This window comes from Lysobacter sp. Hz25, assembly GCF_046097045.1.
GTDB classification, from domain to species: Bacteria; Pseudomonadota; Gammaproteobacteria; order Xanthomonadales; family Xanthomonadaceae; genus Lysobacter; species Lysobacter antibioticus_B.
The window spans coordinates 2,571,027-2,627,296 of sequence record NZ_CP175666.1; the positions used below are offsets into that span (position 1 = coordinate 2,571,027).

At 66.6% G+C, this 56,270-nt stretch carries 50 protein-coding genes and 1 tRNA gene (2 of these 51 cut by a window edge); 26 read left to right on the top strand and 25 right to left on the bottom strand.

The window, feature by feature from the left end:
* Positions 1-267, top strand: partial view of an FFLEELY motif protein gene (locus tag ACKN61_RS10780; RefSeq protein ID WP_408953449.1) — the final stretch only. 456 nt of this gene lie to the left of the window's left edge; the window shows 267 of its 723 coding nt (coding positions 457-723); its start codon lies off the left edge, out of view; its stop codon occupies positions 265-267.
* Positions 268-426: 159 nt separating this feature from the next.
* On the opposite strand, the gene ACKN61_RS10785 is transcribed toward ACKN61_RS10780, so the two are convergent.
* Positions 427-702: a polyhydroxyalkanoic acid system family protein gene (locus ACKN61_RS10785; RefSeq protein ID WP_031371724.1), complete on the bottom strand. Its 276-nt coding sequence runs from the start codon at positions 700-702 to the stop codon at positions 427-429.
* A 202-nt stretch (positions 703-904) separates the two neighbouring features.
* Between ACKN61_RS10785 and ACKN61_RS10790 the strand changes: the two genes are divergently transcribed.
* Entirely contained in the window at positions 905-1,708 is an 804-nt protein-coding gene (locus ACKN61_RS10790) for an FHA domain-containing protein (RefSeq protein ID WP_408953450.1), read from the top strand.
* A gap of 415 nt (positions 1,709-2,123) precedes the next feature.
* Here the strand turns inward: ACKN61_RS10790 and msrQ are convergent, their stop codons facing one another.
* Both msrQ and msrP read right to left on the bottom strand, forming a co-directional pair.
* Positions 2,124-2,747, bottom strand: coding sequence for a protein-methionine-sulfoxide reductase heme-binding subunit MsrQ (msrQ, locus tag ACKN61_RS10795; RefSeq protein WP_408953799.1), 624 nt, complete (start codon positions 2,745-2,747; stop codon positions 2,124-2,126).
* 100 nt (positions 2,748-2,847) lie between these two features.
* A complete protein-coding gene (gene msrP / locus ACKN61_RS10800) occupies positions 2,848-3,819 on the bottom strand; it encodes a protein-methionine-sulfoxide reductase catalytic subunit MsrP (protein WP_408953451.1) in 972 nt (323 codons plus the stop codon).
* Positions 3,820-3,979: 160 nt separating this feature from the next.
* Between msrP and serC the strand changes: the two genes are divergently transcribed.
* From serC to aroA, 4 genes are all read left to right on the top strand, one after another.
* The gene (gene serC / locus ACKN61_RS10805; RefSeq protein WP_408953452.1) at positions 3,980-5,065 is read left to right on the top strand and encodes a 3-phosphoserine/phosphohydroxythreonine transaminase; all 1,086 of its coding nucleotides are present in this window, start codon (positions 3,980-3,982) and stop codon (positions 5,063-5,065) included.
* Positions 5,066-5,206: 141 nt separating this feature from the next.
* Positions 5,207-6,427, top strand: a complete 1,221-nt coding sequence (pheA, locus tag ACKN61_RS10810; RefSeq protein WP_408953453.1) for a prephenate dehydratase — start codon at positions 5,207-5,209, stop codon at positions 6,425-6,427.
* Positions 6,424-7,608: a histidinol-phosphate transaminase gene (hisC, locus tag ACKN61_RS10815; RefSeq protein WP_408953454.1), complete on the top strand. Its 1,185-nt coding sequence runs from the start codon at positions 6,424-6,426 to the stop codon at positions 7,606-7,608. Before pheA ends, hisC begins: the two co-directional genes overlap by 4 nt.
* On the top strand, positions 7,605-8,930 hold the full coding sequence (gene aroA / locus ACKN61_RS10820) for a 3-phosphoshikimate 1-carboxyvinyltransferase (RefSeq protein WP_408953455.1): 1,326 nt from the start codon (positions 7,605-7,607) through the stop codon (positions 8,928-8,930). Before hisC ends, aroA begins: the two co-directional genes overlap by 4 nt.
* A gap of 215 nt (positions 8,931-9,145) precedes the next feature.
* On the opposite strand, the gene ACKN61_RS10825 is transcribed toward aroA, so the two are convergent.
* Both ACKN61_RS10825 and ACKN61_RS10830 read right to left on the bottom strand, forming a co-directional pair.
* A complete protein-coding gene (locus ACKN61_RS10825; RefSeq protein WP_408953456.1) occupies positions 9,146-9,766 on the bottom strand; it encodes an energy transducer TonB in 621 nt (206 codons plus the stop codon).
* Between the two features lie 135 nt (positions 9,767-9,901).
* On the bottom strand, positions 9,902-10,570 hold the full coding sequence (locus ACKN61_RS10830) for an energy transducer TonB (protein ID WP_408953457.1): 669 nt from the start codon (positions 10,568-10,570) through the stop codon (positions 9,902-9,904).
* A gap of 193 nt (positions 10,571-10,763) precedes the next feature.
* Between ACKN61_RS10830 and serS the strand changes: the two genes are divergently transcribed.
* On the top strand, positions 10,764-12,056 hold the full coding sequence (gene serS / locus ACKN61_RS10835) for a serine--tRNA ligase (protein WP_408953458.1): 1,293 nt from the start codon (positions 10,764-10,766) through the stop codon (positions 12,054-12,056).
* A gap of 18 nt (positions 12,057-12,074) precedes the next feature.
* Positions 12,075-12,449: a hypothetical protein gene (locus tag ACKN61_RS10840; RefSeq protein WP_408953459.1), complete on the top strand. Its 375-nt coding sequence runs from the start codon at positions 12,075-12,077 to the stop codon at positions 12,447-12,449.
* Between the two features lie 72 nt (positions 12,450-12,521).
* Here the strand turns inward: ACKN61_RS10840 and ACKN61_RS10845 are convergent, their stop codons facing one another.
* Positions 12,522-13,100, bottom strand: a complete 579-nt coding sequence (locus ACKN61_RS10845) for an FMN-dependent NADH-azoreductase (protein ID WP_408953460.1) — start codon at positions 13,098-13,100, stop codon at positions 12,522-12,524.
* Positions 13,101-13,216: 116 nt separating this feature from the next.
* Between ACKN61_RS10845 and ACKN61_RS10850 the strand changes: the two genes are divergently transcribed.
* Together ACKN61_RS10850 and ACKN61_RS10855 are read left to right on the top strand one after the other, a co-directional pair.
* Positions 13,217-14,242: a LysR family transcriptional regulator gene (locus ACKN61_RS10850; RefSeq protein WP_152566184.1), complete on the top strand. Its 1,026-nt coding sequence runs from the start codon at positions 13,217-13,219 to the stop codon at positions 14,240-14,242.
* Positions 14,243-14,383: 141 nt separating this feature from the next.
* Positions 14,384-14,473, top strand: a tRNA-Ser gene (locus tag ACKN61_RS10855).
* A gap of 102 nt (positions 14,474-14,575) precedes the next feature.
* On the opposite strand, the gene ACKN61_RS10860 is transcribed toward ACKN61_RS10855, so the two are convergent.
* The 4 genes from ACKN61_RS10860 to ACKN61_RS10875 form a co-directional block, all read right to left on the bottom strand.
* Positions 14,576-16,024, bottom strand: coding sequence for a caspase domain-containing protein (locus tag ACKN61_RS10860; RefSeq protein WP_408953461.1), 1,449 nt, complete (start codon positions 16,022-16,024; stop codon positions 14,576-14,578).
* Positions 16,025-16,065: 41 nt separating this feature from the next.
* Positions 16,066-16,902: a hypothetical protein gene (locus ACKN61_RS10865; RefSeq protein WP_408953462.1), complete on the bottom strand. Its 837-nt coding sequence runs from the start codon at positions 16,900-16,902 to the stop codon at positions 16,066-16,068.
* 285 nt (positions 16,903-17,187) lie between these two features.
* Positions 17,188-17,370: a hypothetical protein gene (locus ACKN61_RS10870; protein WP_408953463.1), complete on the bottom strand. Its 183-nt coding sequence runs from the start codon at positions 17,368-17,370 to the stop codon at positions 17,188-17,190.
* Entirely contained in the window at positions 17,367-17,714 is a 348-nt protein-coding gene (locus tag ACKN61_RS10875; protein WP_408953464.1) for a hypothetical protein, read from the bottom strand. Before ACKN61_RS10875 ends, ACKN61_RS10870 begins: the two co-directional genes overlap by 4 nt.
* Positions 17,715-18,141: 427 nt before the next feature.
* On the opposite strand from ACKN61_RS10875, the gene ACKN61_RS10880 reads away from it, so the two are divergent.
* From ACKN61_RS10880 to ACKN61_RS10890, 3 genes are all read left to right on the top strand, one after another.
* The gene (locus tag ACKN61_RS10880; protein ID WP_408953465.1) at positions 18,142-18,984 is read left to right on the top strand and encodes a hypothetical protein; all 843 of its coding nucleotides are present in this window, start codon (positions 18,142-18,144) and stop codon (positions 18,982-18,984) included.
* Positions 18,985-19,057: 73 nt separating this feature from the next.
* On the top strand, positions 19,058-19,564 hold the full coding sequence (locus ACKN61_RS10885) for a hypothetical protein (RefSeq protein WP_408953466.1): 507 nt from the start codon (positions 19,058-19,060) through the stop codon (positions 19,562-19,564).
* Between the two features lie 185 nt (positions 19,565-19,749).
* Positions 19,750-20,697: a DUF2268 domain-containing putative Zn-dependent protease gene (locus ACKN61_RS10890; protein ID WP_408953467.1), complete on the top strand. Its 948-nt coding sequence runs from the start codon at positions 19,750-19,752 to the stop codon at positions 20,695-20,697.
* 158 nt (positions 20,698-20,855) lie between these two features.
* On the opposite strand, the gene ACKN61_RS10895 is transcribed toward ACKN61_RS10890, so the two are convergent.
* From ACKN61_RS10895 to ACKN61_RS10910, 4 genes are all read right to left on the bottom strand, one after another.
* Entirely contained in the window at positions 20,856-21,452 is a 597-nt protein-coding gene (locus ACKN61_RS10895; protein ID WP_408953468.1) for a M23 family metallopeptidase, read from the bottom strand.
* Between the two features lie 90 nt (positions 21,453-21,542).
* Positions 21,543-22,058 carry a hypothetical protein gene (locus tag ACKN61_RS10900; protein WP_408953469.1) on the bottom strand — a complete coding sequence of 172 codons (516 nt, stop codon included), beginning with the start codon at positions 22,056-22,058 and terminating at the stop codon, positions 21,543-21,545.
* 129 nt (positions 22,059-22,187) lie between these two features.
* Positions 22,188-23,093, bottom strand: a complete 906-nt coding sequence (locus tag ACKN61_RS10905) for a LysR family transcriptional regulator (RefSeq protein WP_408953470.1) — start codon at positions 23,091-23,093, stop codon at positions 22,188-22,190.
* A gap of 37 nt (positions 23,094-23,130) precedes the next feature.
* Positions 23,131-23,817: a cysteine hydrolase family protein gene (locus tag ACKN61_RS10910; protein ID WP_408953800.1), complete on the bottom strand. Its 687-nt coding sequence runs from the start codon at positions 23,815-23,817 to the stop codon at positions 23,131-23,133.
* A gap of 295 nt (positions 23,818-24,112) precedes the next feature.
* Here ACKN61_RS10910 and ACKN61_RS10915 point away from each other — a divergent pair, with 295 nt between their 5' ends.
* The 3 genes from ACKN61_RS10915 (at position 24,113) to ACKN61_RS10925 (ending at position 27,403) form a co-directional block, all read left to right on the top strand.
* Entirely contained in the window at positions 24,113-25,228 is a 1,116-nt protein-coding gene (locus tag ACKN61_RS10915) for a serine hydrolase domain-containing protein (RefSeq protein ID WP_408953471.1), read from the top strand.
* 207 nt (positions 25,229-25,435) lie between these two features.
* Positions 25,436-26,158, top strand: a complete 723-nt coding sequence (locus ACKN61_RS10920; protein WP_408953472.1) for a hypothetical protein — start codon at positions 25,436-25,438, stop codon at positions 26,156-26,158.
* A 198-nt stretch (positions 26,159-26,356) separates the two neighbouring features.
* Complete coding sequence (locus ACKN61_RS10925) at positions 26,357-27,403, top strand: saccharopine dehydrogenase family protein (protein ID WP_408953473.1); 1,047 nt, start codon at positions 26,357-26,359, stop codon at positions 27,401-27,403.
* Between the two features lie 55 nt (positions 27,404-27,458).
* Here the strand turns inward: ACKN61_RS10925 and ACKN61_RS10930 are convergent, their stop codons facing one another.
* Entirely contained in the window at positions 27,459-28,814 is a 1,356-nt protein-coding gene (locus tag ACKN61_RS10930) for a hypothetical protein (RefSeq protein ID WP_408953474.1), read from the bottom strand.
* 236 nt (positions 28,815-29,050) lie between these two features.
* Between ACKN61_RS10930 and ACKN61_RS10935 the strand changes: the two genes are divergently transcribed.
* Positions 29,051-30,337: a hypothetical protein gene (locus tag ACKN61_RS10935; RefSeq protein ID WP_408953475.1), complete on the top strand. Its 1,287-nt coding sequence runs from the start codon at positions 29,051-29,053 to the stop codon at positions 30,335-30,337.
* Positions 30,338-30,409: 72 nt separating this feature from the next.
* Here ACKN61_RS10935 and ACKN61_RS10940 read toward each other — a convergent pair whose 3' ends face one another.
* Positions 30,410-31,777, bottom strand: a complete 1,368-nt coding sequence (locus ACKN61_RS10940) for an alpha/beta hydrolase family protein (RefSeq protein ID WP_408953476.1) — start codon at positions 31,775-31,777, stop codon at positions 30,410-30,412.
* Between the two features lie 120 nt (positions 31,778-31,897).
* Positions 31,898-32,740, bottom strand: a complete 843-nt coding sequence (locus ACKN61_RS10945; protein WP_408953477.1) for a class I SAM-dependent methyltransferase — start codon at positions 32,738-32,740, stop codon at positions 31,898-31,900.
* A 636-nt stretch (positions 32,741-33,376) separates the two neighbouring features.
* Between ACKN61_RS10945 and ACKN61_RS10950 the strand changes: the two genes are divergently transcribed.
* Positions 33,377-34,819 (top strand): hypothetical protein, encoded by a 1,443-nt coding sequence (locus ACKN61_RS10950; RefSeq protein WP_408953478.1) that lies wholly within the window; start codon positions 33,377-33,379, stop codon positions 34,817-34,819.
* A gap of 80 nt (positions 34,820-34,899) precedes the next feature.
* Here the strand turns inward: ACKN61_RS10950 and ACKN61_RS10955 are convergent, their stop codons facing one another.
* A complete protein-coding gene (locus ACKN61_RS10955) occupies positions 34,900-36,357 on the bottom strand; it encodes a TIGR04222 domain-containing membrane protein (protein WP_408953479.1) in 1,458 nt (485 codons plus the stop codon).
* Positions 36,358-37,392: 1,035 nt separating this feature from the next.
* Here ACKN61_RS10955 and ACKN61_RS10960 point away from each other — a divergent pair.
* Positions 37,393-37,704 carry a DUF2782 domain-containing protein gene (locus ACKN61_RS10960; RefSeq protein ID WP_408953480.1) on the top strand — a complete coding sequence of 104 codons (312 nt, stop codon included), beginning with the start codon at positions 37,393-37,395 and terminating at the stop codon, positions 37,702-37,704.
* Between the two features lie 13 nt (positions 37,705-37,717).
* Here the strand turns inward: ACKN61_RS10960 and ACKN61_RS10965 are convergent, their stop codons facing one another.
* Entirely contained in the window at positions 37,718-38,530 is an 813-nt protein-coding gene (locus ACKN61_RS10965) for an isocitrate lyase/phosphoenolpyruvate mutase family protein (RefSeq protein ID WP_408953481.1), read from the bottom strand.
* Between the two features lie 105 nt (positions 38,531-38,635).
* The gene (locus tag ACKN61_RS10970) at positions 38,636-39,550 is read right to left on the bottom strand and encodes a M28 family metallopeptidase (RefSeq protein WP_408953482.1); all 915 of its coding nucleotides are present in this window, start codon (positions 39,548-39,550) and stop codon (positions 38,636-38,638) included.
* Positions 39,551-39,689: 139 nt separating this feature from the next.
* Here ACKN61_RS10970 and ACKN61_RS10975 point away from each other — a divergent pair, with 139 nt between their 5' ends.
* On the top strand, positions 39,690-40,337 hold the full coding sequence (locus ACKN61_RS10975) for a response regulator (RefSeq protein ID WP_031371689.1): 648 nt from the start codon (positions 39,690-39,692) through the stop codon (positions 40,335-40,337).
* 293 nt (positions 40,338-40,630) lie between these two features.
* On the opposite strand, the gene ACKN61_RS10980 is transcribed toward ACKN61_RS10975, so the two are convergent.
* Entirely contained in the window at positions 40,631-44,059 is a 3,429-nt protein-coding gene (locus ACKN61_RS10980; RefSeq protein ID WP_408953483.1) for an Rne/Rng family ribonuclease, read from the bottom strand.
* A gap of 501 nt (positions 44,060-44,560) precedes the next feature.
* On the opposite strand from ACKN61_RS10980, the gene ACKN61_RS10985 reads away from it, so the two are divergent.
* Complete coding sequence (locus ACKN61_RS10985; RefSeq protein WP_408953484.1) at positions 44,561-45,517, top strand: RluA family pseudouridine synthase; 957 nt, start codon at positions 44,561-44,563, stop codon at positions 45,515-45,517.
* Positions 45,518-45,671: 154 nt separating this feature from the next.
* Here ACKN61_RS10985 and ACKN61_RS10990 read toward each other — a convergent pair whose 3' ends face one another.
* Positions 45,672-46,088 (bottom strand): energy transducer TonB, encoded by a 417-nt coding sequence (locus ACKN61_RS10990; protein ID WP_408953485.1) that lies wholly within the window; start codon positions 46,086-46,088, stop codon positions 45,672-45,674.
* Positions 46,089-46,095: 7 nt separating this feature from the next.
* Entirely contained in the window at positions 46,096-46,437 is a 342-nt protein-coding gene (locus ACKN61_RS10995) for a 4a-hydroxytetrahydrobiopterin dehydratase (protein WP_057917746.1), read from the bottom strand.
* A gap of 144 nt (positions 46,438-46,581) precedes the next feature.
* On the opposite strand from ACKN61_RS10995, the gene ACKN61_RS11000 reads away from it, so the two are divergent.
* Together ACKN61_RS11000 and ACKN61_RS11005 are read left to right on the top strand one after the other, a co-directional pair.
* Positions 46,582-47,178 carry an NfuA family Fe-S biogenesis protein gene (locus ACKN61_RS11000; RefSeq protein ID WP_057917747.1) on the top strand — a complete coding sequence of 199 codons (597 nt, stop codon included), beginning with the start codon at positions 46,582-46,584 and terminating at the stop codon, positions 47,176-47,178.
* A gap of 19 nt (positions 47,179-47,197) precedes the next feature.
* Positions 47,198-48,928 carry a hypothetical protein gene (locus ACKN61_RS11005; protein WP_408953486.1) on the top strand — a complete coding sequence of 577 codons (1,731 nt, stop codon included), beginning with the start codon at positions 47,198-47,200 and terminating at the stop codon, positions 48,926-48,928.
* Positions 48,929-49,110: 182 nt separating this feature from the next.
* Here the strand turns inward: ACKN61_RS11005 and ACKN61_RS11010 are convergent, their stop codons facing one another.
* A complete protein-coding gene (locus ACKN61_RS11010; RefSeq protein WP_408953487.1) occupies positions 49,111-49,566 on the bottom strand; it encodes a c-type cytochrome in 456 nt (151 codons plus the stop codon).
* Between the two features lie 8 nt (positions 49,567-49,574).
* Positions 49,575-49,964, bottom strand: a complete 390-nt coding sequence (locus tag ACKN61_RS11015) for a c-type cytochrome (RefSeq protein WP_408953801.1) — start codon at positions 49,962-49,964, stop codon at positions 49,575-49,577.
* Between the two features lie 340 nt (positions 49,965-50,304).
* On the opposite strand from ACKN61_RS11015, the gene ACKN61_RS11020 reads away from it, so the two are divergent.
* The 3 genes from ACKN61_RS11020 to ACKN61_RS11030 all read left to right on the top strand — a co-directional run.
* Complete coding sequence (locus ACKN61_RS11020) at positions 50,305-51,450, top strand: efflux RND transporter periplasmic adaptor subunit (protein WP_408953488.1); 1,146 nt, start codon at positions 50,305-50,307, stop codon at positions 51,448-51,450.
* An 84-nt stretch (positions 51,451-51,534) separates the two neighbouring features.
* Positions 51,535-55,068 carry an efflux RND transporter permease subunit gene (locus ACKN61_RS11025; protein WP_408953802.1) on the top strand — a complete coding sequence of 1,178 codons (3,534 nt, stop codon included), beginning with the start codon at positions 51,535-51,537 and terminating at the stop codon, positions 55,066-55,068.
* Between the two features lie 12 nt (positions 55,069-55,080).
* Positions 55,081-56,270 carry the start of an efflux RND transporter permease subunit gene (locus ACKN61_RS11030; RefSeq protein WP_408953489.1) on the top strand. It continues 1,888 nt past the right edge of the window, so 1,190 of the gene's 3,078 nt are visible here — the first part of the coding sequence; it begins with the start codon at positions 55,081-55,083; the stop codon falls past the right edge of the window.

Consider the following 56,270-nt stretch of genomic DNA (forward strand, 5'->3'; position numbering starts at 1 on the left):
CACCAGATCGACCTGATCGCCGCGGTCGGCCTCGGCTTGGGGCAAGCGGTGCGGATGCCGGGCATCCTGACCTTGCTCAAACTCTCGCGCAGCCCGGCCAAGGCGGCCGGCTTGTCGGAGCTGCAGGGCTTTCTCGAACGCGGCTTCGCGGCGTTCGGCCGGCTCGGCGACGTGCGCGAGTTCATCGCCGAGATCGAGCAGGACGAGCGCGACATCGCCGAGCGGCTGTTCGCCGGCGAGGCCGATCCCTTTCCACGTCTGGAGTGATCCGGAACTGGATTGAGCCGGCGCTGGATCGAGCGGGGTCGGCCTGGTGCAGGGATCGGTACGGGTAGGGCCGATCCCGGGCTCGGCCAAGGCTGGAGCGAACCGAGCCGTTCGTGGCGTTGAAGCGCAGCGGTCGCGCTGCGCCCGGGGCGACGCCGCTTACTTGAAGCGTTCTTCCAGCACCCGGCGGATTTCCGACTCGATCGGGCCCTTGAGGGCGCCGAGCAGGAAACCGAGTTGCGCGGTCACGTGCAACTGATTCGGTTGCAGCGAGATCTTGCCGTCGACGCCGCTGCGGACGAAGTTGAGGGTGTCGCCGACCCAGTCGTATTCGACATCGAAACGTTCGGCGAGCTTCTTCGCGACTTCCTCGACGGCTTTGCGGGCTTTGGCCGGTGCGAGCGAATGCGGATGGCGGATATCGATGCTGGACATGGTCTGGGTTCTCCCTGGAGGCCGGTATTGTGGGGGCAGGGACGGGCGCATCCAAGCCTGGGGCGCACTGCGCCGCAGCGCCGTGTTGCGAGCGGGCGAGGCGACGCGGCCGCTGGGTATCGGTTCGAACGCGCCGCAGCGCTGGGCTCGGTCCGCGCCCACGGGATGTACGCGATTCGACAACCTGCTAGATTGCGGCGGAGTGAGCGCCCTCAAACTTCGATACCCGAATCGCGAACATGCCGACCTGGCCCTCAAGCCCGGGGTGCATGCGATCGGCCGCGATTCGGTCGGACGCACCGTGCTGGTCGAAGACGCCGGCGCGGCGATCGCCCAACTCAGCGTCGACCGTCGCGGCGTGTGGCTGCAGGTGCGCGAAGGCCTGCGCGGCCTGCACGTCAACGGCCGTCCGGTGAAACGCGTGGCGATGCTGCGCGCCGGCGACGCGATCTTTCTCGACGGCGTGGAGCTGTTGCTGATCGACGACAAGCCCGAGCCCGCGCCGCCGTTCGGGGTCGACATCCCGGCCGATTCGCGCATGGTCGTGCGCGGCGTCGGCGGCATTCATCACGGGCGTTGCTACACCCTGGAACAGCCGCGCCTGATCGGCCGCGCCGGCGATTGCGACATCCGCATCAACGAACCGGCCTTCGCCGATCGCCATGCGCGCCTGGAAGCCCATGCCGATGGCGTGGTGTTGCGCGACGTCGGCTCGGTCGACGGCAGCGTGGTCAACGGTCAGCCGGTGCGTCACGCCCTGCTCAAACCCGGCGACCAGTTGCTGCTCGACGGCCAACACCGTTTCGTCATCGAAGCCCCGACCCGCCAGTTCAGCGCCGCCGAAGCCCTGCAGGCCCAGTTGGCCCAGGAAGCGGCCTCGAACGAAGAACGCATGCAGCCGCCGTCGGCCCTGCCGGCTTCGGTGCGGCGCATGCCCTGGTTGCTGCTGGCCGCCGTGGTCATGGCCGGCCTGCTGAGCCTGCTGTTGCTGTACGGCACGCGCTGAGCCCCACGACACTCGGAATAGGAGTCGCGTCCCACGGGGATTACGGCTTTCTGTAGGAGCGGCATAAGCCGCGACCGAGGTCACGCAGGAAATCATTCTCGACGCCGCTTGATCGGCGTCGTCGCGGCTTACGCCGCTCCTACAGGTGGGGTGAACCGCGGGCTCAGGGGCAGGAGAGGCGCCGTCCTGGTTCAGGCCGCGTCGCCCTTCCTGCCTATATCGCCGTTTGTTTTTCGTGGTCGCGGCTTGCGCCGCTCCTATCCGGGAACCGCGGCTTTCTGTAGGAGCGGCGTCCCACAGGGATTTCCTTCGGTCATAAGCCGCGACCGGGGCCGCGCAGGAAATCATTCTCGACGCCGCTTGATCGGCGTCGTCGCGGCTCACGCCGCTCCTACAGCTGGGGTGAACCGCGCTCCTACCCCTGGCGCGCCAAGGCCCTGCGCCGCAGCCTCGCTTCGGCGAACTTGCGCCACACCCGCCAGCCCAGCAGGACGGTCAGGATCGCGGCGTACAGCAAAGGCTCGCGAATGTCCGACTTCACCAGCCACCAGAAATGCAGCACGGCCAACACGGCGATCGGATAGACCAGTTGGTGCAACTGCCCCCAGCGCCGGCCGAGGCGCCGCATCATGCCCTGGGTCGAGGTGACGGCGAGCGGGATCAGCAGCAGCCACGCCAGAAAGCCCACGGTGATGTAGGGCCGTTTGGCGATTTCTTCGAAGATCTGCGTCCAGTAACCCTTGAGGTCGAGCACCAGGTAGGCGGTCAGGTGCAGGCTGGCGTAGAAGAAGGCGTACAGGCCGAGCAGGCGCCGGAAGCGCAGCAACACCGCCTGGCCGCTGAGTTGACGCAGCGGCGTGACCGCCAACGCGATCATCAGCAGACGCAGCGCCCACAGGCCCAGCCGATGTTCGATCTCGGCGATCGGGTCGGCGCCGAGCCCGCCGCTGCCGGTCAGCACTTCGGAGCGGATCTGCCAGGCCAGGATCGCCGCCGGGGTCAAGGCCAAGGCGTGCACGACGACCTTGGCCCAGATCACGCCAGCCGGAGTCCGGCGTTTCAATGCCACCCCGGGCGGTCGCCCGGAAACGGAAGACGAGGTGGACGAACGCGCCACCGACGCGGATTCCTTCGCCATCTCAGAACCAGAGCCGCAGGCTCATGCCGGCATACAAGCTGGCGACCTGGTCGCCGTAGCCGTTGAACAAGCGGGTCGGGATGCGGTCGACGAACAACTTGCTGCCGGTGCCGGCGATGCGGCGCTCGGTCTTCTGGCTCCAGCGCGGGTGGTCGACGCTCGGGTTCACATTGGAGAAGAACCCATATTCGCTGGGTTGCAGGTCGTTCCAACTGGTCAGTGGCCGGCGCTCGACGAAGGTGATGGCGATGATCGACTTGATGCTCTTGAAGCCGTACTTCCATGGCACCACCAGGCGCAGCGGCGCGCCGTTCTGTTGCGGCAGGGACTTGCCGTACAGACCGGTGGCGAGCAGGGTCAGCGGGTGCATGGCCTCGTCGATGCGCAGGCCTTCGCGATACGGCCAGTTGATGGACGGGTAGGCGAGGCCCGGCATCTGCTTGCGGTCGGCCAGGGTGGTGAAGGCCACGTACTTGGCCTTCGAGGTCGGCTCGAAGCGCTTGAGCACGTCGGCCAGCGGCACCCCCAGCCACGGGATCACCATCGACCAACCCTCGACGCAGCGCAGCCGGTAGATCCGCTCCTGCGGGGCCAGGCCCTTGATCAGGTCCTCCAGCGAGAGCTTGCCCGGCTTGGCGCAGGCGCCGCCGACCGCGACCGTCCACGGACTGGTGCGCAGGGTCCGCTCGGCCCGGGACGGGTCGGACTTATCGGTGCCGAACTCATAGAAGTTGTTGTAGGTGGTGATGTCCTCGTAGCGGGTCAGGACCTCGTCGGTGCGGAAGCCGGCCTTCATCTGCTCCGGGCTCGCCGCCGGCAGCGACCGCGGCGGCGGCGGTTCGGCCTCGGCGCAGCCGGACAGGCCCAGCGCCGGGGTCAGGGCGAAGGCGGCCAGCAGGCGCCGGCGTTCGCGGTAGACGGCCTCGTCGGTGATCTGAGAGGAGGGGATAGCGAGGGCATCGCGCAACGACATGAGACGGCTCCGGCGGGGCGGGTTCCGAGTCCTCCAGACATACGGGACTCGATGTGAGGATAGAGGCAGCCAACGGGGCAAAAGTTGCGCGAGAAACGGAGGCGCACACGGTGTTGCACTGCGGCATACTGAGGGGCCAACCCCCACTACGGAGTTTCCGATGTCCCGCGCTTTCAACTTTAGTGCCGGTCCCGCGACCCTGCCCGAACCGGTCCTGCTGCAGGCGCAGTCGGAACTGCTGGAGTGGAACAACGCCGGGGCCTCGATCGTAGAACTCAGCCACCGCGGCCCGGAGTTCATCCAGGTCGCCGCCGAGGCCGAGCGCGATCTGCGCGCGCTGATGTCGATCCCCGAAGATTACGCCGTGTTGTTCCTGCAGGGCGGCGCGACCGCGCAGCAGGCCCTGATCGCGCTGAACTTCGCCAACCCGGGCCAGACCGTCGACTACGTGGTCACCGGCCACTGGGGCAAGACCGCGCTCAAGCAGGTCAAGCCCTACGTCAACGCCAACATCGCCGCCAACGGCGAGGCCGACGGCTTCCGCACCATCCCGACGCGCGACACCTGGGCCCTGTCCAAGGACGCGGCCTACGTCCACTACACCGCCAACGAGACCATCCACGGCGTCGAGTTCCGCGACATCCCCGACACCGGCGACGTTCCGCTGATCGGCGACTTCAGCTCCAGCATCGTCTCCGAACCGCTCGACGTGTCGAAGTTCGGGGTGATCTACGCCGGCGCGCAGAAGAACCTCGGCCCGGTCGGCGTCAGCGTGGTCATCGTCAAGCGCGAACTGCTCGAACGCGCCGGCCAGCCGCGCGCCGAGATCTTCGACTACCGTGCCCACGTCAAGGGCGAGTCCATGCTCAACACGCCGCCGACCTGGAACTGGTATCTGGCCGGCCTGGTGTTCAAGTGGATGCTGGCCGAAGGCGGCGTGGAAGAATTCGCCAAGCGCAACGACCGCAAGTCCAAGCTGCTGTACGGCGTGATCGACAACTCCGGCGGTTTCTACCGCAACGAAGTCGCACCCGCCGCGCGCTCGCGCATGAACGTGCCGTTCTTCCTCAAGGACGAAGCGCTCGACAAGCCCTTCCTCAAGCAAGCGCAGGACGCCGGCCTGATTTCGCTCAAGGGCCATCGCGCCCTGGGCGGCATGCGCGCCTCGATCTACAACGCGATGCCTGAGCAGGGCGTGCAAGCGCTCGCGGCCTTCATGCAGGACTTCCAGCAACGGCACGGGTAAGCCGCCGCGCTTGGCCGATGCCGCATCGGCATCGGCCGCGGCTGCGAACGCCCGGCCTCGGATGGCCGGGCCGTGCGATCCGAAGGCTTCGTGTTCCAGCAGGGACGGCATCGCAACACCTTCGGTAGCGACGAGACGACAATGACCGACAAGTCACGCAAGACCAAGCAAGCAGACAGCAAGCCGCCGGCCAAGCCCGGCAAGCAGAAACCGGCCGCCGCCAAGGGCGCGACCGAAAAGAAGGCCGCCGGCAAGGCGAAAGCCGGGTCGGAACCGGCCGTGGTCAGTCCCGACCTGGCGCTGCTGCGCGAGCGCATCGACGGCATCGACCGGCACATCCAGGAACTGATCGGCGAGCGCGCGCAGTTCGCCAACCAGGTCGGCAAGGCCAAGGGCAAGCTCGCCGCCGCGGTCGATTACTACCGCCCCGAGCGCGAGGCCCAGGTGCTGCGCCGGGTGGTCGACCGCAACGACGGCCCGCTCAACGACGAAGTGCTGGTGCGCTTGTTCCGCGAAATCATGTCGGCTTGCCTGGCCCAGCAGGAGCCGCTCAAGATCGGCTTCCTCGGCCCGGAAGGCACGCACTCGCAGCAGGCGGTGTACAAGCACTTCGGCCATTCGATCCACGGCCTGCCGCTGGCGAGCATCGAAGAGGTGTTCCAGGAAGTCGAAGCCGGCAGTGCCGATTTCGGCGTGGTCCCGGTCGAGAACTCGACCCAGGGCACGATCCAGTCGACCCTCGACATGTTCCTGACCTCCAAGCTCAAGATCAGCGGCGAAGTCGAGCTGCGCGTGCATCAGCATCTGCTCTCGCGCAGCGGCCGCATCGAGGACATCGAGCGCGTCTATTCGCACCCGCAGTCGTTCGCCCAGTGCAAGGCCTGGTTGCGCGAGTACCTGCCGAAAGCCGAGAAGATCGCGGTGTCGAGCAACGCCGAGGCCGCGCGCCGGGCGCGCAATGCCGACGACGCCGCCGCGATCGCCGGCGCCAGCGCCGGCAGCGTGTACGGGCTGCGCACGGTGGCCGGGCCGATCGAAGACCGCCCCGACAACACCACGCGTTTTTTGGTGATCGGCCGCGAGCTGTTCACGCCTTCGGGCAACGACCGCACCTCGCTGCTGATCTTCATCAAGGACCAGCCGGGCGCGCTCTACAACGTGCTGTCGCCGTTCGCCAAGCGCGGCCTGAGCATGAACCGCATCGAGTCGCGTCCGGGCCACACCGGCCGTTGGCAGTACGCCTTCTTCGTCGACATCGGCGGGCACGTGCAAGAGCCGGCGATGCGCGAAGCGCTGGAAGAACTGGAAGAGCTGGCGCACGAAGTGAAGGTGCTGGGTTCCTACCCGGTGGCGATCGCATGAGCGCGCCGGCCACGCAAGCGCAAGAGCCTGCCAGTCGCGAGGGCAGGGGCACGCCGGCCTATGACGAAGCCTGGTTCGCCGCGCGCGCGCAGGCCGGCATCCAGCGCCTGAAGGCCTACGACCCGGGTCACGACCTGGTCGCGCTGCGGCGCCGTTTCGGCGAGGCCAACCTCGCCGAGCTGGGCTCCAACGAAAACCCCTACGGCCCGTCGCCGCAGGCGCGCGCGGCGATCCTCGATTCGCTGCACGCGCTGCATCGTTATCCCGACCCGCTCGGCGCCGATCTCAAGCGCGCGCTGGCCGCGAAGCACGGCGTCGACGTCGCCCAGATCCAGCTCGGCAACGGCTCGCACGAATTGCTGATGCAACTGGCGCAGGTGTTCGCCGGCCCCGGCGACGAGGTGGTGTTCTCGCGCTACGGTTTTGCCGTGTTCGCGCTCGCGACCCAGGCCGCCGGCGCGACGATGCGCATCGTCGAGGCCCTGCCGCGCGACGCGGCGATGCCCTGCGGCCACGACCTCGATGCGATCGCGGCCGCGATCGGCCCGGCCACGCGCCTGGTTTACGTGGCCAATCCGAACAACCCCACCGGCACCTGGTTCGGCCGCGAGGCGATGATCGATTTCCTCGATCGCGTGCCGTCCGACGTGCTGGTGGTGATGGACGAGGCCTACGCCGAAATGGCCGACGCGCCGGACTACGCCAGCGCGCTGTCCTTGCTCGGCCGTTATCCCAACCTCGCCATCACCCGCACCTTCAGCAAGGCCTATGGCCTGGCCGGCTTGCGGGTCGGTTATCTGCTCGCCCAGCCCGGCCTGGTCCAGGTCATGGACCGGCTGCGCGAAAGCTTCAACGTCAACGGCCCGGCCCTGGCCGCGTGCGTCGCGGCGCTCGCCGACGAGGCGCACCTGGACTGGGCCTGCGCGCGCAACGCCGAGCAGCGCGCCGCGCTGGCGGCGGCCTTGCAGCAGCGCGGCCTGCGCGTCTTCCCCTCGCAGACGAATTTCGTCCTGGTCGAGTTCGGTCCGCGCACCGCGCAGATCGAAGCGGCCCTGGTCGAGCGCGGCGTGATCCTGCGGCCGATGGCCGGCTACGGGCTCGCCGATTGCCTGCGGATCAGTGTCGGCTCGCCCGACGAAAACCGCCGCCTGCTGGCGGCATTGGACCAAGTGCTGACATGAGTGCGCTCATCGAAGAACAAGCGGCCTGGACGGCCGGATCGGGTTCGCCCCTGCGCGGTTCGCTGCGCGTGCCGGGCGACAAGTCGGTTTCGCACCGGGCGGTCATGCTCGGCGCGCTGGCCGAAGGCGTCACCCGCGTCACCGGTTTTCTGGAAGGTGAGGACACCCGCGCCACCGCGCGCGTGTTCGAGCGCCTGGGCGTGCGCATCGAGACGCCGAGCGCGAGCGAACGCATCGTCCACGGCGTCGGCATGCACGGCCTGCGCGGCGTCGCCGAAGCGCTGGACTGCGGCAACGCCGGCACCGGCATGCGCCTGCTCGCCGGCGTGCTGGCCGGGCAGGACTTCGACAGCGTGCTGATCGGCGATGCCTCGTTGTCGAAGCGGCCGATGCGCCGCGTCACCGAGCCGCTTGCGGCGATGGGCGCGCAGATCGACACCGAAGACGGCGGCCTGCCGCCGCTGCGCATCCGCGGCGGCCGTTCGCTGCAGGGCATCGAATACACCTTGCCGGTCGCCAGCGCGCAGGTGAAGTCGGCGCTGTTGCTGGCCGGCCTGTACGCCTACGGCGACACCGTGGTGCACGAACCGCACCCGACCCGCGACTACACCGAGCGCATGCTCGCCGCGTTCGGCTGGCCGATCGAATTCTCGCCCGGCTACGCGCGCCTGAGCGGCGGCCACGTGCTGCGCGCGACCGGCATCGCCGTGCCGGCCGACTTCTCCTCGGCCGCGTTCTTCCTGGTCGCCGCGAGCGTGGTGCCGGGTTCGGATCTACGCCTGGAAGCGGTCGGCATGAACCCGCGCCGCACCGGCCTGCTCGCCGCGTTGCGCCTGATGGGCGCCGACATCGTCGAGGAAAACCCGCGCGCCGAAGGCGGCGAACCGGTTGCCGACCTGCGGGTGCGCTATGCGCCGCTGCACGGCATCGACGTGCCGGAAGCGCTGGTGCCGGACATGATCGACGAGTTCCCGGCTTTGTTCATCGCCGCGGCCACCGCCAAGGGCCGCACCACGATCCGCGGCGCCGCCGAGTTGCGGGTCAAGGAATCCGACCGCATCGCGACCATGGCCACCGGCCTGCGCGCGCTCGGCGCGAACATCGTCGAGACGCCCGACGGCGCGATCATCGAAGGCGGCGCCTTGCACGGCGGCGAAGTCGACAGCCACGGCGATCACCGCATCGCCATGAGCTTCGCGATCGCGGCGCAACTGGCGAGCGGCGAAGTGCGCATCGGCGACGTCGCCAACGTCGCGACTTCGTTCCCGGGCTTCGAGGCCTTGGCGGCGAAGGCGGGCATGCGGGTCGGCCCGGCCGAGTAGGGCGCCGACGCTAGCGTGTTAGCAACGAAAACGGCGGCCTCGGGGCCGCCGTTCTTGTGTGAGCGCGATGCTGGAGAGTCAGCGAATGGCGTAGTGGCCGGCTTTCGCCATCATGGCCGCTTATCTCGGCTTACCGCCGCGATGTTCATTGAGAGTGTCGCGATTGCCTGCTTTCACCATCATTGGCCGCCTATCTAGGCTTGCGGCCGGAATATTCATTGACGTGGCTTGAACTCCACCGGTTGCTCCACCACCGAGGCCACTTCGCGGCCGTCGCGGGTCGCCGGACGGAAGCGCCAATCGCGCACCGCGACCAGGGCGGCGCGGTCGAGTTCGCGCGAACCGCTGTGGCGCGCGACCTCGACTTCTTCGGGCAGGCCGTCGGCGCCGACGTTGACGCGCAGGATCACGGTGCCGCCTTCGCCGCGGCGCAGAGCGCCGGCCGGGTAGCGCGGTGCGGCATTGTCGGCGGCCAAGGGCCGTGCCTCGGTCGAACGCGGCGGGTCGATCTTCGCCGTAGCTTCGGTCACCGGTTTCGCCGAGGTTTCGGCGGCGGCCGCGGCAACGGCGGTCTTGCGCGCGATGCTGGGCGTCGCCTCGGCGACTGCGTTGCGCTCGATCGGCGGGACGATGACCAGCGGCATCGCCGGGGCCGGCGGCGGCGCCGGCGGACGCTTGCCGTAGTAGTACCAGCCCATGAAGGCGGCACCGAGCAGGAGCAGCAGCAACCACAGACCGGTGGAACTCGGTGCGACTTCGGTCGCATCGGCCTCGGGGGCCGGCGTGACCTCGAAATCGTGGCTATTCGGGTCAAGTGGATGTGATGCAACGCTCATTTTTGGCCTCCTTTCTGCGGTCCCGGGGGCGCGACCGAGCGCCGAGCTTCCAAGCGCGGTCGTTAGCCAGCGGTGAACGGAAGGTAAAGAAGATTCAGGCGAGCGACAGGCAAGCCGCGGATTACAAGACGCCGATCACTGGTTCGCGTTGAAGGTGATCGGCACGATCACCGCATCGGCAACCGGACGGCCGTTGCGCATCGCCGGGCGGAAGCGCCACTGGCGCACGGCGGACACCGCCGCGCGATCAAGCAGGCGCGAGCCGCTGCCTTCGACGATCTGCACATCGCCCGACGAACCCTGTTCGTCGACCGTCACCCGGATCCGCACCGTGCCGCCTTCGCCGCGGCGCAGGGCCTGCGCCGGGTACTGCGGCGGGCGGTTGCCGGGCAGCGGCGTGGCCGGCGTCTGCGCGGCGGTGGAAGCGGCGGGCGCGGCCGGCGGCGCACTCGGCATGCTCTGCGGCGGTGCCGGCGGGTTCGGGTTCTCGACCAACTCGGCGCGCTCTTCGTCCTGGCCGGGCGCCGCGGCCTGCGGCGCTTGCTGTGCAGACGGGGCGACACCGTCGCCGCCGGCCCCGGCCGGCGCCGGCAAGGGCGCGTACTGCGGCGTGGTGCCGGCCGGCAGCGCGCCGTCGGCACGGTAGAAGTCGTCGCTGTTATTGCGGTTGCTCGACCACACCCATGCGAACAGCCCCAGGCCGATGGCGAAGGCCCCCAGCACCAACAGCCAGGCCTTGCCCGAAGGGCGCCAGGCGGCGAAATCGAAGGAGCGGCGCGACGGAGCGGGGGGCGTGGTCGACATGGGCGGTCCGAATGTGCGTTGGGCCGCATTCTGCAACGAAATGCCCGAAAGCGTCCTCCGCGGACTCCGATCGCCCCCTATTGCGTCCTCGATCCGGCCCCGATCCGCCGTCTCCGGCAAGCGCAAGGTTCGCGAAAACCGCCGAGTGACGCGATAATCTGCGGTTCTTCTCGCCACTGCGACCGGCTACGCCATGCTCGATCCGACCCTGCTGCGCCAACAGCCCGCCGAACTCGCCGCACGCCTGCGCGAAACGCGCGGCTACGCCCTCGACCCGGCCGTGCTGGAATCGCTGGAAAGCGAGCGCAAGCAGATCCAGGTGCGCACCCAGGAGCTGCAGAACCTGCGCAACACGCGCTCCAAGGCGATCGGCCAGGCCAAGGCCAAGGGCGAGGACGTCGCTGCGCTGATGGCCGAAGTCGCCGCGTTCGGCGACGAGCTCAAGGCCAGCGAAGCGCGCCTGGAAACGATCAAGGCCGAAATCGAAGCGATCGCGCTCGGCATCCCGAACCTGCCGCACGCCACCGTGCCGGCCGGCAAGGACGAGACCGACAACGTCGAGACCCATCGTTGGGGCACCCCGCGTACGTTCGATTTCGAGGTCAAGGACCACGTCGAACTCGGCGCCCGCAACGGCTGGCTCGACGGCGACACCGCGGCCAAGCTGTCCGGCGCACGCTTCACCGTGCTGCGCGGCGGCCTGGCGCGTCTGCATCGCGCCCTGGCCCAGTTCATGATCGACCTCCACACCGAGCAGCACGGCTATCAGGAAACCAGCGTGCCCCTGCTGGTCAACGCCGACTCGATGCGCGGCACCGGCCAGTTGCCGAAGTTCGAGGACGACCTGTTCGCGACCGTGGTCGGCGAGGGCGAGGCGGCGAGCAAGCGCTATCTGATCCCGACCTCGGAAGTGCCGCTGACCAACATCGTCCGCGACGAGATCGTCGAAGACGCGGCGATGCCGCTGCGCATGACCGCGCACTCGATGTGTTTCCGCGCCGAAGCCGGCAGCCACGGCCGCGACACCCGCGGCATGATCCGCCAGCATCAGTTCGAGAAGGTCGAGCTGGTCAGCATCGTGCGCCCGGACGAAAGCTACGAGGAACACGAGCGCATGACCCGCTGCGCCGAAGTCGTGCTGGAAACTCTCGGCCTGCCGTACAAGCGCATGCTGCTGTGCACCGGCGACATGGGTTTCGCCGCAACCAAGACCTACGACCTGGAAGTCTGGCTGCCGAGCCAGAACACCTACCGCGAGATTTCCTCCTGCTCGAACTGCGAGGCCTTCCAGGCCCGCCGCATGCAGGCGCGCTGGCGCAACCCGGCCACCGGCAAGCCCGAACTCGCCCACACCCTCAACGGCTCCGGCGTCGCCGTCGGCCGCGCCATGATCGCGGTGATGGAGAACTACCAGAACGCCGACGGTTCGATCACCGTGCCCGAGGCGCTGCGCCGCTACATGGGCGGCGTCGAAGTGCTGAGCTGATCGCTGGCCGCGGCGCGCATGGATTCGGCGCTTTATTACCTTGCGCTGACCGCAGTGCCGACCGCGGTTTTGTTCCTGCTCGAATTCGCCGTGCTGCTAAGGCTGCGCCAAGTTAAACGCTTTGCGTTGGCTTGGACCCGGTTGGCCTCGCATGCGGCGGTCGCGGCGACGATCGGCTGGCTCGTGTCGACCCTGGTCTTCCACGCCGTCGTGTTCGGGCCGTATTGGTGGACCGGCGACGACCAGTGGTTGCCGCGCCGGATGGGCGGCCCAGGAATTCTCGCCGCGGTTGCGAGTGCCATTTCGTCCGCATACCTGGCCGGCCGCTGGTTGCTATGGCGCAGTCGCCAAAACCAGGCAAGAAAAAAGCCGGGCCTGTCAGGACCCGGCTAATTCCGACGCGGGGGGAGGAAGCGTCGGACTTGGAGCTACACGGTTGGGCGGGGCAGACTCGATCGCGAAGACTTACGCGGCCCGACGCAACGGCAATGGAATCGATGCGTGCGCCGCAGCGAGCGCGTCGGCACGATGCTGAGGCGAGTAGGCCACACCTTCCGCTCGCACGAACTCGACCTCCGTCACGCCGATGAATGCGAGTACGTGACGCAGGTAGGCCTCTTGGAAATCGCTCGGCGCATCGGTGTGGAAACCGCCGCGGCCGCTGACCACGATCGCGCGCTTGCCGGTCGCCAGACCCTCCGGACCCTTCTCGGTGTAGCGGAAGGTCTTGCCGGCGACCGCGACGCGGTCGACCCAGGCCTTCAGGGTCGAAGGAATGCCGAAGTTGTACATCGGAGCGCCAAGGACAATCACGTCGGCCGCCAGGAATTGTTGCAGGATGCGCTCTGACTCCTCGGCTTCGGCCGGATCGGCCTTGGCCAGCGAACGGCCGGTAAGATGCGGGATCGGGTCGGCATCCAGGTCGCGGTAGTCGATCGTCAGGCCCGGCACCTCGTCCTGCCAACGCGCCGCCACCGCCGCGCTAAGCTCACGGGTCACGGAATTGGCGCCCAGGGCGCTCGAATCGATATGCAACAGCTTCATGGTGGACCTCGGTGGCTCGGTCGGAGCCGGTAAAGCGGGCGTCGCCGCGTTGGAGCAAAGTCTGTATCGTTGCTTCGGTGGGATAAAGATGCTTAAATGTCACTTATTGTTCTAATATTGGAACTATCGTCATGCACGATTTGAACGACCTGTATTACTTCGCGATGGTCGTCGACCACGCCGGCTTCGCCGCCGCCGAACGCGCGCTGGGCATTCCGAAGTCGCGCCTCAGCCGGCGCATCAGCCAGCTCGAGACCGACCTGGGCGTGCGCCTGCTGCAGCGTTCCACCCGCCGCTTCGCCGTCACCGAAGTCGGCAACAGCGTCTACCGCCATGCGCAATCGATGCTGGCCGAGGCCCAGGCCGCCCGCGAAGTCGTCGATCGCCTCAGCGCCGAGCCGCGCGGCGTGATCCGGGTCAGCGTGCCGGTCGGCCTGGCCCAGCAGCAGATCCCCAAGCTGCTGCCCGAATTCCTCGCCAAATACCCGCAGGTGCGGGTGCAGTTGAACGTCAGCAACCGCCGCGTCGACATCATCAACGAAGGCGTCGACGTGGCCCTGCGCGTGCGCTCCAAGCTCGACGACGACGGCAGCCTGGTCATGCGCAGCTTCGGCCAGATCCAGGAACTGCTGGTCGCCAGCCCGAAGTACCTGACCCGCATGGGCCGCCCGAGCAACCCCGACGAACTGTCCGACCACGTCACCCTGAGCATCAGCGAAGACGACGCCCGCCAGCGCTGGGAACTGCACGGCCCCGACGGCGAAGTGCGCCGGGTCGAACTCAAGCCGCGGGTGATGGGCTTCGACTTCCCGATGCTGATGGCGCTGGCCGAGCAGGGCGTCGGCATCACCCTGCTGCCCGAGACCGTCTGTGCCGAAGCCGTGCGCCGCGGCGACCTGGAAGTGGTGCTGCCGAACTGGCGCCTCCCGCAGGGCATCTTCCACGCCGTGTTCGCCTCGCGCCGCGGCCTGCTGCCGGCGGTGCGCGTGTTCATCGACTTCCTGGCCGAGAAGGCCCCGTCCCTGGTCGAGTCCGCGCGTCTGCAGTGCAGCGACATCAAGGGCATCCCGTGCCCCGACGGCATCGCCCGCCACGACAAGAAGCACGACAAGTCGGTGAAGATTTCCGCTCCGGCGGGTTGAAAGCCGCCAGTGCGAGGCCGGCGACGTAACCGCCGGCGGCATGAGAGAATGCCCCGCGCCCGGTGCTAGACCGGGCGCCCAGGGCGGTTCGCAAGGAACCGCCCGCGACGGCTCCAAGGACCGTCGCCGCAAGACCTCAACGGAGAGATGGCCGAGTGGTTTAAGGCAGCGGTCTTGAAAACCGCCGAAGGGTTAAACCTTCCGTGGGTTCGAATCCCACTCTCTCCGCCATTCCATCTTCCTCACGATCGATCCGGCTCAGCCTGGCGTTCTTCCTCACGATCGATCCGGCTCAGCCTGGCGTTATTTCCGTGCCCGAATCGGTTGGAGCGATCACTGCTTGGGCTCGTCGGCAGCAAGGTTGTTGTCAGCGAAGCGCTCGCAAATGAAGGCAGATACGTAGTTCTGGAGGGGGCGGCCGCCGACGCCGATGCCGCGCTGAAGTAGGAAATGACTCTGTGGATAAGCTGCGGCGATGCGCCGGAGCACCTTTCTTTCGTCGGGATACTCGATGTCGTAGCGCATCAAATTGCGGTAGACGTTGTAGCGTCCGTGCTCGTTCTTCAGCTGGCTAAGCGGTTTGATCTGGATTCTTCCGATCTCGAATTCGCGTGCGCGTCGGGCAATGTCCGTCGCGATCCAGCTAGCGTATCGGAATCGCTCCTCTTCTCCGGGCCCCTCGCACCAAATGATGTCCAGGCTGGTGCCATCATAAATATTGCGAACTAATATCTTGTGCCGTGAAGCCGAAGCAGAACTGGTTGAAGGCGGTGTCGCCGACCGCGCCGTCGGCACGACAGTGATGCTCGCGGCAGGAGCGGGTTTCGCCGCCTGGGATGGTGCCACGGCTACTGCAGTCATTGCCGGCATCGAAGGCTTGAGTCCAGTGAACGGATCAAACGCCCGGTCTGGACTGTGTTTCAAGGCGCTGAAGGCCGGTCCGGTGTTGGTCTCGGTATACGCGTCGAGTTTTCCGCTGTTGTAACGCTTGTAGATCTCCACATCCACGCGCGACATGATGTCGCCGATATCTCCGCCTTTGGCAATTTCCTGGCTGAGAACCTCTGCATATGGGCTGTTTTCAGGGTTGTCGATGGAGCTGTCTCCGGCGCGGTCGCCAGCGGTCGTGGCGTACTGGATCAGTGTGTTCGGACGTGTGCGTATCGAGACGGCATTGTTATAGACGGCTTCGTCATCGACTCGCTCCTCAGAATCCTCGCCGAAAGGTGAGTTTCGACAGTTGTCGAGTGCGACGACCAAAGCGATATTGTCGTCGTCGTTAAGCCGCTCCAACAGGCGAGCGATGCTGTTTGCGTTGTCTTTGAAGAACTTCAGTCGCTCTTTGGTCTGCTTCTGTTCGATAGTGTTTCGGTCGAACCGGATCAGGACCGGTAGAGCGAAGGCCTGTCCCAGGTATTGAATGCCGTGGCCGGCGTAGTAGACGAATACGATGGACCCTTTGGGTAGCTTCTTGGTGGAATTCGAGAATTCGTCGATGTTGCGTTCGAACGCCGCACGATCGCTATTGCAGTATTCGTGAATCTTGAAACGATTGTGCTCAAGTAATGGCCGTAATCGTTCGATGTCTCGGCATGGATTGCTCAAATCGGAAACGAACGGGTCCGAAGGTTCGTTGTCAAATTTCCGGTTCATGTTGTAATCCCAGTTGCCTATCAGCAAGGCGACACGATGCGTGCGCTCGCTTTGGGCTAAGGCTGGCGACGCGATAGTGAAAGAAGCTGATGCCAGCAGCACCACGCACAACAGCCGGGTCATTGACATGATCGGACTCCGTTACGTTCTGATTCCTGTTGACAGCGCGCTCAGGCGGTCAAGCCTCGCTCGAACAGTTTGGCTTCCAAGTCACGGCGGATCAGCAATCCCCTGAGCTTTGGTTGCCCTGCCCACAATCGTTTCATCGCACGGATTTGTTCCGGGACCTCTTCGGGCTTTCCGCTCCCGATCAACTCGTGAATCTTGCGCATTTCCTTGTAACGGTCGCCTTGCTTTCGGAAGCTGGCGCCGCGGTTGTAGACCAGCGATACCAGGGCCCCTAGAGCATCGTCCGAAAGAGTCGCGGCTTTCGGCAAAGACTTGAGCGTCTGCGCGATGTAACGCGGCAGCACTTGCTTGCGGAACTGCGGGTTGGCGTTATCCCAAGGAACTGCCACCGTCTGGAAGCGCGGCAGAGCGTCGCGAGCGTCTTCGCCGGTCAAGCCGCAGGCGGGAGCCAATAGAGAGAGTTCTTGCTCCGAAAGGTAGTCCTTCCAGTCGCTGCGCAACCAGGATTCGTTGACATAACCGGCGTCATAGCCGATTCCGATAGTCACGCCGGATGCCCCGTGCGGCCAGATAGGGCGCTGGAACTGTTGTTCGTATCGCGTCTGACTGGTTACCTCGAAGAGCACGATGAGTTTCATTGCATCTTCGGAGATGGCCCGGCTGGACGCTGGCAGATTGGGCGTGATCGCGCGACTGCTCCTCTGGCTGAGGAGACCCTCGCGCACTTCTCTAGAGGCATCCAATGCGTCGGTGTCCTGCGCTGCGGCCTGTAGCAGCGATTCGAACGACAGATCCTGCGCCCGGCAAGTGCGATTGGAGGTCATGGCGATAAGGCCCATTGCCATTGCGCTGCCGAGGAATTCACGTCTCGTGTACATGGCACCTATCCTTCGTCGGAGTGATTACGAAACGAGGTGTGGCCGCGCATGCTCCCCCTTGCCGAACCTGCGTCAGGGGGGCTTGCAGTCGGTCGTTCTGGCGTCAGTCCTAGGTATCGAGATTGGGCTGGGAGCCGAGCCTATCGATAGCTAACGCAGAGGCGGGGGGATTCCGGCAAAGAAGGCTGCGGCCGCTGCCGCCGGGCTGCGGATCTGATTCAACTGAGTCTCATGCCAATGTGAGCGGCACGCTGCTGGACGCCTTCGAGGGCAATAGCAGCCAAGTCAAAGGATCAGATTAATTTCGGAAACCTTTCTTGGTAGTGTGAAAAAGGGGGCAGGTTCATTTTCTGGGAATTTGGGATGGGCCTGCGAGGTGGCTTCGTTGATGCCGCTGTTCGGGAGAATCTTGCTCTGGAGAATCCGGGCGTGGGTTTCCTTATCCAGATGGTCGGCCGGAACGCTCATCCTTGATTCTCCTTGGCACCGTTGAAGTACGTCCACAATCCGTTGAGGTCGCGCAGGCCGATATTGGGCGAGCGGGCGCGGAACATCAGGTTCAACTTGTCGTCGGCGCGTTCGATGGCCTGTGCATTGCCGCCGGCTTCGGCTGCTTCGAGCTCGTCACGGGCGTCGCTGATGAAGCGGCTGAGCATGTCCTCCAGCGCCCAGACCGCCATTTCGTACGGCGGGTTGCCACGGGGATTGGTCGCGGCGTCGTTGAGCGTACCGGCGAGTGCTGCAATCAGCTCGGGGTAGTCCTTCAGGATGTCCTGCAGGCGTTGCGGGACAGGGGGGGATGTCTGGTCCATACGGTGCGTCGTTCCTTGATTGGGCCGCGGGACAGGGCCATCGTACAACGGTCTGAAATGGAGCGGTCAAGGAGGGGCGGTTCCTCGGTTAATGGGTCTGGTAAATGATGGGGAGAAACATGTCGCCGGAACTAGCGGATTACAGCCGGGATTGGCGGCAGCGTTAATAGAATTGTCGGCGAGTGCGACGATCTGGCCGGGATAATCTTCGGCGGTTAGGTCGCTTCTTCCGAATGAATCAGGCCCCGTGTCGTTCCGGGACGCATAATGCGATTAACGCCCGATTTCGAACCTCTCCGCACAAGTGTGATTGTGTTGCAGCCGATTCACCGCTGTATTCGTAACCTCCGGGCAGGCTCGGCCGTGCCGGGTCTGTCGATGTACTGCGTCGCAGGCATCGATTTGGAAATGGTCCAGGAGCTATCGAATGAAATTTGCAGCCGTTGCAGCTATGGCGCTGTTTATCTTGAGCGGCGCCACGGTCGCGGGGAAAAGGGAAGTCGACGAAGTGCGTGCGCGCTCGGAGATGAGCATGGTCGTCACCGGCAAGGTCCGCATCAAGGCCGATGGTAGTGTCGAAAGCCTGGATGTGGACAAGACGAGTGAGCTGCCGAAGGGCGTGGTGGAGATCGTGCAGCACACGGTACCGACTTGGCGGTTCGAGCCGGCCGCTGCCGGCCAGGAGGCAGTCGAGGCGTTGAATATGTCGGTTCGTGTCGTCGGCCGCAAACAGGCCGACGGTAATTATCAGTTGACGATGCGGAGCGCGAATTTCGCCGATCCCGATCCGGGCACTGTGTTGAAGGCGCGATCGCTTCCTCCGCCGAGCTATCCGAGCGCGTTGAAAGGCACGAATGCCGCGGGTACGGTGTACGTGCTGGTGCGGGTCGGCGAGGCGGGTGATGCGCAAGAGGTGTTCGCCGAGCAGGTCAACTTGAGCGTGGTTGCCGAAGAGAAGGAAATGCAGAGGCTTCGCAAGGAGTTCGCGCGTTCGGCGGTCAGCGTGGCCAAGCGCTGGAAGTTCGAGCTGCCGAAGAACGATGGAGAAGCCAGTGCCTGGACGGCTCGGGTTCCCGTCGAATATGTCCAGCTCGGCCAGAAGCGCGTTAAATACGGGCAATGGGAGGTCTATGTCCCAGGTCCCCATCAGCAAGCCCCTTGGTACAAGGACGACGACACCGCCGGACCCGGCGTGGATGCGTTCGCCAACAACGAACCGCAGTTGCTCGGGCAGGGCCGCCGGTTGTTGACGAAGCTGGCGCCAGAGTGATCGTGTGCCGCGCTCAGGCTACGGAGCTATCTTGGGCGCATTGTTTCTCCATTGAGCGGGGCGGGAACATCGAATGCATGACCTGAAAAAGAGAGCGGCGGCCGTGGCTATCGCCGTGTCGGTGCTCGCCGCGAACGCGGCCGAGCTGCCCGCGGCCAAGGCCGATGAGCGTGTCGGCAGGATCGAGGAAATGCTTGGGGGAAAGGCCGGAGCCGCCGCGGTCAAGGCCTGTCTGGATGCGCACGCATCGGAAAAGTTCGTGCCGATGATCGAGAGCATATGGCACGCGCATTTGGACGGGGTCGGAATGACGACCGTCGATATCACCGGCAAGCGCCAGAGTTGCTACTACAACGTCAAGACTCGAAGCGTAGAGCGGCTGCACTCGCCGTTCGACGCTACCGGGCCGCTCTTTCTCGCTGCCGAGGCGCATCCGGCAAAGCCCGAGGGCGAGTGCATCGTCGCCAGGCGCGTCGAGGTGGCAGGCGTGTTCCGGGGTTGGATGGTGGCGCAGCGGCCGCCGCAGGCCGAGCCTGGGCCGGATGCCTGTTCCGTGCCGGTTTGGGAGGACATCCGCTAGTTCGTCGAGCAGATGGATTCAAGCCATCGTGGTGCGAACGGCGGGGGTGACTGTCGTCACTTTTGGCCGGCGCCTGGGTATGAGGTGATGTGCGCGTCGACGCGCCCGGGCAAAGCTTCGGGCGCGTCGGTTCGTCCCATTCGACAGCCGATGTCCGGCTGCATAGACCCTCCAGGATCGAGATCGTGCCCAAGTTACCGCGCTGCGCAGTTTTCCTGTCCTTGCTCGCTGCATCTTTCTTCGCACAGGCGGCGCCTAAGCAAGAACCCGAGATATTGATCGAGGACGTCACGCGCTTCTATGCGCTGTACGACGCCACCGGCGGCAAGCCGACGGTGGAGCAGATCGAGAAGGATTACCTCGCCAAAGGTACGCCGAGCTTGAGTCTGTTCGCCAAGTCCAGGCGGGTGACGGCGCAGAGCATCGTCGACCGGCTGGCCAAGGACCCGGCCGTGTATGCGAAGGCGAAGGAATGTCTGGTCAAACTGCCTGCGGTGAAGCGGCGGGTCGCTTTGGCGCTCGACAAGCTCGCGGACCTGTATCCCGCGGCGCGGTTTCCGCCGGTGGCCATCGTGGTCGGCCGCGGACGCCCGGTCGGCATGGGCGATCCGAACGGGCTTACCATCGGTCTGGAAGCCTTGTGTGCGGCTGAATTCATGAACCCCGACGCGGAGGACCGCTTCGTCCATGTCATCGCCCACGAGTACGCCCACATCCAGCAGACGGCGCCGACCGAATTCGCGGAAGGCGACCCGACCGCGACCGTGCTGCGGGTCGCCCTGGCCGAGGGCGTCGCCGAGTTCGTCGCCGAGTTGACCTCCGGCAACGTCGGCAACGGGCGCCACGCCGAGTGGACCCGCGGCAAGGAGGCCGAGATCGAGAAGGCTTTCGTCCGCGACATGGACGGCACCGAGTCGTCGGCGTGGTTCTCGAATTTCACCGGTCCGGACCAGCCCTACGACCTGGGCTATTGGGTGGGGTACCGGATCGTCAAGGCTTACTACCTGCAGTCGAAGGATCGCAAGGCCGCGCTCAAACGCATCATCGAGATGGACGACCCGAAAGCCTTCCTGGCGCAAAGCGGCTGGACGCCGGGCAAGCGGTTGCCGGCTTCTGTTTTCGGCACGGACTGAGGCGCTCCGGTCGGGTCGCGGTTGAGGCCGAGAGCGGGGTGATTGGCTCTCGGCCCCGGATGATCCAGTGCGAGTCCTGCGCGCCGAAGCCGCCGGCATGGCCATGCTCTGCGCGGCATTCGGTTTGTTTGTCGTGCGTGCCTGACGCTGCGGTAGCGTTACTTGGTCGTCTTGAGATCCCATCGAATCTGCAAGGCGTCTTTGTCCTTCCACGCACCGATATGGATATGTGGGGAGCGGCCGTAACCGTTGTTGCCGACCTTCGCGATGACCTCCCCGGCGCTTACTCGCTGATCCTTGGTGACCGTGGGGTCCTTGACGTGAGCTAGCAGGAACTTGGTGCCATCCGCACGCATCAGCAGGATGAACGATGCCGGTGGTTGACCGTGCTTCCCAGGCTCGTTGGTGACCGGATTGACCCTGACGGCCAGGACCGAGCAATCGCAAGGGGACAGCACGGGCTTGTCCCATCCGTACCAGTCTTCGTTGCGATATCCGTCGTTCTGGAACGTCCTCGGGAACAGTCTGCCGTCGGTGTCGATCATTTTCTCGATCACGCAATCCTGCCCCAGGTCGTCGCCGACCGAGCGCAACTGGCCCGCGGGGTGCTGCGAGCAAGTGAAGGTTTCATCGAAGATGGCGTGAGCCTCTATCGAGGCGATGGCGCGATTTCTGGAATCGGAGGCTTCTTCCTGCGCATGCAGATGGAGCGGTGCCAGGGCGAACACACACAAGATCGCGTTGTGGAATTTCATGTGGGACGTCCAGTAATGATTGTCCGGGGCGAATACGACGGCGCGCAGCCCCACCATCCGATCGGGGCTGCGCTCGGCAGCGATTGTTCATTAAGGCCCGCGCGGATAAAGCACCGCTTCCGACGGAACCGATGGAGCCAATGCTTCAAGCGCGACCATGCCCGGGTAATCGCGAAGGCTGGGGTAGCGACGACGGTGATAGCAGTGCCAGTAGCTGATCACCCTTCGCCGCGTGGTCGCCATGAATCCCGGGTTTTCGCGCGCGAACGCCAGCAGATGGACGGGGACGGCGTCACCGAACGATATCGCGACGGCGTCGACGATTTCGATGACGTATTCGCCCAGCAACTGGACGATGAAGGGTGCGACCCAGGCGCGATCGACGCCGAGCACGTCGCGCAGGTACTTTTCGCGAACGTGACCGTCGCAGTGGCGGGTGCCCAGGCACTGCGCGAGCAAGCGCGCATCGCCGGTCTCGCGGTCGACGATCGATCGCAGGCGGCCAGGTGCGCAATAGAGTCGGGAGGGCAGGGACAAGCGCTCGCCGCGTATCAGCAGATCGGGGCCGGCGATGGTCGGATGGGCTTGATGCTCCAGCTCGTGCATCAACCTGGATGCGAACGGCTGGAGTTCTGCGGGGTAGTGGGGCGGGTGTGTCATGGGAGCCTGCTGCCGGAACTCCGTCGCTCGCCGACGGTCGCGCCTGACAGCGGAAGTTCCGCCCAGGGTGCGAGATTACTCGATCCTGTTCTGCCGGGCCATCGCGTAATGCGCCCGCATGTATTCGGTGAACGCGCGGACTTTCGGCGTTAGTTGGCGCGCGTGAGGGTACAGCGCGAAGTAGTGGCGTTGGCCGGTGTGATGCTGCGGCAATACGCGCAGCAAGCGGCCGGCGGCGAGGTCGTCGCGGACGGTGAGGAAGGTAAACGCGGCGACGCCCTGACCGGCCATGACGGCCGCATGCAGGGCGAGGATCGAATCCAGGCGCAGCCGGGTGCCGAACTTGACCTCGGCTTCTTCGCCGCTGTTTGAGGTCAGTTGCAGAGCAGGGCCATCGGCGGCATAGGCCAGCAACGGGTGGCTCTGCAGGTCGTCGGTCGTGCGCGGCAGGCCGCGATGCGCCACGTACTGCGGCGCGGCCACGAGCACCCGTTCGGACACCGCGAGTTCGCGCGCGCCCAGGCTGCTGTCGGCCAGCGGCCCGGTGATGCGGATGGCCATGTCGAAGCCGCCCTTGACCAGGTCGACCATGCGGTCGTCGCAGGACAGGTCGAGGTCGATCTTGGGATGGCGCTGCATGAAGCCGGGCAGCCACTGCGCCAGTTCGAGCGCGCCGATGGCATGCGGAAGGCTGAGCCGCAGCACGCCGGACGGCAGCTCGGGGTCGGTGTTCAGTCGCTGCCGGGCTGCGTCGATCCGGTCGAGGATGTCGACGCAGTCGCGGTAGTACTGCGCACCGGCCTCGGTGGCGGTGAAGTTGCGGCTGTTGCGGTTCAGCAGGCGCACGCCGAGCTGGGTTTCCAACTGGCCCAGCTGGCGCGAGACCGAGGTATGGGTGGTGCCCAGGCGCTCGGCCGCCTTGGTGAAACTGCCGGATTCGATGATGCTTCGGTAGGCGCGCATGGCCGACAATTGATCCATCACTCGACTCCGGTCGTCAGCACTCCGGCGAAGGGTATCAGCGGACCGGCAACGAAAGAATCTGATCGGTGCTCAGCACCTCGCCGAAGGTGTCCTCGATTTCGGCCAGGGCCGATGCGTGCAACTGGGCGGCGCCGACCCTGCTGCCGTCGCGCAGGTCGAGGTCGCGGGTGGCGGTGGCGTCGGAGGACACGATGACCTGGTAGCCGCGCGCTGCAGCGTCGCGGGCGGCGCCGGCGACGCAGGCGTGGGTCTGCAGGCCGGCGATGATCAAAGTATCGGCGCCGGCCTCTTTCAAGGCCTTCTCGATGGTGGCGGCGGAAGCGCCGGCGAATACGCTGACGGCATCCTTCTTCACCACCAGCTCGCCCTGGCGCGGCTGCATCGCATCGACGAACTTCACCGTGTTGCCGCCTTCGGCGAACAGGGGCGCACCGGCCGGCAGTACGTGCTGCACGTGGATCACGCGGATGCGGTGGCGATCGGCGAGATCGATCAGGCGACGGGTTTGCCGCAGCGCCGAATCGGCGTCGGCGATCGGCATGCGTCCGCCGGGGAAGTATTCGTTCTGGAAATCGATGACGAGCAGGGCGGTCTTGCCGGCCTGCAGTTCCGACACCGGCGCGGCCCCGGCCATGGCGCGGATGGTCGGGTGGAATGTGGGTTTCGACGCCTGCGCGTCGATGCCGCCGAGCCCGGCGATGCCGAGCGTCGCAAATCCGATCAGAGAGGAAATTCGCATCCGGGAAGCCTCGTAGTGGTGGAGGCGCCATGATGAAGATCCGAGGGCGAATGCCCAGGTGTCTGTGCGAACAGCAACTGTGCGGTTCGCGCACGGATCCAGGTGCGCCCGGCGGGTTCCTGCCGGCCTTGCGCCGCCATTCCGCTTCTCGCTGCGGGCTTAAACCTTGCGGCCGAGCGATGCATCCCACGCCCTCTGGACTGACACCGCTGGATGCGACACCGCAGGACACACCGTTAGCCATCACTTCATCGGCGACTCCGCCTCAGGAACCTCCATGCTGTCTGCAAAGAAGCGCTGCACCACCATCCTCGCCGTTGCCCTGCTGTCGCTTCCTGGCCTTGCCGGCGCCGCGAGCGCCTCGGAGCAAGCGAACGAGCGTACCCGGCAATGGATTCGGCAGACCATGAAGGACAAGCGCATACCGGGCTTGCAGATCGCGGTGGTCGAGGACGGCCGGGTGGTCTTGTCCGAGAGTTATGGTCTGGCCAACGTCGAGAACCGCGTGCCCACGACCCGTACGACCCTGTTTCCGATCAATTCGGCCACCAAGTCGTTCACCGGCGTGGCGATGATGCAACTGGCGCAAGCGGGGCAGGTCGATCTCGCGGCACCGGTGACGCGTTACCTCGACGACCTGCCCGTGGCGTGGCGCAACATCCGCGTGCGCCAACTCCTGGCCCACACCTCGGGGCTGCCGGACATCGTCGACCAGAACGGTCTGGTCGCAGGCGCCTCCGAAGCGGACGCATGGAAGGCGGTGAGGGAACTGCCCATGGCGGCTCCCTCCGGCGAGCGCTTCCTCTACAACCAGACCAACTACGGCCTGTTGGCGCGCATCATCGCCAAGCAGGCGAAGATGCCGTACGAGCGCTACATCGCCGAGCGCCAGTTCGCTGCCGCGGACATGCGCCTGTCGACCTTCGGCGACAGCTACGACCTGGTCGCCAATGCCGCCACCATGTACAGCTATCTCCCGCGCAAGACCGACGCGGAGAACGCCGAACCGCGTCTGTCGCACTGGTTCTACGACATGCCGCAGGGGCTTTGGGCCGGCGGCGGCATCCAGACCACGGCCGATGAAGTGGCCGGCTGGATCATCGCGCTGTCGAACGGGCGCCTGATCGATCGCGCCCAACTCCAACGCATGTGGACGCCGGAAGCATTGAACAGCGGCGCTGACGGCGCCTGGGCGGCTGGCTGGCCGGTCCTGGCGAAGTCGCCCGACCGCCAGGTGGCCGGCATCGGCGGTGCGCGTGCCGCCTTCGTGGTCTATCCGGACCGGCGATTGGCCATCGTGGTGTTGACCAACCTGGTTGGCGCCAACCCGGAAGGCTTCATCCCGCAGATCGCGGAGTTTTATCGGCCTTCGCAGGCGAAGCCGGCCGGCTGATCCGGAAGGTGCCGACAGACCCCAGGTAATCGGTCGGCATCTTGCACGGGCGTGCCGGCCGATTCCCGTCTCGGGGCGAACGGCTTGACCGGCGGCCGACGCCCGTCGAGTATCCATGCCAGCAGTAGGCCTGCTGGCGTGCCCGGTCGATCGCATCGCTGTCATGGTTGCTGCGCAAGGGCGACGGCGACATCGACGGGGAAATGGATGAAAACCGGCTACAAGCTCGGCGCGGCACTGGCTGTCGTGCCTTTATCGCTGCTGCTGACCGGCGCGACGGGCAACGGCTATTGGATGATCGGATTGCCGCTGGGACTGGTGGCCGCGTGTCTTTATGGGAACGATTTTCATGGCGAGCTGGTGAAAGCCACCGACATGAAGGCGTGGTCGCTGCGCAGGGTGATGTTGCAGTTGCCGCAGTTCGCTACGGCCGTGGTCTGCGTGATCGGCGGCGTCATCGCCCTGGCGGCATTGCTGTGGTCGCTGCGGGACGGCCATGAGCTCGGTTCGAAGTCGCTGATGGCGGTGTTGCTGGCCTGCTTCATAGCCGGCGGCGTCGCCCTCTTCCTCCAGGGCATTCGCGGTCCTGCGCCGGAGATAAAGGATTGGTTCGCGGTGGAATTCGACGATGTCGATGTGCGGATCCGCGCAAATTCACCGCGTTCGTCGCCGGTCGATACCGGCTTCCCGTGGGCTTCGATCGAACGCGTCATCTTCGAAGACGGGGGCTTCGGCAGCAGCGACGTCTTCTACCTCTTCACCAGCGTCGCTACCGATCCTTTCGTCGTACTGACCGAAGGCGAGGGCGGCCCGGAGTTCTCTGGTGCCTTGTGCGAGCGGGGGTACTTCCCGCCGGAGATATTTGCGCAGGCAATGCGCTCGTCGGGCGGCGGTTGTTATGTATGGCCGCCGGCGACGTCCGCCGAGTAGAGGCTCGTGTGACAACGTCCTGCCCATGTCCAGGCAGGAGAGGGCGCCTGAGCCCGCGTGAGGCGTACTCGGCTCGGGGGAGTGTCGCATCGGCGTAATCCGAGCGCCGGCCGTGCAACTAAAGATTTCGATAGCGCCGTCGTGCCGGTTCGCGGTTTCCTATGCCTGCCCGATCCGCGGGCATCACGGAAACGCACGATGTCGATCAATCCAGCAACAGCCCCGAATTCCCAGGCGACCCAGAATCGTCGCGTCGCCGTGTTCGGCGCTTACGGCCATACCGGCCGTTTCGTGATCGCGCGTTTGCGCGAGCGCGGCTGGGTGCCGGTGGCCTGCGGCCGCGACGCCGAGCGCCTGGCCGCACTCGATGACGCTTTCCCCGGGATCGATCGGTTCGTCGCCTCGGTCGACGACCCGGCTTCGCTGGATCGGGCGCTCGCAGGCACGGTCGCGGTGATCAACTGCGCCGGGCCGTTCAGCGATACCGCGGTGCCGGTGGTCGAGGCGGCGTTGCGTGCAAAGGTGCACTACCTGGATACGGTGGCCGAGCAACAGCCCGCGTTGGTCTTGTTCGAGCGCTACGACGAGGCGGCGAAGGCGGCCGGCATCGTCATCGTGCCGGCGATGGCGTTCTACGGCGGGCTGGCCGATCTGTTGGCGACCAGTGCGATGGGCGATTGGGACACCGCGGACGAGATCCTGATCGCGGTCGGCTTGGACAGTTGGCACCCCACCAATGGCACCCGGGTGACCGGCGAGCGCAACAAGGCGCGGCGCGTGGTGGTCTCGAACGGCGCGCTGGATTTCGTGGCCGACCCGGCGCCGATGCGGGACTGGGCGTTCCAGGCGCCGTTCGGTCACCAGGAGGTGGTCGGCGTGCCGCTCAGCGAGATCGTCCTGATCTCCAAGCATCTGCATGCGAGCGAAGTGCATTCGTTCTTGAATCTCGTATCGCTCAAGGACGTGCGCGACCCCACCACGCCGGCGCCGGTTGCGGCCGACAGCAGCGGGCGCTCGGCGCAGGTGTTCCTGGTGGAGGTGATGGTGCGCAAGGGCGAGGCGCAACGTCATGCCAGCGCGCAGGGCCGCGACATCTATGCGGTCAGCGCGCCCTTGATCGTCGAGGCGATGGAGCGGGTCGTCGACGGCCGCCGCACTCGCACCGGTACGGTCCCCGCAGGCGAAGCCTTCGATGCGCCGGGTTTCCTTGCCGCACTCGCGCCCGAGCATCTCGTTCTCGCTTGATGCGGTCCTGCAGCGCGGCGATCTCGATGGCGATCGCCGCGCTCGAATGCAACGCTTACTGCCGCGGCGGATCGTCTTCGATGCGGTTCATGAAAACCCGTCGCAGCAGAGGCAGGTCGCAGGCCGGCGCGGTGACGCGATAGCGCGTGGGTGCCTCGTTGCACAGCTTGGGGGTTGGTCCGAGCAGTTTGCCTTCTTTGCAGGCTTGGCACATGCGGGTCAGCCCGGCTTCGAGTTGCAGCGAGTAATCCAGCGGCCGCGCCGGGAACGTCGGATCGACCAAGTCGCCGCCGCGGGTATTGCGGAAGTAGTCGCTGACGTTCTTCTCGATATCGGCTTCGCTCAGCGGCGGTTGCGGGCCGTTGGGGCCGACCGGGTAGGTCGGCACGATGCTCAGGGTCGGGTTGCGCGGCCACTGAGCGAGGGCGTGGCAGGACAGGCACGACGAGCGCATGTTGTCGGCCGGCCCGTTCAAACGGCCCTGGAAGCCCGGGAACGGCCGGTGCAGCCAACTGCCGGGCGTGCCCTGCCAGAGCACGCCGGCCAGGTCTTTATTGATCCGGCTCTGCTTGATCGGCGCCCAAGCGCCCCAACTCGCATCGTGCACGTTCGGGTCGTTGCCCCACATCAGGCCGACCGGCACCAGATTGTCGAGGAAGCCGTCGCCGCGGGCCGGGCCTTTCCAGATGAAGGTGCCCATGACCCAGTCGGTTTCGTCCGCGTCGGGGTCGCGAATGGCGATGTCGACCTGCAGCAGCTTCAGGCGCTTGGCGCGGCTGTTCTTGTCGATCTTCGCGAGCACCGTGGGCGCGCCGTCGAGATAGTCCAGGCCGGTGGCGTTGGAGAACAGCATCTTGAATGAGACGGTCTTGTCGGGAAACTTCAACCCGGGAGCGTCGCGCGCGGGCAGGACCGGATCGCAAGGGTCGGCGAATACCTTGCCCAGCCCGACCGCGCCTTCGCTGTTGTACCAACCGATCGCCCACACGTCGAAACCGCCCGGCGAGGTCGGCGAAAGATCGAGCGGGTCGGGGCTGCGTTCCTTGGTCAGGCCGTTGACGCGTTCGCGCCCGTTCGAACCGTAGTCCATCCAGGGCGCGATCCACCAGGGCGAACCGGCAGGCATGCGGATCTTGCCGGCGCTGTCGATGCTGATGCCCGAATCGCGGACGTCCTTGAGCACTGCATCGGTATAGCGCCTCCAACTGGTCTTGAAGCTGATCGATTCCCAGCTGTAAGCCGGATGGCTGGGAACCGAAGCCGGATAGTCGGTGCGCCACGGCAGCGTGATCTTCTTCGCGGCCGGGTCGTAGGCGGTGCTGTTCTTGGCGTCGAAGCGACTGCAGGTGCCGGCCTGGGCGGCCAAGGGAAGTGCGGCCAACAGCACGAGCTTCGCGAAAAATCCGTTCATGGATCGATCCTTCCTGGCCCCTGTTTGCCAGATAAACGCCGTTTGCGCGGGTCAGCGGCCAGGGCCGTCGGGATCGGCAGCGAGGCTGTGTTTTTTCTCGAAAGTGAAACCGGGACGATGGCAGGGCGGTTATCGGCCACTCGATGCTCGGCTAGCCTTTACCGACCATCTTTCGCCGACCGCTCATCGGAGATCCCGCCTTGGACTTGTTCGTGCGTCGCTCTTGCCTGTCGTTCGTGCTTGCAGTCATTACCGCGACGGCGGCGGCCGAAGCGCCCGATCCCGAGGTCGCGGCGCGTTACATCGCCGAGCGCGACGCCGCGTGTCGCGCTGATGCCGGCCAATTGTGGGGTGAGCCGCTGTGCGCGCCCTTGCTGCTGGTCGATGGCTCCACCCGTTCGACCGTGGCGAGCCAGGCCGTCGAGGGCTTCGTGGCGAAGGGCGAGGTGTTCGTCGGCACCCTGCCGAAAGAGCGCAACGTGGCCAATACCGCGGTGGACTGGAGCGGCAGGCGATGGGCGATGGTGCTGTGGCCCTTGCCCGAGGATGCGTTCGAGCGGCGCCAGTTGCTGATGCACGAATCCTGGCATGCCGCGCAGGATCGGCTGCGCTTGCCCGCGCGCTCGCCGACGCCCGCGCATCTGGCCGGCTTGGAGGGGCGCATCGCCCTGCGCATGGAATGGCGCGCCCTGGCGGCGGCATTGGGGGCGAGCGACGACAGGTCGAGGAAGCACGCGATAAGCGATGCGTTGGCGTTCCGCGCCCTGCGCCGCGCCGCCACCGCGCAGGCGCGCGAACTCGAGAACCAGCTCGAACTCAACGAAGGCCTGGCCGAATACAGCGGCCAGCGGCTCGCCGGCCGCCCCGAAGCCGAGGCCTATGCGGCCGCGCAATTGGCCAGGCACGAGGGCGACGACTCCTTCGTGCGCAGCTTCGCCTATCGTTCCGGGCCGGCCTACGGATTGCTGTTGGATCGCTACGGCGATTGGCGTGCCGGTTTGACCCCCGATTCGGACCTGGGCGAACTGTTGGCGGGCAAAGCCGGTGTCGTGGTCACGCAGGACACGGCGAGCGCCGCGAAGCAGGCCGGAGCGCGGTACGACATCGACGCCGTGCGCGCGGATGAGATCGGCCGCGATCTCGCGCGTCTGCGCCAGGCGGCCGAATGGACCGCCAAGCTGATCGATCGGCCCGGTCTGCGCGCACCGTTCGTGGCGATGAACATCTCCTTCGATCCGCGTGCGCTGTTTCCGCTACCGCCGCACGGCACGGTCTATCCGACGCTGAGGGTCAGCGACCAGTGGGGCATTCTCGAAGCGAACGCCGGTGCCTTGATCGACGAGGCCTGGAGCCAGGCGCGCCTGCCGGGCCCGGGCCGGCTGCGCAACAGCGATGGCCTGTGGGTGGGCGAGGGATGGACGTTGAAGCTCAACCCGGGCTGGACCGTGAGCGAGGACGACGGCGGGCAGATCCTGCGGCGCATCGGTGGCGCTGCTGCCGGCACGGCGAGCCGGTCGCGATAGTCGCCGAGCAGCCACGGCCGCCATGCAAGCCATCGATGCGAGCCCTCGTTCGATGATGCCCTCAGGCTGTGCTCAATGCGAAACCGGCAAGCGCACGCCGCGTCCGTAGCGCTCGCCGTCGAGCTTGCCATGCTTGATCCAATCCAACTGCATGGCGATATAGCCCTCGGCCATGCGCGTGTGCAGGCGCTCGCCGGTGGCATCGGTCTCGAATTCGAGAATGCCGTGGTCGGCCTGCGGGAATACCGCGCCCTCGATCGCACGGCCTACGGCGGCGAGCGCGCTCAAGCGGCGTTGGGTTTCCTGCGAAGGCGCCTCGGCGTCGTCGCCGCCGAGGATCCACATCTGCGGCTGGGTCAGCTTGCGCAGCACCGGCATGGGGTCGTAAGTCCAGCTGACGTCGCTGTCGAGCATGGCGATCTGCATCAGGTCGTCGCCGCGGCGGCGCTGCACGACCTCGCCGGTGTATTCGCCCTTGAGCGCCTTCCACCAGGGCTCGTGCTGGTATTGCGTACGTAATGCCTCCAGCTCGTCCCAACCGCGCTGGCCCTTGCTCGCGGCCAGCAGGCCGGTGGCGTCGCTGACTCGGCGTGCCTTCGCCAGTGTTTCGGCGTCGCCGAAACCGGCCGTGCGCAGGTCGGCGGCGACCTGGTCGCGATCCTCCGACAGCACGCTGTCGGCGAGGCCGAACACCACCATGACGAACTGCGCCTGCGGCGTCTTGCTCGCCGCCAGCGGCGCGACCCAGCCGCCCTGGCTGCTGCCATGCAAACCGATACGCGAGATGCGCGCGCCGCCGAGACGGCGGGCCTCGGCGAGCGCGGCGACGGCATCGTCGGACAGCAGGTCGAAGTCCTTGGAAAACTTGCCCTCGGACCCGCCGGTGCCGCGCTTGTCGTAGACGAACACGCCGACGCCCTGCGACGGAAACAGGTTCTGCTGAAAATAAGCGTCGACGCCGGACACTTTCTCGGAACCGTGCACCAGCACCACGACCGGCACCTTGTCCTGGCCGCGCGGAAGCACCAGGCGCCCGCGCAAGCTCAGGCCATGGCTGTCGAAGCGGGTCTCGGCGATGTCGAAACCGATCTTCCTGCCACGGTGGCCGTCGAAGCGGATGCGGGACTGACTGCAGGTGCCGAACGCCACCTTGATGCCGTCCGGTTGCTCGGTCCAACCGCGGGTGCTGATCCACGCGCCGTTCTCGCGGACCAGCTTGCCGGTGCGCCCGTCGAGCAGGCGCCAACGCAACTTGCCGGGGGCATCGGACGGCATCACGCTGACGACGCGGCCGTCGTCGAGCCGGTAGGCGCCGACGTGGCAGCGCGCATCCGCTGCTTTGGAACTCTTGATCGAAGCAGAGGCCGCGTGCGCGCTGGCGCATGCGAAGGCGATCGCGCCGGCGATCGCAACGGCGAAGCAGAGTCGGAACAGGTTCATCGGCAAGTCCGTCTAGGGTGACTGCCGAATGTGATGCGGCGACTCAGCGAAAGGTTGTAGCGCACCGCCGAGCTTGGAGGTGGACAAGGCGCCTTGGGTCGAGTCGAGCCGGTGTCGTTTCTAGACCATTGTTTTCTCGCAATCGAAGAATTGGACGTAGGAGTCGTTGATATTGTGGGAGATCGCGCCGCCGACCAGAAAGTCGTGGTAGGAGAATGCCCGCGTCTTGACGGTAAGCGGCATTTCGCAAATGCCCCATTCGGCTTTGATCGAGAAGCCTGCGTCGACCAAGACCCGGCGCAACTGGTCCGGGGTGTATTCGATTTTATGATCCGGATGGATAAAACCGCCGCCGACGGTCGCGGCATGCAACTCGGTCACCAATCGGTTGGGCGTGTCCAGGCAGAAATGTCCGCCCGGCTTGAGGACTCGGAAGGCCTCGTTGCACATTCGTATGCCTTGCTCGGGGCTGACATGTTCGATGCTCTGGCCCGACCACACCAAGTCGACGCTCGCCGAATCGATTCCCTTGAGGTCGGTCATGTCTTCATAGCGAAGAAAGACCTTGCCGTCGCTGTCGTCGAGTTCGACCTGGAAGTCCCTGTGGCGCTCTTCGGTCGGCAGATCGATCAAGACGACTTTAGAGTACTCGTGCGGATATCCCATCTTGTGCAGAGGGGAATTCGCACCGCCGAGATCGAGGATAATTTCCCCGGCGGGCAACAGATGTCGGATCATCTTGAGCCTGGCGTTGTGCATCAGATAAAGGTGCAGGTCCATCGCCCGGGAACTGAGATTGTCCAACCCGTCCTTGGACAGCATTATCGCGCTTGCCAGGTCGAACTGCCGTTCGAGTGAGGAATAATCCTTGTCGATGATCTCGACGCTCTTTCGCGGCAAGTCCTGGCCGAAGAGGCGGTAGGTATTGCGAATGGTTTTCTGCCGTTCTGTCCAGCCGAACATAATATGCAGCCTCCAAGGCCCGAGATCATGCTTGTTTGCGGTTTGAGAATGTAACGAGCTGCCGTGTGCGACTCGGCCGATCTTACCCCCGGATCGGCCAGGATATGCTAGATGGCCCCTCGACTGTGGATAGGACTGTAACGCCCCGGGTGGCCCTGGCCCATCGGCCATTCGCTAAGGAGGCGGGCAGTGCCGATGCGCAGCGGATAGATCGATGCGGGTCCCGCCCGGCACAAATGTGCTTGCCCTTGGGAACGCAGCCGCGATCACGAAAACACATCTGGATACGTATCGGATCGACGAAGCGCCGGGCGCATCACGCCGTCCGCTGCGGCGGCCCACTAGCCTGGGCCACTGCTGGATGGCGTGCATGCGGTATCGCAGCGACCGTTGCGCAATGGGGATGTTGCCGGCGATTCGTGCAGGGCGGATTCGAGCAGGGCGGGGATGGCGTGCAGCGGCCGGAGCGTCTTCGGCCGTGCGCCGTCGCGGCCGGCTGCGCCATGCGCTGCGATCCGTCGGGCCTCGGCTGTGTGGCCGACCACGGCGATGCCGTCGCAGCCGTCCAGCACACGCTGCCTCTCCGGATGCTTCCGGAGTCGGCGCTCTCCGTTTCGTAACGACCAAGGATCATCGATGCTCCGCACAGCGAATCCCCCATCGCCCCGACGCCGCCGCCTCAGCGGCGCGTTGATCGCCATCGTCGCCGGCTTGTTCGCGGCCGGCGCCGTGTTTTCCGTCAGCGCCGCCGACCCGACCGCGAACGTATTTGTCGATTTCACCGCGCATGGCCAACCCACGTCCGAGTACTCGCTCGGCGGCACGATTTCGACCTATTCCGACGGCGGCACCAACCTGATCAAGGGCAGCAACCGCACGTTGTGGACCCAGTACCTGCGCGACCTGGGGCCGCTGGTCTGGCGCGTGCCGCTGTTCCATCACAACGGCCAGGTCGGCTCGTCGGCCGGCAACATCCACGGCGGCAACGAAGGCGAAGCCTATGTCCGCGGGATCAAGGGCATCGGCGGCATTCCGATGATCGCCATCGGCGGTACGACCGGCGACAACGACATTCGCGCGACCGATGCGGCGGCGCTGGTGCGTTACTTCAACGACAACGGCGGCCAGCGCGGCGGCCCGGTGGTCGACTACATCATCGGCAACGAGCCCGACAACGGCTTCGGCGTCGGCAACTACATCGCCGGCGGCAACGGCAGCGACGGCTTCCACAACATCGCGGTGGCGATGCGCCAGGCCAGTGCGCAACCGTTATCGCTGGCCGGGCCGTCGCTGGTGACCTGGGCCGACTACAAATACGGCGATTTCCGCCAGTTCTTCGCCAGCAGCCACGCCGATACCGATGTGGTCGATTTCCACAAGTACGGCGATGGCCAGCCGCTGGGCAACCTGGGTGCGACCTCGCAGTACGGCGACGCGATCGCCTGGCTGCGCAACGAAATCGACCTGAGCTTCGGCGACCGCGCCAATGGCATCGCCATCCAGGTCGGCGAGTTCAACTACCACACGCGCTACGATGCTCAGTGGCGTAATTCGTTCTACACCTCGCGCAACGTCGTCCACACCGCTTCGGTGATCGGCCACGTGCTGCGCGCCGGCGGCAGCGCTTATCAGTACTCCGACAACAACGGCCCGCTGGGACTGATCAGCGACGGCACCGACCTCAACGATCAGCCCGGCGGCCGCCACGTTCGTTTGCCGGCGTATTGGGGCGTGTCGGCCTGGAGCGGCGGCGCCTGGTCGCGGCGCTACGGCCAGAGCATGGTCGCGGCGACGACGGCGGTGCCGGACCTGGAAGTGTTCGCCACCGACAACGCCAAGAAGATCGTCCTGATCAACAAGTCCGAGACCACCGATCGCCAGGCCGTGCTCGCCCTGACCGGCAAAAGCAGCGGCACCTACACGGCGTGGCGATACGGCCGCGGCATGGACCCGGCCAACTTCACCAGCGGCGCGCAGTTCCTGCCGCCGGTGAAGATCGCCACGGCGAGAGCGTTCTCGCAAGGGCGGGTGGTGGTGTCGGTGCCGTGGATGAGCGTGGTCGTGATCAACGTGGATTGAGGCATCGGGTCACGGCGTTCGTCCTCGCGGGCGAGCGCCGTGGCCGCAGGTCCCACGACGGATCATCGCGAAGCGGTCGGTCAACTTCCGCCGCAGCCACCGCAGCCGCCGCCGCAACCTCCGCCTCCGCCGCCGTCACCACCCCCTCCATCGCCGCCACCTCCGCTGCCGTCGTTGTTGAACGAGGAGGGCGTACGGATCTGTTGATAGTCGGAGAACGGGGTGCCGATCAGGACCGCGGTGCCGGCCAGCGCGACCGTGGCGGCCGGATCGCTGCCGTCTGCGCGTCGTTGCCGGTCGGCTTTGTACAGTTCCCAGTCGCCGGCCCAGGTGCGGGGCCGCTCCTGGGTCGATAGCGCGCGAAACAGCGCGATGAGCACGGACAGGACGGTCAGGGCGATCAGGAACCCGACCGGGTGTTCCAGTTGCAGACCAATCATGATCTTGCGCAGGCCCAGAGCGGCGACCGCGGCCAGGGGCAGGGCCGACAGCAAGGCCGCCCAGGCTTGCTGCCGCGGGCTCATCAGCCAGCCCTTGCGGTGCAAGTGTTCGTCCTGCGATCGATGACGTTCGCGCAGCGCCAACAGGATTCGGGAGAGGGTCTGTTTCTCGGCGACCACTTCCAGAGCGTCGCGCAGCACCGGCGACAGCGTTTCGAGCTGCTCGGGCGGCAGGCGCGGGCGCAACCACACGCGATCGTTCTCGTAGGCTTCGCGCGCCTTCTTGCGGTCGTACTCCAGGCTGACCGCGTCCAGCGCGAGCAGGTCGACCACGATCGCGTCGGCGACCCGATCGCTGCCGCCGGACAGATAGGCCAGCTCCCAACGGTCGGCCTCGTGACTCCGCCCCGGGCCCTTCGGCCCGCGCATGCCTTGCCGCAGCCAGGAGCCGGCGATCAGCGCGGCGACCATCAGAACGACGAACCAGGCCAGGAACAGGCCGCCGGTCCAATGCAGCGGATTGCTCTCGTTGGCGATCAACGCCAACAGCGCATAGGTGCCGACGACGGCGACGATGCCGAACCGCATCGGCCGCCACGGTGCGCGCGGCTCAGCGAGCGCGACGGTGGCCGCCACCGACGGCGGGCGCGGTGCGCGCGGTTCGGGCCAGAACCGGCTCGGCGGCAGGCCGAAGAAGCGCCGATAGCTGTCCAGGGTATCGGCATACTGCTGCTGGTGTTTCAGCTCTTCGCCGTTGCCGCCGCGCGAAGGCACGTGATGCAGGTCGTACTGCAGTACCTCGGTGCGGAAGTGCTCGTAGCGCCGGGTGTCGACGATATGCGTGTGCCAGACCTCATCGACGAGCTGACTCGGAGTAACCGCATGGGCGACGGTGACGGCGAGAAAACAGAAACGGCGGTATTCGTCGAGCGCCGCTCGCGCTTCGCTGAGAGCGAGCAGGGAAGTCGTGGCGACGCGGGTCAGGAACTCGTTGGAATCGTCGTCGTCGAATCGGTAATCGCACAGGCGTTGCCACAAGGCGCGCTGCGCGTCGGTCCATCCGGCGGTGTCTGCCGTCGCTCGGTTCGGATCGTTCATGATCGTCCCTCGGTAGTCCATCCATTGAACTGCCTGCCTATCGACCTGGGTGGCGCATGCCTCGGAGGACGCGCCGGTCCGGCTTGCGGCACAAGCTACGGCAGGCGCGGTTGCGGCGAAATAGCCCGTTGCGGCTAGTCGGCGAGCTGCATCCCGCCGGGCGAGAAGTGCCTGTTTAGGTCTCGCGGCGTAACGCTCAAGCAATATCACGATCAAGATCAAACGCTTAGAGCTGCCTTCGCTAAAGCGGCGGGTTACTTTCTTTTGTCATAAGCAACAAAAGTCCGTCTGGATTCCCTTCGGTCAAAGGTAACCAAAGAAGTTGCCTTTCTTTGAATCATAGGCTCGCAAGAGCGGTGCCTCCGCGGGGCTCTACATACGGGACATCCCTGTCCCGATGAAAAACGGCCGGCATCCATGCGGGCCGCCCACCGGGTCTTCGATGGCTTTCGCGAGTGCGGGGCCGCGCACAGCAACAGCAATCCTGCAGCGACGGCGCTTCAAAGGGTAGGAGCTGCGTTGCAGAGGGATTTCCTGCGATCACAAGTCGCGAGCACGCAGTCACGATCGCCCGCGCCGGCAGCCGTGGATTCGCAGTCGCGGCTTGCGCCGCTCCTACCCTTAGAGCACGGCAGCTGTTGCCGTTGCCTTGAAAGCTTGGCGCAGTTTCGGACTTGCGATGCCACTGTAGACCTGGAGGGCGCCGCACAGGACGCGCGGCGTTTTTCGATAAGACAAGGATGTCTTATCGAAAAATCCCGGCGCGAACATCGTACTCGCAGGGGAGCTTCGCCAAGGAAAAGCACTTTTCTTTGGTGACTTTCTTTTGGGGCTTTGACCAAAAGAAAGTTATCCGCCGCTTTAGTGGCGGAAGCTCTAGGCGTTTGATCCTGATCTTTATCTTGTTCAAAGCGATACGTTGCGAGACTGTTGCAGCCCGGTCGCGGCTTGCGCCGCTCCTGCCCGGAAACCGTGCCCTTGCAGCAGGGGACCGCGGCCCGGGTATAGTCCGGTGCGAATCGCAAGGAGACTGCCATGCGGTATGCCGTGCTGTTATCGACCGTGGCCGCGCTGACGGCCTGCGCCAGCCTGCCGGACCCGACGGCGGGCCTGGTCGACCCGCAGGTGCGCGTGCGTTATGCCGGTGACGACGTGATCCGCGAATATCGCGCGCCGGGACGGCCGGGGCGGATCGTCAAGATCACTCCGGCGAATGGCCTGCCGTTCTATCTGTTCGACGATGACGACGATGAGCGCATCGACCGGCACCTCGGCGATATTCCGCCGAAGTACCAGGATGCGCTGAGGTTCAAGGTCCGCTTCGAGGATTACGGACTGATGCGCTGAGCGGCGCCGTCGCTCAGCGGTCTACGAACAAGGCGTTGAGTTGCGAGTAAGCCATGACGTCGGCGCCGAGCGGACGCGAGTCGCCGTCGCTCAGGAACCCGCTGGCCAGCGCGCTGGTTCGCGCGAATACCGACTGGGAAATGTCCGAGCCCGCGCTGAGGCGGCGCACGCCCCAGCGTTCCAGTTCGGCCGCGGGCGGCAGGGCCGGACGCGCGAGCAGGTTCAGGGGCAGGCCGGCATCGGCGGCGATCGCGCGTACTTGCGCTTCCTCGGTCAGGCCGGGCACGAACAGGCCGTCGGCACCGGCGGCGCGATAGCGCGCGGCGCGCGCCAGGGTCTCCTCGACGCGGCGCTCCGGCGGCGCCAGGCCGCGCAGGTACACGTCGGTGCGGGTGTTGACGAACAACGCCACGCCGAGGCGTGCGCTGGCGCGCTTGATGTGTTCGATCTTCGCGCACAGCAGCTCGGGATCGCCGCCGCCGTCTTCCAGGTTGATGCCGACCGCACCGACGTCGATCAGGCCGGCCACGGTTTCGGCGACCGCGGCCGGGTCGTCGGAATAGCCGCCTTCGACGTCGACGGTGAGCGGCACCCGGATGACGCGGACGATGTCGGCGACGGTCGCGACCAGGCGCCGCACCGGCAGCAGGTCGCCGTCGGGATAACCGTGCGACCAGGCGACGCCGGCGCTGGTGGTGGCGACCGCCTTGGCGCCGAGGCTTTCGATCAGGCGCGCAGTGCCGGCGTCCCAGGCATTGGCGAGCAGCAACAGGCCGTCGCGGTGCAGGCTGTGGAAGTGATCGGCTTGTTGGGCTTGTGCGCTCATGCGAAAGACTCCGAAAGAAGAAAGGCGAGAAGAAAGAGGCGACGGCGTAAGAATCTCACGCCGCGCGCCCGTGGACTCGCCGTTTTCGGCTATTGACGTGATCGGTCAATTTTGAGCCGCATCCCATTGGCGGATCGCACGCTCGACCGCATCGACGCCGCGCGCGGTGGCGGCCGCGTCGATCTGGTCGACGGTGTCGTTATCGCTGTGGATCACCTTGATGACCTTGGCCTGGGTGGCGGTTTTCTCGCCCTTGAAGAAGGACAGGATCAAGGGCACTTCTTCGTTGCCGATCAGCGAATACGACACCGCCGGCCAGCCGGCCTTGAGGAAAGGCAGGTGGTCGCTCGGCGGATACTCGCGGCCGGCGGACAACTGCAGGCCGGAGGCTTTCACCGCGTCGCGGCTGGCGCCGACCAGGGCGCTGTCTGCATCGGGGGTCATCATCCACAAGGTGTCGCCCCAGCCGAATACGTCGAAATTGACGTACAGCGCGGGCTTCTCGCTGCCCTGGGCGATGTAGGCGCTGGAACCGAGCAGGCCGGCTTCTTCCAGGTCCCAGAACGCCACCGCGACGCGATGGTGGGCGAGCGGCTTGTGCTTGAAGCGTTCGGCCAGGGCCAGCACGGTGGCGCTGCCGGAGGCGTTGTCGGTCGCGCCGTGGCCTTCCGCGACCTGGTCGAAATGCGCGCCGAACAGCAGCAACGGCGCTGCGGTGGCGCCGGAGACTTCGGCGATCAGGTTCTGCCCCTGTTGCTTCTTGGCGGTTTCGAAGGCGACCGCTTTCCACTTCAGGCCCAGGCCATCCAGACGCTTTTCGATCGGCGCGCGGCGGTTGCCGGCGCCGGCCTGCGACAGGCTGCGGACATCGCCGAGCCACGAGCCGGTCGTGGCGGCGGGCGCGCTTGCGGGCGTGCCGGCAACGGCAGCACCTTCGCGTGCGCTCGCGGCGGCCATTGAAAGCAACAACAGGGATGTGACGACGGTTGTGACGATCGGCGAGAGTTTCTGAGAACGCATTGGGTCTTCTCGAGAGAGCGTTGGAGGGCCGGATGTGAAGCGCATTGTGCCCACTTTCACATTATGAATGCCTTGCACCGCACCATGCCGGCGCGTAGCCTCGTTGGCGTTGCAGGCCTGGGTCGTAGGGGAAGGGACAATGACTATCCGTGTATTCATCGTTGACGACCATGCGTTGGTCCGCACGGGCATGCGCATGATCCTGTCGGCGGAGACGGATATCGAAGTGCTCGGCGACGTCGAGAGCGGCGAAGAGGCCATGCCGCTGATCCGCAAGCTCAAGCCCGATGTGGTGCTGTGCGATCTGCACCTGCCCGGCGTGAGCGGGCTGGAAGTGACCGAGCGCATCGTCAAGGGCGACCACGGCACGCGCGTGATCATCGTATCGGTGCTGGAAGACGGGCCGATGCCGAAGCGTCTGCTCGAAGTCGGCGCATCCGGTTATGTCGGCAAGGGCGGCGATGCCAGCGAACTGCTGCGCGCCATCCGCGACGTCGCCCGCGGCAAGCGCTATCTGGCCAGCAACATCGCCCAGCATCTGGCGTTGTCGAACATCGACGGCGGCAACTCGCCGTTCGACGAGCTGTCGCCGCGCGAGTTGGAGATCGCCTTGCTGCTGGTCCAGGGCTTCCGCCAGGAAGAAATCGCCAAGCGCCTCAGCCTCAGCGCGAAGACGGTCAACACCCACAAGACCCGCTTGTTCGAGAAGCTGGCCATCACCGACAGCATCGCGCTGGCCCGCCTGGCCGCGCAGTACGGACTCGCCGATCCCGCGCATTCGCTGTAATGCGGCTGCGCCGGCGCTGTGTTCGCGCCGGCGTCGCTCCGGGGCCCGCGGCCCCGGTTGAAGCGGCCGCGCCGCTGCATGAATGCACTGACGCTCCGGCTCGAACGAGCCCGCTTGCCCGCGCCGTCGATTCACTACTCAGACGGGTGATGTCCCGGGGCGCTGACCGGTGCGTGTCGGCAGCGGCGAGCTAGCGGCGCCGCCAATGCGACGCACAAAAAAAACCGGCCGCATCAGCGGCCGGTTTCTTGACGGTTGCCTACCGGATTACGGTCCGGTTGGAGCGTCGCCGGTCAGGCGCGACGCTCGTCGTCGGACGACCCGTCGGTGGCATCCTGCTCGCCTTCGACCGCGGCATTGGCCGCGTCGGTGCGGGCCGGTTCGACCGGATGGGGCAGGGCATCGAACAGGCCAGCGGTGCGCGGCGTCGTTGCCGGCGCTGCGTTGCCGGCGTCGGCCTGGGCCGGTTCGACCGGAGCAGTTTCGACTGAGGCAGTTTCGACCGGAGCAGCCTCGATCGAAGCGGCTTCGACCGAAGCGGCTTCAGCGGCAGCGGTGTCGGCGGCCTTCGGTTCGACCGAGCCGGTCGCAGCGGAGGCCGCAACGGCCGGTTCGACCTGTGCCGGCGGGGCCACCGGCTCGATCACGGTCGGTTCGACCGGGGTCTGCTCGATCACGGCCTGTTCGACCACGGTGTCCTCGACGCGGGTCTCTTCGACCAGGGCCGAAGTCGGCTCGACGACCGGTTCGACATCCTCGTTGCGCGGCGTTGCAGCCTGCAGGGCGGGCTGCGCCTGTTCGATCGCCGCGACGGCGCTCTGCGCAGGCGTGACGATTTCGGCAGGCGCCGCAACCGCGTCCTCGGGCAGGCGGGTGATGACCGGCATCGCCGCTTCCAGCACGGGCTCGACGACATGCTCGTTCACGACCGGCTCGGCGGCGACATAGGCGTTGCGCGAGGGCTCGACCCGGACCGACTCGATCTGCGGCTGCGCGGACGACGGCTCGCTGGCGACGGGCTCGCCGACCGCAGGCTGGGCCTCATGGCCGAGGTTCGCGAACGAAGCCTTCGGCTCGGCCGCCGTTTCCGGGGCCGGGCTGAACACGCGGCTGGCGACGGCGGCAACCGCTGCGGGTGCAGCGACTGCGGCAGCAGCGGGCGCGGCGGCCTGGGCACGCGGCGCCGGTGCGCTGCCTTCGTCGTCGAAGTCGAACTCGGGCTGCGAACGGTTCGCCGCGGCCGGGGCCGCTGCGGGTTCGCCGCCGACCTCGTCTTCGTCGTCGAATGCGTTCTCGTCCTGGCCCTGGCCTTCGCCACCGGCAGCGGCTTCACCGTTGCCACGACGACGGCGACGGCCACCGCGGCGGCCACGACGGCGACGGCCGCCGCCTTCGCCTGCGGCTTCGTCGGTGTCGCGCGGCTCGCTGCCGGCATTGTCGGCGGCGACGGCCGCGACAGCGGCTTCGGTCTTCAGTGCGGTCTCGTCGCTGACGCTCGGCACGGCCGGCACGGCGATGGGAGCGCCGGCGCTGACCGATGCGGCGGCCACGGCGGCCGGCACGATCGCCGCGGCGCTGACGGCTTCAGCCGGAGCCGAGGCGTCCTGGCGCGGCGGCCTGGGTTCGCGCGGCGGACGCGGGGTCCCGCCGGCGGCCTGGGCGGCACGCTCTTCGTTCTGCGGCTTGGGCGTCTTGGGCTGTTGCGCCTGCTGCGGTTGCTGCGGCTTCGGCTGCTGCTGCGCTTGCGGCTGCTTCTGCTTGGGCTGCTGCTGGGCGGCCTGCGGCTGGGCGTTCTGCGCCGGCTGCTTGTCGCGACGCTGCTCGTCGCGACGCGGTTCGTCGCGGCGCTGCTGCTCGTCGCGGCGGCCGCCATCGCGTCCGCCCTTGCCGGCGTTGTTGCGGTTCTCGCCACGGCGCTGGCCGTTGCGGTCGTTGCGGCCACGGCCTTCGGAACTGCGCGCGGCCGGTTCGGCCGGGGCCGGAGCGGGCTGCGACGGGCCGCGGAAGATGCGCAGGATGCGCTCGACCAGGCCGACCGAATGGGTCGGCGCGGCGACCGGCGCCGGTGCCGGGGCGGGAGTCGCGGCCACGGCGGGCTCGCGGGGTTCGCGCAGCGGAGCCGGCTGGAGCGGCTTGACGTTGGTGACGATCGGCGCATCCGGAATGTTCAGATGAGCTTTGGTCAGCGCATGCAGCGGCAGCTTGCGCTGGGTGCCGCGCTGGTAGCTGGGCTTGGACGACTCTTCGCCGATCTCGTTCTCGCGCACACGGGTGACTTCGTAATGCGGGGTCTCGAGCTGCTCGTCGGCGACGATCACGATCGGCGCGCCGTGGCGCTGTTCGATCTCGGTCAGCGCGCGGCGCTTCTCGTTGAGCAGGTAATTGGCGATCTCGGTCGGGGCCTGCACCAGCACCTGTCCGGTGTTCTCCTTCATCGCATGCTCTTCGGCGATGCGCAGGATCGACAGCGACATCGACTCGACGCTGCGCATGCGGCCGTGGCCGTCGCAACGCGGGCAGACCAACTGGCTGGACTCGCCGAGCGACGGACGCAGGCGCTGGCGGCTCAGTTCGAGCAGGCCGAAGCGCGAGATGCGGCCGATCTGGACACGGGCGCGGTCCTGCTTGAGGGCGTTCTGCAGGCGGTTCTCGACGTCGCGCTGATGGCGGTTGGAGGCCATGTCGATGAAGTCGATGACCACCAGGCCGCCGAGGTCGCGCAGGCGCATCTGGCGCGCGACTTCTTCAGCCGCTTCCAGGTTGGTGTTGAACGCGGTTTCCTCGATGTCGCCGCCCTTGGTCGCGCGCGCCGAGTTGACGTCGATCGCGGTCAGGGCTTCGGTCTGGTCGATCACCAGGGCGCCGCCGGAGGGCAGGCGGACGGTGCGCTCGTAGGCGTTCTCGATCTGCGACTCGATCTGGAAGCGGTTGAACAGCGGGGTGTCGTCGGCGTACTTCTTCAGCTTGCGCAGGTTGTGCGGCATGACCTGCTCGACGAACTCGCGCGCTTCGGCGTACATCTCGTCGGTATCGACCAGGATCTCGCCGATGTCCGGACGCATGTAGTCGCGCAGGGCGCGGATGATCAGGCGCGATTCCTGGTAGATCAGGAACGGCGCCTGCTTGCTCAGGGCGGCGTCGGTGACGGCCTTCCAGACGCTGACCAGGTAATCCAGGTCCCACTGCAGTTCTTCGGCATCGCGGCCGACGCCGGCGGTGCGGATGATCACCCCCATGTCGTCGGGGATGGTCAGCTTGTCCATCGCATCCTTGAGCGCGGCGCGGTCCTCGCCTTCGATCCGGCGCGAGACGCCGCCGGCGGTCGGGGAGTTGGGCATCAGCACCATGTAGCGGCCGGCCAGGGAGATGAAGCTGGTCAGGGCGGCGCCTTTGTTGCCGCGCTCTTCCTTGTCGACCTGGACGACGATTTCCTGGCCTTCGCGCAACAGCTCGCGCAAGCCGGCCTTGTTATGGTCGACCCCGGGCTGGAAATAGTCGCGGGAGATTTCCTTCAGCGGCAGGAAGCCGTGGCGGTCGGCACCGTAGTCGACGAACGCCGCTTCCAGCGAAGGTTCGAGCCGAGTGATGCGGCCCTTGTAGATGTTGGACTTCTTCTGTTCCTTCGACGGCTGTTCGATATCGATGTCGTACAGGGATTGGCCGTCGACGATGGCGACGCGCAGTTCTTCCGCCTGCGTCGCATTGATCAGCATGCGCTTCATTGTTGCGTTCCTCGCGCGCTCTACCGCGCGGAACGCCATGGCGTTTCGCTATCTGGGAACTGAGACTTCGCCGTCGCGATCGTCGGCCGCAGCGAATGCGGGCCGCCCGCGCGCCGGCGAGGTCTCCACTACCAGCGCTACATCACCACGGCACGCCGCGGGAGCGCTTCTTACCTACTCGGTTCTTTCGGGGCCGGCGACGCGAACGTCGCTCGGGGCGGGCGGCGACGCGTCAAGCCGGCTCTCAACGAGCCTCAGGCTTGGGCGCCGCACGGGTGTTCATCTCGACGGTTTGACCCATCGGGCGCTGGCCGGTTCCGCCGGTCCGTCGCTGCTAACATGGCTACCCCGTGGGCAGTGGTTAGACGCGGACCGGAATCGCGGGAGGGGCTTTCGGCCCCGTACCGAACCGCACGCTTGTCAGGCGACGCGGTCGGGTACAACTCCCAGCGAAATCAAAACCTTATCTCGCGTCGCGAGTGTAACAGATAACGCTTCGGGATGACCCAGACAGCAAACTCCGGTAACACCGGCGCACGGACGGTGCGTGTACCCGAAGATCGTGAAGGTCAACGGCTCGACAATTTCCTCCTGGGCCAACTCAAAGGTGCGCCCAGGTCCTTGATCTACAAGCTTGTGCGCTCCGGCCAGGTGCGTGTGAACGGCGGCCGCGCCAAGGCCGAGCGCAAGCTCGAGGCCGGCGACGAGGTGCGCATTCCGCCGGTCCGTCTCAGCGAGGCCGGCGACAAACCGGCCCCACCGAAGGGGTTCATGGACGCGCTCGACGCGGCGATCGTGTTCGAGGACGCGCGCCTGCTCGCCCTGAACAAGCCCTCCGGGGTCGCCAGCCATGGTGGCAGCGGGATCAGTTTCGGCGCCATCGAGACCCTGCGCGCGCTGCGCCCGGGCCAGACCCTGGAGCTGGTGCATCGGCTCGACCGCGACACCTCGGGCCTGCTGATCGTGGCCAAGAAGCGTTCGGCGCTGACCGAGATGCAGGCCTTGATGCGCGAAGAAGGCGGCATCGCCAAGCGCTATCTGGCGCTGCTGACCGGGCGCATGCCCGAGGGCGTGATGAGCGTGGACGCGGCCCTGCACATCGGCCTGCGCCAGGGCGGCGAGCGCCATGTCCAGGTGCACCGCGACGGCAAGCCGTCGCTGAGCCACTTCAAAGTGCTGGAGCGGCGCGGCGGACAGTCGTATTGCGAGGTGCGGATCGAGACCGGCCGCACCCACCAGATCCGCGTGCACGCCCAGCACATCGGCCATCCGGTCGCCGGCGACGACAAGTACGGCGAGGTCGAGGCCAATAAGCGCCTGCGCGAGCAGGCCGGTCTCAAGCGCCTGTTCCTGCACGCCTCGACCCTGGAGTTCGCCCTCGACGGCGGCCGCGAGCCGTATCTGCTCAACGCGCCGCTGGCGCCGGAGCTGGTCGAAGTGCTGGATCGCCTGGGCTGAGCCGAAGTCCCCGCGCAGTCGCTGCCTGCGGGGAAGTGGCCCGGCGGGTCAGGCTTCGGCACCAGGCGCTCCGGCCTGATGCGATTGCTCCGAACGGACAACGCCGGCTCAGGCCGGCGTTGTCGTCTGACTGGATTTACTGCGCGCAGTGGCCTCAGCCGCAATGCTCCGGGCGTGTCGCCGGCGAGTGGAAGGTCACCGGGACCTGGATGTCGGTCGACACCGGCTTGCCGTTGCGGGTCGCGGCCTCGAAGCGCCAACGCTGCACGCCCTTGATCGCGGCCTGGTCCAGCGCCGGCGTGCGGCTGCTTTCGAGCACGTCGACTTTCTTCGGCTTGCCGTCCGGGCCGACGCTGAGCTGCAGCACGACCTTGCCGCCGATCTGGTCGCAACCGATCTCCTGCGGGTAATCCGGCGGCGGCGTGTCGACCGCGCGCAGCGGCGTGGACGGAATGATCGGCGCGTCCGCGGCGCGTTCGCCGCAGCCGGCGGCGACCAGGGCGAGCAGGGCGGCGCCGAGCATCGGGAGCAGGCGCGGCGAGAGGCGGGAGTTGCTGCGGATTGGGTTCATGGCGGGATCAACCGGTCAGAGCGTCGGCCTTGGCCGCGCAGATGAAGTCGTTCTCGCTCAGGCCACCGACGTCGTGGGTCGAATACCGCACCACACAACGGTCGTAATGGACGCCGAGATCGGGATGATGGTCTTCGCGATTGGCCATGAAAGCCAGAGCGTTCACGAAAGCCATCGTTCGATAATAGTCGTCGAAACGGAAGGTCCGGGTGAGGGCATGGCCGTCTTCGGCGAGCTCCCAGCCCGGCACCTCGGGCAGCAGCTCGCGGATGCGGGCTTCGCTGAGCTTGTGTTCGATGCCGCGGCGCACGATGCAGTGGGCCTGGGACAGGGGGATGAGATCGTTCATGCTGCGGACTCCTGGGCGGCCCGGCGATGGCGCCGCGGCATAGCTTCTGCGCGGCGACCGCCTTCCATGAACGGAATCGTATCGCCGACGGTCGTAGGATGCATACGCGGCTTCACGCCGTGCTGACCCCGCTAGAATAGCCCGATGATCAATATTTCCGAATCCGCGCAAAACCACTTCCGCAAGCTCATCGAGCGCGAGGCCCTGCCGGGGCTCGGGGTGCGGCTGTCGGCGGTGCATCCGGGCACGCCGCGCGCCGACGTGCGCCTGGAGTTCGCCGAACCGGCCGATCTGGCCGGCGACGAGTGGGCGGTGGATTGCGAGGGCTTCACCTTGTGGCTGCGCGCCGACAGCGTGCAGTACCTCGACGGCGCGGAGATCGATTACGAGGTCAAGGCCACCGGCGGCCAGTTGCAGATCCGCGCGCCCAAGATCAAGGGCGAGGCGCCGACCGATTCGGCCTCGCTGGTCGAGCGGGTGCGCTGGGTGGTCGAGCACGAGGTCAACCCGCAGCTCGCCCAGCACCGCGGCCATGTCTCGGTGCAGGAAGTGACCGCCGACGGCGTGGTCGTGCTGCGCTTCGGCGGCGGCTGCCACGGTTGCGGCATGGCCGACGTGACCCTCAAGCAGGGCATCGAAACCACCTTGATGACCAAGGTGCCGGGCGTGACCGCGGTACGCGACGCCACCGATCACGAGACCGGTGACGCGCCGTACATCCCCCGAGACACCGCCGCCTGATTCCGGCGCGGCGCAGCCTATGCCCACCGCCGCCTCCGTCATCGAAGTACTGCAACGCCGGTTGCGGCTTTCCATGCGGCGCGATTCGCCCCCACCGGGCGAATTCCCGGCGGGCTGGCAAAGCTGGCTGGAGTCGTTGCAGGAACGCAGCGGCGCGGTGACCGGCGCGACCTCGGACGCGCTGGTCGCGGTGATCGCGCAGCGGCCCTTGGCGCAACCGCCGCCGCGCGCGGCCATGCTGAACCGTTGGCAGGCCTTCGCGACTCTGTGGCGCCAGCAGTGGCAGCCGCCGGAGCGCGAGGAGCGCTGGCTGCGCTGGATCGCCGGCGCGTTCTCGCTGGTCTGGCATATTTTCGTCGCCGGCCTGCTGATCTGGCTGATGTATCTGCAGTTCTTCGCCACCCGGCCGCCGCCGGAAGGCGAGAACGTCACCATGATCGAATACATCGGCGAGGGCACGCCGAAGGAACCCGGCGGCGGCTCGCAGCAGCCGAGCGATCAGCCGCAGGCCGAGGCCCCGCAAGCGCAGCAGCCCACCCAGCAACAGCCGGCCCAGGCCGAGCCTTCGCCGCCGCAACTGGCTGCCGATACGCCCTTGCCGACCCCGGAACTGCAGGCGACCTTGCCCGAGGTGCCGCAGCGCGACGTGCCCGAGCCGCAGGTGCCGGCGCCGACCGTCGAGCAGCCGGTGATGGTCAGCAAGGAAGTGCCGGATTCGCCGCAGATCTTCGTGCTGCCGCCGACGCGTCGCCGCCTCGACGACACCCCGCGCGTGCCGCAACTCGAAGCCAAGACCCAGCCGGTGCCGTCGCTCGACGTGCCGGCGCCGGTGCAGCCGATCGCGCGCGAATTGCCGCAGCGCGAGATCGCCGCGCCGAGCATCGCGGTGCAGCCGCGCGAAGTGAGCGTGCGCGACGTGCCTGCGCCGCTGTCGCGGGTGCCGGTGCGCGAGTTGCCGACGCCATCGATCGCGGCGCCGCAGCTGCGTTCGACCGCGCCGCAGGTGCGCATCGCCGACATCCCCACGCCGTCCGCGGCCGCCTCGACCGCGCCGTCGCCGAGCACCGCGCCGGCTGCGCCGCCGTCGTTTCCAGCCTCGGCTGCGACCGCCACCAGCGCGCCGGCAAGCGTGTCCAGTTCCAACGTGTCCAGCTCCAAGCCCGCCGCCTCGAGTTCGGCCCCGGCCGCGAGTTCGGGGCCGCCGGCGGCGACCGCCGGGGCCGGCCCGAAACCGACGCCGGCCCCCGGGACCTGGTCGACGCCGAAGCGCGGCGACGACTGGGGCGATTCCACCCGTAACCAGCCGGGCGGTCAGCGCGGCGACACGCCGGGCCTGTACAACAGCGACGGCAGCGTGCGTCTGGCCGACGCGCCGGGCTCGGCTTCGCCGGGCAAACCGCCGGGCACGATCACTGCCGAGATCAAGGACCTCGACCGCGCCGGCACCTGGTTGCGGCGCAAGCCGACCGATTACGAGCCGACCGCGCTCGACAAGTACTGGCGCCCGAACGAAACCCTGCTGGCCGAGTGGGTCCGGCGCAGCGTGCAGACGGTGATGATTCCGATCCCGGGCAGCAAAGGCAAAAGCATCCAGTGTTCGGTCGCCCTGCTGATGCTCGGCGGCAGTTGCGGGATCAACGACCCGAACCTCAACGAACAACCGGCCACCGCGCGCCCGCCGCCGGATATCCCGTTCAAGCCGCATCTGCAGGAAGACAACGGCAGCGTGCGGCCGCCGCCGGGCGGGTGAGGGCGGTCGCTGGGTTGGATGTCTAGTTCCAGGAGGCTGGGCCGCACGGGTTGCCGCGATGGCGCAGCTCGCCAGGGCTCAGGCCGCAGCGGCTCTTTCGCAAACGCCGCCGCAAACGAAAACGGCCCGCTGATGCGGGCCGTTTGTTGCTGATCGAGTGGGCGGCGAGGCCGCGCGACGGCTCAGTGGATGCCGTGCAGGTCGCGCAGCTGGCCTTTCTCGCGCGAACCGAAGTAGGCGGAGAGGTCGGCGATCTGCTGGTCGTTCAGATCCTTGGCCTGGCTCGACATCAGCGCATGCTCGCGGTCGCCGTCGCGGTACATCTGCAGCGAGTGCGCGATGTAGTCGTGGTACTGGCCGGCGAGCTTCGGGTAGGTCGGATCGATCGGCGCATTGCCTTCGGCGCCGTGGCAGTCGACGCAGGACTGGCCGGTGGCCTTGCCCTTGACGCTGGCGAGCTTTTCGCCCGCGGCGACGTTGCCGGCCGGCAGGCCCGCCGACGACGAAGTGTGGCCGGCGTCGCGGTCGGCCGAAGAATGGCCGGCCGGGACTTCACCGCCCTGCGAGCAGGCGGCGAGGGTCAGGACCGAGAACAGGGCGATGGCGAGGCCGCTCTTGAAGAAGCTGGAGTTCGTCATGGGGCGGCTCACTTGGCGCTGGAAAGGAAGGCGGCGATATCGGCGATGTCCTGGTCAGAGAAGCTCTGAGCCTGGGCCTGCATCGTCGGGTGCTTGCGCGTGCCTTTCTTGTATTCGGTCAGCGCATTCGTCAGGTATTCCGGCGACTGCCCGACGATCTTGGGAACGTGATAGTTCGGGTACGCGTTCTTGTAGCCGGTGACGCCGTGGCAGCCCTGGCAGGTATAGGTGAGTTGGCGGCCGGTCTCGGCATTGCCCTTGATGGCCGGCGCGGCGGCCGGAGTGGCCGGAATGGCGGCGGCGGGGGTGGGGGCCGGCGCCTTGGCGGGTTCCTGAGCGTGCGCCGTCATGGCGGCCAGGGTCAGGGCAAAGCAGGCGGCGATCGTCAGCGGTCGCATCATGTCTAGTCCGCAATCTCGAATGGCTAGCGAAAGGTGGTGGCTGGCTGTGCAGGGCCGGAGCCGCGCATAAGTCGGCGAGTATAGCCGGCCATGCGACTGCAACGAAGTCGTCCTTGAGCGCATCCATACTCGGCGGGTGGCGCTGGCGCGCCGCCCGAGGCCGCCGCAGGCGCGCGATCGGCATCGCTCGCGCTAACCGTGCCTCAGAATAAATGCATGGCTCCAGTCACCATTACCTTCGGCGGATGGTGGTTTTCAGGGCCGGTGATATACCTATATACAACACCGGCATACGACCGGTAACCGACGAAAAAACTAGAGCTTGGGGTCGTCTCGAATGCGTCAACTCACCAATATCCGCAAGAGCGGTCCGGCAATGGGCGGCACGGTGGCAGTCGCCGCCCTGGCCCTGGCCTGTGTGCTCGGCCTGTCGGCCTGCAAGGGCGGCGCCGGCGCTGCGGAAGCGCAGGCCAAGGAAGCCAAGGACAAAGCATCGGAAGCGGTTCCGGTCGAGGTCGCCCAGGCGACGCGGCGCGCGATCGCGGCCAGCTACACCGGTACCGCGCCGCTGGAGGCGCGGGCCGAATCGCAGGTGGTGGCCAAGACCTCGGGCGTGGCGCTCGCGGTGATGGTCGAGGAAGGCCAGCACGTGCAGGCCGGCCAGGTCCTGGTCCGGCTCGACTCGGCGCGCGCCGAGCTGCAGGCCGCCCAGACCAACGCCACCATGCGCAAGCTCGAGGCCAACTACGCCCGCTCCAAGCAACTGGCCGAACAACGCCTGCTCAGCGCCAACGACAACGACCAACTGCGCTACGACCTGGAGAACGCCCGCGCCGCCAATCGCATGGCGAACCTGGAGTTGTCCTACGCCAAGGTCGAAGCGCCGATCTCGGGCATCGTCGCCTCGCGTTCGATCAAGACCGGCAACTTCGTCCAGATCAACTCGCCGATCATCCGCATCGTCGACACCTCGCGCCTGGAGGCCACGCTCAACGTGCCCGAGCGCGAGCTGGCCACGCTGAAAGCGGGCTTGCCGGTGCAGATGCAGGTCGATGCCATGCCCGGCAAGGTCTTCACCGGCACGGTCGACCGCGTCGCCCCGGTGGTCGACTCCGGCAGCGGCACGTTCCGGGTGATCTGCGCTTTCGAAGGCGGCGGCACGCTGCAGCCCGGCATGTTCGGCCGCCTGCGCATCGATTACGACAACCGCGCCGATGCGCTGGTCGTGCCGCGCGCGGCGCTGCTCGACGACGAGGGCGACCCGGCGGTGTTCGTGGTGCGCGGCAAGAAGGTCGCGCGCGTCCCGGTCAAGCTGGGCTATCTCGACGGCGCCTGGGCCGAGGTCCGCGACGGCCTCAAGCTCGGCGACCAGGTCGTGGTCGCGGGCAAGACCGCGTTGCGCGAAGGGACCGAGGTGCAGTTGATCGGCCAGTCCGCGCCGCGCGAAGTCGCCGCCGCGAAGCCCGCCGCACAGAAACAGTAAGCAAGCGCGCGTCGTACGCGCGCCCTTGCCGCTGCCGCGGTCCACCGCGGCGGCGGCCCACATAACACTTAAAGAACGTGGGGACTGACTGTGGCTCAGCCTTCGGACACGACGTCCTTCAACCTCGTGGAATTCTCCACGCGCCGCCGGGTCACGGTGGCGATGGTGACCATTACCTTCCTGCTGTTCGGCGTGATCGCCCTCAACAGCCTCAAGGTCAACCTGCTGCCGGATCTCAGCTACCCGACGCTGACGGTTCGCACCGAATACACCGGCGCCGCGCCGACCGAAATCGAGACGCTGGTGACCGAGCCGCTGGAAGAGGCGCTCGGCGTGGTCAAGGGCTTGCGCAAGCTCAAGTCGGTCTCGCGCACCGGACAAAGCGACGTGGTGCTGGAGTTCGCCTGGGGCACCGACATGGACCAGGCCAGCCTGGAAGTGCGCGACAAGATGGAAGTCGTGCAGTTGCCGCTGGAAGTGAAGAAGCCGGTGCTGCTGCGTTTCAATCCTTCTACCGAGCCGATCCTGCGCATCGCCCTGTCCAACAAGGGCGCGGCGGTGGACGACGCCGATGCGATCAGGCGCCTGACCGAGCTGCGCCGTTACGCCGACGACGACCTGAAGAAGAAACTCGAACCGGTCGACGGCGTCGCCGCAGTCAAGGTGGGCGGCGGCCTCGAGGACGAGATCCAGGTCGATATCGACCAGCAAAAGATTTCCCAGCTCAATCTGCCGATCGACACCGTCATCCAGCGCCTGCAGCAGGAGAACATCAATATCTCCGGCGGCAGCCTGCAGGAAGGCAACCAGCGTTATCTGGTACGCACGGTCAATCAGTTCGCGACCGTGCCGGAAATCCGCGAGATGCTGGTCACGACGCAGGCGGCCGGCGGCAACGCCGCCGCGGACGCGGCCGCGGAAATGGCGCGAGTCGCTGCTGCATCCGGGTCGGCCGACGCCATGGCCGCCGCGGCCTCGGTGCAGAGTGCCTCTTCGGGCGAGCAGAGCACCCCGGCCGGCGGCAAGCCGGTGCGGTTGAAGGACATCGCCGAAGTCCGCCAAGGCTACAAGGAGCGCGAAGCGATCATCCGTCTGGCCGGCAAGGAAGCGGTGGAGCTGGCGATCTACAAGGAAGGCGACGCGAATACCGTGGCCAGCGCCGACGCCATCCAGGCGCGGCTGGAGGCGATCAAATCGCAGATCCCGACCGACGTCGAGCTGACCACGATCGACGACCAGTCGCAGTTCATCCGCCACGCCATCGCCGACGTCAAGAAGGACGCGGTGATCGGCGGCCTGCTCGCGATCCTGATCATCTTCCTGTTCCTGCGCGATGGCTGGAGCACCTTCGTGATCGGCCTGTCGCTGCCGGTCTCGATCGTGACTACCTTTTTCTTCATGGGCCAGCTCGATCTGAGCCTCAACGTGATGTCGCTCGGCGGCCTGGCCTTGGCCACCGGCCTGGTGGTCGACGACTCGATCGTGGTGCTCGAAAGCATCGCCAAGGCGCGCGAACGCGGGCTCGGCATTCTCGAAGCGGCCGTTACCGGTACCCGCGAGGTCAGCATGGCGGTGGTCGCCTCGACCCTGACCACGATCGCAGTGTTTCTGCCGCTGGTGTTCGTCGAAGGCATCGCCGGCCAGTTGTTCCGCGACCAGGCGTTGACCGTAGCCCTGGCGATCGGTATCTCGCTGATCGTGTCGATGACCCTGATCCCGATGCTGAGCGCATTGCGCGGACGGCCGGCGATGGGTTTCCAGGAAGAAGCGCCGCATCCGCGTTGGCGGCCGCGCAACCGCGTGCTGAAAGTGCTGTCGTGGCCGTTTTACGCGATCGTCGCGGCGGTGCGCTGGAGCTTCTTCGGCATCTCCTGGGCGATCGTGCGCGCCTGGCGTATTCTCGCCGCGGTGGTCGGCCCTGTCATGCGCAAGGCCAGCGATCTGGCCATGGCGCCGTACGGTCGCGCCGAAAGCACTTATCTCAAGCTGTTGCCGGCGGCGTTGGGGCGACCGGCCCTGGTGCTGCTGCTGGCCGGCGCCGCCTTCGTCGCGACGATCGCGACGGTGCCCTTGCTCGGCACCGATCTGATCCCGCAGTTGGCCCAGGATCGCTTCGAGATGACGGTCAAGCTGCCGCCCGGCACGCCGCTGCGCGAGACCGACAAGCTGGTACGCGAGCTGCAGCTCAAGCACGACAAGGACCCCGGCATCCGCGCGCTGTTCGGCGTCAGCGGCAGCGGCACTCGCCTGGACGCGAACCCGACCGAGAGCGGCGAAAACATCGGCAAGCTGACCGTGGTGATGGCCGACGGCGGCAGCAAGGAAGTCGAGGCGGGCGAGACCGAGCGCCTGCGCGAAACCATGCGTGCGCATCCGTCGGCCCAGGTCGGCTTCGCTCGCCCGCAGTTGTTCAGTTTCTCGACGCCGCTGGAAATCGAACTGCGCGGCCAGGACCTGGAGACCATCCAGCGCGCCGGTCAACGTATGGCGGCGATGCTGCGCGCCAACCCGCACTACGCCGACGTCAAGTCGACCGTGGAGCAAGGTTTCCCGGAGATCCAGATCCGTTTCGACCAGGACCGCGCCGGTGCGCTCGGCCTGACGACGCGCCAGATCGCCGATGCGGTGGTCAAGAAGGTGCGCGGCGAAGTCGCCACGCGCTATAGCTTCCGCGACCGCAAGATCGACGTGCTGGTGCGGGCGCGCGAATCCGACCGGGCCTCGCTGGAAAGCATCCGTCGTTTGATCGTCAATCCGGGCAGCAGCCGGCCGGTGACCTTGAGCTCGGTCGCCGACGTGGTCTCGACCACCGGCCCCAGCGAGATCCATCGCGCCGATCAGGTTCGAGTGGCGATCGTCTCGGCCAACTTGCGCGAGATCGACCTCGGCGGTGCTATCGACGAGGTCAACCGGATGGTCGCCGAGCAGCCGCTCGGCCCGGAAATCGGCATGCACATCGGCGGCCAGGGCGAGGAGCTGCAGCAGTCGATCAACTCGCTGCTGTTCGCGTTCGGTCTGGCGATCTTCCTGGTCTACCTGGTGATGGCCTCGCAGTTCGAGTCGCTGCTGCATCCGTTCGTGATCCTGTTCACCATCCCGCTGGCCCTGGTCGGCGCGGTACTGGCCCTGGTCATGACCCGTTCGCCGATATCGGTGGTGGTATTCATCGGCCTGATCCTGCTGGTCGGTCTGGTGGTCAAGAACGCGATCATCCTGATCGACAAGGTCAATCAGTTGCGCGAGGAGGGCGTGGCCAAGCGCGAGGCTTTGATCGAAGGCGCGCGTTCGCGACTGCGCCCGATCGTGATGACCACCACCTGTACCTTGTTCGGTTTCCTGCCGCTGGCGATCGCCACCGGCGAGGGCGCCGAAGTGCGCGCGCCGATGGCGATCACGGTGATCGGCGGCTTGCTGGTGTCGACGCTGCTGACCTTGCTGGTGATCCCGGTGGTGTACGACCTGCTCGACCGCCGCTCCGACGAGCACTATCGCGAGCGCGCTCGTCGCGCCCGCCGCGACTCCAATGCGGTCGCCGAACACATCCACGACGAGCAGGCGCCTTTGCACGACGCCGACCTGCATCATTCGCCGCACGGCCACCAGCCGGGCCAGGCCTGAGGAGCACCCAGGATGAGCGTTGCTGAGTTCAGCATCCGGCGCCCGGTCACGGTCATCATGGCCTTCGTGTCGATGTTCGTGATCGGCCTGATTGCGGCGGTGCGCCTGCCGCTGGAGGCTTTCCCGTCGGTCTCGTTCCCGTTCCTCGTGGTGCAGATGCCGTACACCGGCTCGACCCCGGAAGAGGTCGAGCGCACGGTGTTGCGCCCGACCGAAGACGCCTTGTCGACGATGACCGGCATCAAGCGCATGGAGGGGACCGCGCGCGCGGACAGTTCCGAGGTGGTGATCGAATTCGCGAACTGGGACCGCGACATCGCCATCGCGGCCTCCGAGGCCCGCGAGCGCATCGATGCGATCCGCAGCGACCTGCCGGACGATCTGCAGCGCTACTTCGTGTTCAAGTTCTCGACGACCGATCAGGCGTTCTTGCGCATCCGCCTGGCCGGCGAGCACGACCTGTCCGGCTCCTATGAACTGATCGACCGCGAGTTCAAGCGCCGTATCGAGCGCCTGCCCGGGGTGGCCAAGGTCGAAATCTCCGGCGTCTCGCCGAACGAAGTCGAGATCGCGATCGCGCCGGACCGGCTGACCGCGCACAACATCAGCCTCAATGAGTTGACCACGCGCCTGCAGGCGGTCAACTTCTCGGTTTCGGCCGGCGAGATCGAGGACGGCGGGCGTCGCTTGCGGGTGCAGCCGGTCGGGGAAATCACCGACCTGCAGCAGTTGCGCGACCTGGTCATCGGCACCAACGGCACCCGTCTGGGCGACATCGCCGAGGTCCGCTACAAGCCCAAGCGCATGGCGTACGGCCGGCGCCTCGACGGCAAGCCGGCGGTCGGGCTGGACATCTTCAAGGACCGCAGCGCCAATCTGGTCGAAGTGTCGCGCCTGGCGCTGGCCGAGGTCGAGAAGATCAAGTCCGAGTCGGCGTTGCGCGGGGTGCAGTTCAAGATCATTTCCAACGAAGGCGAGGAGGTCACCAGTTCGCTGCTGGAGTTGGCCGAGGCCGGCGCGGTCGGCCTGGTGTTGTCGATGGCGGTGTTGTTCTTCTTCCTGCGCCATTGGCCGTCGACGTTGATGGTAACCCTCGCGATCCCGATCTGCTTCGTGATCACCCTGGGCTTCATGTACTTCGTCGGCGTGACTCTCAACATCCTGACCATGATGGGCCTGCTGCTGGCCGTCGGCATGCTGGT

What these genes read in the sequence shown, in the direction of transcription:
- ACKN61_RS10925 (WP_408953473.1), top strand. Translation starts at nt 26,357, where the DNA reads ATGTCGATCAATCCAGCAACAGCCCCGAATTCCCAGGCGACCCAGAAT.
- ACKN61_RS10785 (WP_031371724.1), bottom strand. Translation starts at nt 702, where the DNA reads ATGTCCAGCATCGATATCCGCCATCCGCATTCGCTCGCACCGGCCAAA.
- ACKN61_RS11005 (WP_408953486.1), top strand. Translation starts at nt 47,198, where the DNA reads ATGCCCACCGCCGCCTCCGTCATCGAAGTACTGCAACGCCGGTTGCGG.
- hisC (WP_408953454.1), top strand. Translation starts at nt 6,424, where the DNA reads ATGAGCGCGCCGGCCACGCAAGCGCAAGAGCCTGCCAGTCGCGAGGGC.
- ACKN61_RS10840 (WP_408953459.1), top strand. Translation starts at nt 12,075, where the DNA reads ATGGATTCGGCGCTTTATTACCTTGCGCTGACCGCAGTGCCGACCGCG.
- ACKN61_RS10865 (WP_408953462.1), bottom strand. Translation starts at nt 16,902, where the DNA reads ATGTACACGAGACGTGAATTCCTCGGCAGCGCAATGGCAATGGGCCTT.
- ACKN61_RS10880 (WP_408953465.1), top strand. Translation starts at nt 18,142, where the DNA reads ATGAAATTTGCAGCCGTTGCAGCTATGGCGCTGTTTATCTTGAGCGGC.
- ACKN61_RS10965 (WP_408953481.1), bottom strand. Translation starts at nt 38,530, where the DNA reads ATGAGCGCACAAGCCCAACAAGCCGATCACTTCCACAGCCTGCACCGC.
- ACKN61_RS10955 (WP_408953479.1), bottom strand. Translation starts at nt 36,357, where the DNA reads ATGAACGATCCGAACCGAGCGACGGCAGACACCGCCGGATGGACCGAC.
- ACKN61_RS10900 (WP_408953469.1), bottom strand. Translation starts at nt 22,058, where the DNA reads ATGCACGAGCTGGAGCATCAAGCCCATCCGACCATCGCCGGCCCCGAT.
- ACKN61_RS10985 (WP_408953484.1), top strand. Translation starts at nt 44,561, where the DNA reads ATGACCCAGACAGCAAACTCCGGTAACACCGGCGCACGGACGGTGCGT.
- ACKN61_RS10950 (WP_408953478.1), top strand. Translation starts at nt 33,377, where the DNA reads ATGCTCCGCACAGCGAATCCCCCATCGCCCCGACGCCGCCGCCTCAGC.
- ACKN61_RS10905 (WP_408953470.1), bottom strand. Translation starts at nt 23,093, where the DNA reads ATGGATCAATTGTCGGCCATGCGCGCCTACCGAAGCATCATCGAATCC.
- ACKN61_RS11015 (WP_408953801.1), bottom strand. Translation starts at nt 49,964, where the DNA reads ATGCGACCGCTGACGATCGCCGCCTGCTTTGCCCTGACCCTGGCCGCC.
- pheA (WP_408953453.1), top strand. Translation starts at nt 5,207, where the DNA reads ATGACCGACAAGTCACGCAAGACCAAGCAAGCAGACAGCAAGCCGCCG.
- ACKN61_RS10920 (WP_408953472.1), top strand. Translation starts at nt 25,436, where the DNA reads ATGAAAACCGGCTACAAGCTCGGCGCGGCACTGGCTGTCGTGCCTTTA.
- ACKN61_RS10960 (WP_408953480.1), top strand. Translation starts at nt 37,393, where the DNA reads ATGCGGTATGCCGTGCTGTTATCGACCGTGGCCGCGCTGACGGCCTGC.
- serC (WP_408953452.1), top strand. Translation starts at nt 3,980, where the DNA reads ATGTCCCGCGCTTTCAACTTTAGTGCCGGTCCCGCGACCCTGCCCGAA.
- ACKN61_RS10945 (WP_408953477.1), bottom strand. Translation starts at nt 32,740, where the DNA reads ATGTTCGGCTGGACAGAACGGCAGAAAACCATTCGCAATACCTACCGC.
- ACKN61_RS10845 (WP_408953460.1), bottom strand. Translation starts at nt 13,100, where the DNA reads ATGAAGCTGTTGCATATCGATTCGAGCGCCCTGGGCGCCAATTCCGTG.
- ACKN61_RS10825 (WP_408953456.1), bottom strand. Translation starts at nt 9,766, where the DNA reads ATGAGCGTTGCATCACATCCACTTGACCCGAATAGCCACGATTTCGAG.
- ACKN61_RS10830 (WP_408953457.1), bottom strand. Translation starts at nt 10,570, where the DNA reads ATGTCGACCACGCCCCCCGCTCCGTCGCGCCGCTCCTTCGATTTCGCC.
- ACKN61_RS11000 (WP_057917747.1), top strand. Translation starts at nt 46,582, where the DNA reads ATGATCAATATTTCCGAATCCGCGCAAAACCACTTCCGCAAGCTCATC.
- ACKN61_RS10995 (WP_057917746.1), bottom strand. Translation starts at nt 46,437, where the DNA reads ATGAACGATCTCATCCCCCTGTCCCAGGCCCACTGCATCGTGCGCCGC.
- ACKN61_RS11020 (WP_408953488.1), top strand. Translation starts at nt 50,305, where the DNA reads ATGCGTCAACTCACCAATATCCGCAAGAGCGGTCCGGCAATGGGCGGC.
- ACKN61_RS10930 (WP_408953474.1), bottom strand. Translation starts at nt 28,814, where the DNA reads ATGAACGGATTTTTCGCGAAGCTCGTGCTGTTGGCCGCACTTCCCTTG.
- msrP (WP_408953451.1), bottom strand. Translation starts at nt 3,819, where the DNA reads ATGTCGTTGCGCGATGCCCTCGCTATCCCCTCCTCTCAGATCACCGAC.
- aroA (WP_408953455.1), top strand. Translation starts at nt 7,605, where the DNA reads ATGAGTGCGCTCATCGAAGAACAAGCGGCCTGGACGGCCGGATCGGGT.
- ACKN61_RS10990 (WP_408953485.1), bottom strand. Translation starts at nt 46,088, where the DNA reads ATGAACCCAATCCGCAGCAACTCCCGCCTCTCGCCGCGCCTGCTCCCG.
- ACKN61_RS10895 (WP_408953468.1), bottom strand. Translation starts at nt 21,452, where the DNA reads ATGAAATTCCACAACGCGATCTTGTGTGTGTTCGCCCTGGCACCGCTC.
- ACKN61_RS10980 (WP_408953483.1), bottom strand. Translation starts at nt 44,059, where the DNA reads ATGAAGCGCATGCTGATCAATGCGACGCAGGCGGAAGAACTGCGCGTC.
- serS (WP_408953458.1), top strand. Translation starts at nt 10,764, where the DNA reads ATGCTCGATCCGACCCTGCTGCGCCAACAGCCCGCCGAACTCGCCGCA.
- ACKN61_RS10970 (WP_408953482.1), bottom strand. Translation starts at nt 39,550, where the DNA reads ATGCGTTCTCAGAAACTCTCGCCGATCGTCACAACCGTCGTCACATCC.
- ACKN61_RS10885 (WP_408953466.1), top strand. Translation starts at nt 19,058, where the DNA reads ATGCATGACCTGAAAAAGAGAGCGGCGGCCGTGGCTATCGCCGTGTCG.
- ACKN61_RS10940 (WP_408953476.1), bottom strand. Translation starts at nt 31,777, where the DNA reads ATGAACCTGTTCCGACTCTGCTTCGCCGTTGCGATCGCCGGCGCGATC.
- ACKN61_RS10860 (WP_408953461.1), bottom strand. Translation starts at nt 16,024, where the DNA reads ATGTCAATGACCCGGCTGTTGTGCGTGGTGCTGCTGGCATCAGCTTCT.
- ACKN61_RS11010 (WP_408953487.1), bottom strand. Translation starts at nt 49,566, where the DNA reads ATGACGAACTCCAGCTTCTTCAAGAGCGGCCTCGCCATCGCCCTGTTC.
- ACKN61_RS10875 (WP_408953464.1), bottom strand. Translation starts at nt 17,714, where the DNA reads ATGGACCAGACATCCCCCCCTGTCCCGCAACGCCTGCAGGACATCCTG.
- ACKN61_RS10975 (WP_031371689.1), top strand. Translation starts at nt 39,690, where the DNA reads ATGACTATCCGTGTATTCATCGTTGACGACCATGCGTTGGTCCGCACG.
- ACKN61_RS10915 (WP_408953471.1), top strand. Translation starts at nt 24,113, where the DNA reads ATGCTGTCTGCAAAGAAGCGCTGCACCACCATCCTCGCCGTTGCCCTG.
- ACKN61_RS10870 (WP_408953463.1), bottom strand. Translation starts at nt 17,370, where the DNA reads ATGAGCGTTCCGGCCGACCATCTGGATAAGGAAACCCACGCCCGGATT.